Here is a 57,475-nt window from a genome sequence, read left to right as displayed (position 1 = left end):
AGATAAATTGTTCACAGGGAGGGGCCTGGTGGACAAAGTGGCCCGGTGATGCAGCGCCGGATTGCTGTGGAGGAGACAAAGTGGCTGTGAGCAACGACGCAAGCAATTTAAAGGCAGGCGAGTTGAAGGCAGGCTCTGGCGCGCAGGCTACGGCGGGCGCAAGGTTTTCGGCTGTCTTTGCCGGAACCATGGGTCCGCTGATCGGGCTGGCGCTGCTGTGCCTGGCGCTCTCGCTGACCACCGACACCTTCCTGACCATCCGCAACATCCTAAACGTGCTCGACCAGGTCACCGTGCTCGGCATCATGGCGATCGGCATGACGCTGGTCATCCTGATCGGCGGCATCGACCTGTCCGTCGGCTCGGTGCTGGCGCTGGCTTCCATGGTGATGGGCTTCGTCGCCCATCCGGACTATCTCAATCTCGGCCTGCCCGCTGGCATCGCCGCGGCCCTCGTCGTCGCCGGTCTTTGCGGCCTGGTTTCGGGCCTGCTGGTGACGGTCACCAGGCTGCCGCCCTTCATCGCCACGTTGGCGATGATGTCGGTGGCGCGCGGCCTCGCCAACATGATCACCGACGGCTCGCAGATCGTCGGCTTTCCCGACTGGTTCACCAGCCTGTCGATAATCCGCCATTTCGGCTTCCTCTCGGTCACCGTCGGGCTGATGATCGTGCTTGCCGTCATTTTCGCGATCTTCCTGAATTATCGCGCTACCGGCCGTAGCCTGTACGCAATCGGCGGCAGCGCCGAAGTCGCCCGGCTGTCCGGCATACCAGTCAAGTCGCTGACAAACTGGGTCTATGCGATCTGCGCCGTGCTGGCCGGTCTCGCAGGCATCGTGCTTGCCGCCCGGCTCGACTCCGTCCAGCCGAGCTCCGGCCTTGGCTACGAACTCGACACCATCGCGGCGGTGGTGATCGGCGGCGCCAGCCTGTCGGGCGGCGTCGGTTCGATCGGCGGCACAGCCATCGGCGTCCTCATCATCGGCGTGCTGCGCAACGGGCTGAACCTGCTCGGTGTCTCGCCCTTCATCCAGCAAGTGGTTATCGGCGTGGTGATCGCACTGGCGGTGGCCACCGACACGTGGCGGCGCCGAGCACAATGAAGAATGGAGCACAATGAAGAATTGGGCTCAATGAGATTCGCCCCGATATTCGGGCGAAAACGGATCGGTGATCCGAAACTGGGAGTTGTTCGGCCAAGGGGCGCCGCGATGCGCGGGCAGGACAGATTGAACATCAACGGAGGAATAAACATGCTGACCAAACGTTCATTGCTGCTTGCCGCCGCGGCCGTCATCCCGCTGCTTGGCCTGTCCGACATGGCCTCGGCCAAGGAGGCCAAAAAGCTCGGCCTCGCCGTCGCCAATCTGCAGGCCGACTTCTTCAACCAGATCAAGCAGTCCGTCGAAGCCTACGGCAAGGAAAAGGGCATCGAGGTCGTTACCGTCGACGCCAAGGGCGATTCGGCGACCCAGGTCAGCCAGGTGCAGGACCTGATCACGCAGAACATCGATGCGCTGATCTATATTCCAGCCGGCGCCACCGCCGCCACCGTGCCGACCAAGACCGCCAAGGCTGCCGGCATCCCAGTCGTCAATGTCGACCGCAACGCCGACGGCGCGCCCGGCGATACCTTCATCGCAACCAACAGCGTGGCATCGGCCAAGGCGGTTTGCGACTACATCGCCAAGCAGGCCGGCGGCAAGGGCGAGCTGATCATCATCCACGGCCAGAAGGGCACGACGCCCGAAGTCGACCGCTCGAAGGGCTGCGGCGAAGCGCTGAAAGGCTATCCCGACATCAAGGTTGTCGGAGAATTGTGGAGCGAAGGCTGGCACCAGGACGAAGGTTTCAAGCTGACGCAGGATCTGTTGCAGTCGCACCCCGACGTGTCGATCGTCATCGGCCAGGCCGACGCGCTGGCGCTCGGTGCGGCGCAGGCCGTCAAGGTCGCCAATCCCGGCCACAAGGTCTGGGTTGCCGGCTTCGACGGCGACGTGGCGGCGCTCAAGGCACTGAAGGACGGCGTCTTCGACGTGACCGCGACGCAGCAGACCCAGGGCATGGGCCGGCTCGCCGTCGATGCAGCAATCAAGCTGGTGGCCGGCGAGACCATTCCCGCCGAACAGCTGCAGGATGCGACGCTGACCACCAAGGACAATGTCGAGCAGTTCATCGCCAAGCATCCCTGATTGAGACCAGTCCGGCAATCGACGAGCGCAACGATGTCCACCGATCCTCGCCACACGCACAGCCCCCATAACGGGCTCGTCGTCAGCGGCCTCTGCAAAAGCTACGGGCCGGTGCAGGTCCTGGCCGATGCGAGCTTCGAGGTGCAGCCGGGCGAGGTCGTGGCGCTGCTTGGCGAAAACGGCGCCGGCAAGTCGACTGTCTCGAACATCATCGCCGGGTCGACGAAACCCGATGCCGGCACCATCACCTGGCGGGGGAACGCTTATTCCCCCGCCAATCCTGCCGCGGCGATCGACGCCGGCATCGGCATGATCCACCAGGAGCTGAAGCTCTTGCCCGATCTGTCGGTCGCCGAAAACGTCTATGTCGGGCGCCTGCCGATGCGTGGCGGCCGCATCGACCGCGCGGCAATGAATGCACGGGCATCGGCCCAGTTGAAGCGCCTCGGCCTCGATGTCTCGCCGGAGCGCAAGGTGCGCACGCTGCGTATCGCCGCCCAGCAGCAGGTCGAGATCGCCAAGGCGCTGACGCTCAATGCCGAGCTGCTGATCTTCGACGAACCGACGGCAGCCCTTGGCGGCGAGGAAACGGAGCTCCTGTTCCAGCAGATCCGCAAGCTCAAGGCGGAAGGCATGTCCTTCATCTATATCAGCCACCGGCTGGACGAGATCGCCCAGATCGCCGATCGCGTGGTGGTGATGCGCGACGGGCGCATCGTCGCCCGGCACGAGCGCGCCGACATTCCGGTGCGCACTGTCGTCGAGCAAATGGTCGGCCGCAGCGTCGAGCGGATGTTCCCTACGGTATCGGCGCCGGGCAACGACACGCTGCTCGAGGTCGAGAACCTGTCCTCGCCGGAACGCAGCTTTCAAAATGTCAGCTTTTCAGTGCGGGCCGGCGAAATCCTCGGCATTGCCGGGCTGATCGGCGCCGGACGCACGGAGCTGGTGCGGGCGATCGCCGGTGCCGATCCGATCTCATCGGGATCGGTGCGCGTCGCCGGCAAGCCGGTGCATCTCCATGGCCCGGCGGCGGCGATCAAGGCCGGCGTCGTTCTGGTACCGGAAGACCGCAAGGCGCAAGGCGTGGTGCTCGACCAGACGATCGGCGAGAACCTGGCGATCGGCAATTTCGACCATGTCGCGCCGAATGGCTGGGTGTTCCCGAAGGCGGTGCAGAAATTCGCCGAGGCCGGCATTCGCCGGCTCGGCGTCAAGGGCCGGCCGAACCAGGCGGTCAGCAAGCTCTCCGGCGGCAACCAGCAGAAAGTGATCATCGCCAAATGGGTGTCGCGCCCGCCCAAGGTATTCATCCTGGACGAGCCGACGCGCGGCATCGACGTCGGTGCACGCGCCGCGATCTATGATGTCATCGCCGACCTTGCCCGCTCCGGCATGGCGGTGGTGGTGGTGAGCTCCGACCTCGAGGAAGTTCTCGGCCTGTCGCATCGCGTGCTGGTGCTGAGCCGCGGCCGGCAACGCGGCATTCTCGACCGCAGCGAAGCAAGCAATATCGCCGTGATGGAACTAGCCACGAGCTAGGACGCCCATCGAAACAAAGCGCAGCAGGTGGTATCCTCCCGGGCACCAGACCGCGCGGGGCGCCAGCAACAGAGTTGGCGCCCCTTTATTTCCGGAGGACGGCGGTTGGAGCAGAGGGACCGACGATGAAATTATTCGACCTTCATGGTGACGTGGCACTTGTGACAGGCGCCGGCAGCGGCATCGGGCAAGCAATCGCCATTGGGCTGGCCGAAGCCGGCGCCGACATAGCCTGCTTCGGCCACGCCTCGAAAGGCGGGCTGGAGGAGACCGCGCACCGGATCACGGCACTCGGCCGCAAGGCGCTGGTGCTGAACGGCACAGTAACTTCAGAGACCGATCTCGCGGCCGCGATAGAGCGTACGGAGATGGAACTCGGCGCGTTGACCATCGCCGTCAACAATGCCGGCGTCGCCGGAGCTGAGCCGGCAGAGACGCTGTCGCTGGAGGAATGGCAGAAGCTCTATGACGTCAATGTCAGCGGCGTGTTCCTGTCCTGCCAGGCCGAGGCCCGCGCCATGCTGACGCGGCGCAAGGGCTCGATCATCAACATCGCGTCGATGTCGGGCTCGATCGTCAATCGCGGCCTGACCCAGGCGCATTACAATTCGTCGAAGGCCGCGGTGATCCACATGTCGAAGAGCCTCGCCATGGAATGGGCCGATCGCGGCCTGCGCGTCAATGTCGTCAGCCCCGGCTACACGCTGACGCCGATGAACAAGCGGCCGGAGGTCGCCGACCAGGTCAGGATCTTTGAGCGCGACACGCCGATGGGCCGCATGGCGGCGCCGGAAGAGATGGTCGGCCCGACCGTGTTCCTGGCCAGCCGCGCCGCGAGTTTCGTCACCGGCATCGACCTGATCGTCGATGGCGGCTTTGTCTGCTGGTAGGAGAAAACATGCAGAAGCGATTCCTAGGAAAAACGGCGGTCATCACCGGCGCCAGCGGCGGCATTGGTGCGGCAATGGCCAGGCGCTTCGCGGCGGAAGGTGCCGCGGTCGTCGTCAGCGCTATCGACGCGCGCGTCGAAGAGGTCGCCGCCGATCTCAAGGCTATGGGCGCCAGGGTCGCATCGCTGCGCATGGACGTGACGAAGAAGGACGAAGTCATCGCCCTCTATGACCTGGCCGAGCAACAGTTCGGCCGCGTCGACATCTCCGTACAGAATGCCGGTGTCATCACAATCGCCAGGATAGAGGCTATGACCGAGGCCGAATGGGACAAGGTGATGGCGGTCAACACCAAGGGCGTGTTCCTGTGCTGCCAGGAGGCGATCGCGCGCATCCGCAAGCATGGCGATGGCGGCCGGCTGATCAACACCGCATCCGGCCAGGCGCGGCAGGGCTTTATCTACACGCCACATTATGCGGCGTCGAAATTCGGCGTCGTCGGCATCACCCAGAGCCTGGCCAAGGAAGTGGCGAAGGAGAAGATCACCGTCAACGCGATCTGCCCCGGGATCATCGACACCGATATGTGGGCCTATAACGACGCCGCATGGGGAAAGTTGATGGGCGAGTACAAGCCCGGCGAGCTGATGGCCGAATGGGTGAAGAACATCCCGATGGGCCGCGCCGGCAGCGGCGAGGACGTCTCCGGCCTGGTCAGCTTTCTCGCCAGCGACGATGCGGCCTACATCACCGGCCAGACCATCAATGTCGATGGCGGCCTGATCATGTCGTGAGAAACGACGCACGCCAACGCACCATCCGCTGGGATATGAAAGCCCCGTCGCTGCGTTCAGGCTGCTCGGGCGGCCCGAGCCAATCCATGCTCCACGAGCCGGTCGATGATTTCGGAATAGCTGACGCCGCTCGCCGCCATTGCCTTGGAATACATGCTGATATCGGTGAAGCCGGGGATGGTGTTGATTTCATTGACCAGGAATTGCATGTCCGGCGTCAGGAAAAAGTCGACGCGGGCCATCCCGTCACAGCCGACGGCTCTGAAAGCCCTTGCGGCCACGGCCCGCATGGCTGCCTCGACCTCCGGCGGCAGTTCGGCCGGCACTGTTAGCGCCGCGCCGTTCTCGTCGGTGTATTTGGCATCGTAGCTATAGAAATCGTGGCTTTCAGCCGGCACGATCTCGCCCGGCCGCGAGACGAACAGGTCGCCTGCCGGATACTCCAGCACGCTACACTCGATCTCGCGCCCACGAACGAATTCCTCGGCCAACAGCTTGCAATCGTGCCGGAAGGCTTCAGCAAGCGCTCCATCGAATTCCTGGCTGGCATGGACTTTTCCGACGCCGACAGACGATCCCTGACGCGCCGGTTTGATGAAGAACGGCAGGCCGAGCTCGCCTTCCAGTGTGGCGAGGGCGGGCGCCGCACCTTCATGGATCGTCACTGAGCGCGCGATTGGCAGCCCCGCCGCTTCCAGGAGCCGTTTGGCGATGTCCTTGTCCAGCGCGGTTGCCGAACCCAGGATGCCGCAGCCGGCGAGCGGCACCCGAGCCACCTCGGCCACCCCCTGTACCGAGCCGTCTTCGCCATGAGGGCCGTGCAGTACGGGAAACAGGATGTCGATCTTCGGCAGGTCATAGGGCGTGCCGTCGGCCGGGATCGCCATCATCCGTCCGTGCCCGCCCGGAACCAGGCAAACTTCCAAACCGCCCGCAGGCTTTGCGAGCGTACCATCCTGGAAGCTGCTCAGCAGCCACTGTCCTTCGCGCGTGACGAAGATTGGGACGGCATCGTATTTGGCGGGCAGCAGCGCACGCATGACATTGGTTGCTGAAAGCGCCGAAACGTCATGCTCGGCGGAACGTCCGCCAAAGAGCACGGCGATGCGCAGTCTGTTCAAGGAAGAGGTCTGCTGCATTGTATCGGTACCCTATCTTGCGGCTCGCATACGGGATGATCGGCAACCTTGGCTTTTTTCGAACCGATCTGCGGGTCCATGTAAAAAGACGGGCCGTGAAATTGGCACCGGCGTTATTCGTTGCGCGACATGACCGTTGGTATATATAATTTCATCTCATGAAAGTGGCTCTGGGCGAGTTGCGGAGCCAACAGCCGAGATCATGGGACTTTGATGGTTTGCCCCTCAAGACCGGCGATCGATCCGTGGATGACTGCTTTGGCAGCAATCCTTCGGCAGTCATGACGCGGCCGGTCCCGCCACATCTTCACCAATTTGGGCACCACCCCGTTTGCGCCGGCATCCGCTTCGGCAGCATTGTGGCGCCTACGGCCTTGCGCAACGACCAGCTTTTCCAACACAATCAAAAAAAGACGCAAGAAGGGAACTAACGATAATTTCCACCAGAGCTTGACAGGAGAACAAGCATGTCACTTCGGAGCATGATTTCGAATTTCTCAATGGGAGCCTTAACACTTGCCGCAGCCGCACTGACATCTTCGGCCTATGCGGCGGCGCCGGAATCCAACGACCCGATCAAGATCGCGCTGTTCGATTGGACCAGCGTCAATCTGAACGCCAAGATCCTCGGCGGCATCCTCGAAAAGCTCGGCTATACCGTCGAGTATCCGACCGCCGACTATCTCTCCAGCCTGACCACCGGCCTGACCAATGGCGACATCGATGTCGGCCTGGAATTCTGGGACACGACGGCCGGCGAGGCGATGAAGGCCTCGGACGCGACGGGCCAGACCGAACGCCTCGGCAAGCTCGGACCAAAGGCCAAGGAAGAATGGTGGTTTCCCGAATATATGAAAGAGAAATGCCCCGGCCTGCCGAACTGGGAAGCGCTGAAAGACCCGAAATGCGCCGAGGCCTTCTCGACGGCCGAAACCGCGCCGAAGGGGCGTTATCTCGGCGGACCCGTGACATGGGAAGGTTTTGACGACGAACGCGTCGAGGCGCTGAAACTGCCCTTCACCGTCATCCATGCCGGCACCGACGCGGCGATGTTCGCCGAACTGGACTCGGCCTATCAGCGCAAGGCGCCGATCATGCTGTGGATCTATTCGCCGCATTGGGCGCCGGCCAAATACAAGGGCGAATGGGTCGAATTCCCCGACTATACGACCGAGTGCTACACCGACCCGAAATGGGGTGTGAACCCCGACGCGAAATATGACTGCGGCAAGCCGCACGGCGAGATCTGGAAATATTCCTGGGCCGGCATGAAGGACAAATGGCCGGTCGCCTACAAGGTCGCGAAAAACTACACGGTCGATACCGACGAGCTCAACAAGATGAGCGGCGAGATCGATCTCGAAGGCAAGACGCCGGAAGACGTCGCCGCCGCCTGGATCGCCGCCCACGAAGCCGACTGGAAAGCCTGGGCCGAGTGACCGTCTGACTGGAAACGCGACGACCCGGCCAGTCAGGGCCGGGTCTCGATCCCCTATTCCAGAAGGACGATTGCATGAGCGATACGATTGAACAGGCGGTGAAAGCAACGGGCAAGGATGCCCGCCCGATAAAGCTTGGCTGTCGCAATGTCTGGAAGCTGTTCGGGGCGGACGCGGCCAATTTCATCCGCCGGCGCGACGGCAAGGCCAGCCTGGCGGACATCGCCGCGGCCGGACTGGTTGGCGCGGTGCGCGCCGTCGATCTCGAAATCCGCCAGGGCGAGATCTTCATCATCATGGGACTTTCGGGGTCAGGCAAGTCGACGCTGGTGCGCTGCATGTCACGGCTGATCGAGCCGACCCACGGCAAGGTCGAGTTTGAAGGCAAGGACCTGCTCAAGATTTCCGATGCCGCGCTGATCGAGCTGCGACGCCATCGCATGGGCATGGTGTTCCAGAATTTTGCCTTGCTGCCGCATCTCAACGTACTGGAGAACATCGCCTTTCCCTTGGGCATCCAGGGGCAGGACCGGCCGACGCGCGAGAAGCGGGCCCGTGAAGTCATCGAGCTGGTTGGCTTGCGCGGCCGCGAGCATTTCTATCCGCGCGAGCTTTCCGGCGGACAGCAGCAGCGTGTCGGCATCGCCCGCAGCCTCGCCACGAAGCCGGAAATCTGGTTCCTCGACGAGCCGTTCTCGGCTCTCGATCCGCTGATCCGCCGTGAGATGCAGGACGAGCTGATGCGGCTGCAGACCATGCTGCACAAGACCATCGTCTTCATCACCCATGATTTCGACGAGGCCATCCGGCTGGCCGACCGGATCGCCATCATGAAGGACGGCGAGGTCATCCAGATCGGCACGCCGGAAGAGCTGGTGGTCAACCCGGCGACCGACTATGTCGCCGAATTCACCCGCGATGTCGATCGCGCCAAGGTGATCTCGGCGCGCCGCCTGATGCGCGCCTGCGACGGCGCCGAGTACGGCGGCACGGTCGCGCCGGATGCCAAGATATCAAGTTTTTCGGCAGATATCGTCTCTGCCGGCAAGCCCTTCGCGGTGGTCAACGGCACCGGCAAGCCGATCGGCGAAGTCACGCCGCAGGCGGTGATCGATCTTCTCGCCGGCATCGAGCGTCGTGGGGCCGGCGGATGACCGTCACGGCAAGCGCCAGCGCAGCGAGGCCCCGGCCGGTTCAAACCTGGCTGGCGATCTGGGCCTGTGCGCTCGCCGCCGTGCTTATTGTCTTCCTGCTGCAGGAAAGCCTGCCTTGGGCGGTCAATTACCCGGCCGGCGCGATCGTTCCTGTCGCTGACTGGGTCGGTGCGCTGATGAACTGGGTGAAGTCGAACTTCTCCTGGCTGACCCGCTCGATCACCGCGGTGCTTGGCGTGCCGCTCGATTTCGCGCTCGGTCTTCTGGCCAAGAATTTCAAGATCGGCCATGGTGCGGATATGATCGTCTTGCCGCGCCTGTCCTGGGTCGGCGTGTGCGCTGCCGCCTACCTTGCCGGACGCGCCGCCGGCGGCTGGAAGCTGGGTGCGCTGGCCGGCGGCTGTTTTCTCTACATCGCGCTGTTCGGGCAGTGGACCAGCGCCATGCTGACGCTGGGCTTGATCTCGATCGCCGTGCCGTTTTGCATTGTCACCGGGCTGTTCGCCGGCATCTGGGCATGGCGCAAGCCTTGGGCGGAGAGGTTGTTGATCTCCCCTGCCCTCGATCTGATGCAGACGATCCCGACCTTCGCCTATCTGATCCCGATGCTGCTTCTGTTCGGCAACAGCCCGGTCTCGGCAATGATCGCGACGGCAATTTTCGCGACGCCGCCAATGGTGCGGGCGACGATGCTCGGCCTGTCGCGGGTGCCGTCGGAGATCGACGATTTCAGCGAGATGGCCGGCTGCACGGCACGGCAGAAGCTGTGGCGGGTGCTGTTGCCGTCGGCGCGGCCGACATTGATGGTCGGCGTCAACCAGGTCATCATGCTGGCGCTCAATATGGTGATCATCGCCTCGATGATCGGTGCCGGTGGGCTCGGCTATGACGTGCTTTTGGCGTTGCGCGCGCTCAAGGTCGGCGAGGCGATGGAAGCTGGCCTCGCGATCGTCGCACTGGCAATTGCACTCGACCGGCTGAGCCAGGCGATCGCGCACAATCACGCCAAGGGCAATGTCCGCCACCAGGCCAGCACCAGTTTCTGGCGGCGCTATCCCAATCTGACGCTGGCCGTTGCCATCCTCGCCGTCGCCACGCTGCTCGGCCTGTTCGTGCCGGCGTTCGCCACGGTGCCGAAGGCGATCACCTTCACCACCGCGCCTTTGTGGAAGGCGGCGGTGAACTGGATCACCATCAACTTCTTCGACACGATCGAAGCGTTCCGCGTGGCGCTTATCCTCAACGTGCTGAACCCGGTGCGCGCCTTCTGCGAGGGCTTTCCGTGGCTGGGCGCGGTGTGTCTCCTCGGCCTTGCCGGCTACCAGCTCGGCGGCTTGCGCCTCGCCGCCCTGGTCGCGGCTTTGACAGCGTTCTGCGCCGTCACCGGACTTTGGGAAAAGACCATGGCGACGGTCTATTTGTGCGGCATCTCCGCCTTTATCGCCTGCCTGATCGGCATCCCGATCGGGCTGATGGCATCGCGCAGCGACCGCTTCGAAAAGACCGTCACGCCGGTCATCGACACGCTGCAGGTGCTGCCGTCGTTCTGCTTCATCATTCCGGTGGTGATGCTGTTCAGGGTCGGCGACGTCACCGCGATGATCGCCACCGTCGCGTTCGCCGTGGTGCCGGCGATCCGCTACACCAATCACGGGATCCGGCAGGTGCCGCCGGCGCTGATCGAGGCGGCGAAGGTTTCGGGCTGCACCAGGCGCCAGACCTTCTTTCGCGTGCAGCTGCCGCTGGCGTTGCCCGAGATCATGCTCGGCGTCAACCAGACCATCCTGATGGCGCTGGCGATGATCATCATCTGCGCCATGGTCGGCACGCGCGATCTCGGCCAGGAGGTGTTCATCGCCCTGTCCAAGGCCGATTCCGGTCGCGGCATCGTCGCCGGCCTAGCCATCGCCTTCATCGGCATCGTCGCAGACCGGCTGTTCAACGCCTGGACGGCGAAGGCTCGGGCAAGGCTGGGATAGTCCGGAATAGGACGGCCTCAGGAAGCTGCCGCCAAGCGCGCCGTTAACGAGGCACCGATCCCTACGTCTAAAGACATAGCCATTCGGGATTATTGCTCGTTTTTGCCTCACATCGTACGGCTGTTATGGGACGGGCAGGCTCAACAGGAGAGCGGATAATGTCTACACGCGTTCCCTTTACTACCGGTGATCTAGCAGATCATCAGTGGGGTATCGATGACGCCTTCACAGGCGATCCGAATACGAATATCTTGACCGGCGACGCTGGCGGCAGCCTGCTCGATTTCTCAAGAGGCGGCAACGACACTTTTACGGAAACCGCACCGTCGACTTACACCTTCTACGGCGACGCGGCTCGGAGCTTGTTCAATTTTGCTCGGGGCGGTGACGACACCTTCACGGTGTCGAGCTCCTCCACCACCACTGCTTACGGTGACGCGGGCGACGATATGTCGGACCACAGCAAGGGCGGCAACGACACTTTCACGGGCGCCGCGCAAGCCAGCAACATTTTCTTCGGCGACGCCGGCGGCAACATGATCGGCCATGCTCAGGGCGGCGACGACCGTTTCACGGCCTTTCCCAACTCCTTCAACACTTTCTACGGTGACGCCGGCGTCGATATGTCCGACCACAGCAAGGGTGGCAATGACACCTTCGAGGGCACCAGCGTGGCCGTCAACATTTTCTTTGGCGACGCCGGGAACAACATGTCTGGCCATGCTCAAGGTGGCGACGACCGTTTCACGGCCAGGAGCGACTCCAGCAACGCTTTCTACGGGGACACCAGCGGCGATATGTCGGACTACAGCAAGGGCGGCAACGACACTTTCAATGGCGCTAGTGACGCCAACACTATTTTCTACGGTGATGCCGGTCGCAGCATGTCTGGCCATGCTCAGGGTGGCGACGACCATTACACAGACTTTGGTGGCACGATTCAGACCAAAACCTTCTTTGGCGACGCGAGCCTACATATGTCCGACTTTGCTAAGGGCGGCGACGACACCTTCACGAGCGTGGGTGGGTTCGTGATAAGTTTCTATGGTGACGCGGCCGGCATCATGTCCGACTCTGCTAGCGGGGGCGATGACGTGGCCGTGCTGCAAGGCACCCATAATTTCGCCTATGGCGACGCTGGCGCGATGGCCGGCAATGCTGTGGGCGGCAATGATATCCTAACCGGCGGCAATAAGAGCTCTGGTCCTGATGTTCAAAGCGAGTTGTATGGCGACACATTCGCTATGTCCGGGTCCGCCGCGGGCGGCAACGATATTCTTACCGGTGGCCTCAACAGCGGAAGCGGCCAGGTCCGTAATTTCCTGTGCGGCGACGCTCTGCAGATGTCCGGTTCGGCCAGGGGCGGAAACGATACCCTGTACGCCGGGACCGCGGCACCCGGCTGCACCGTCATCAACGACATGTGGGGTGACGGGCAACTGAGCGAACTGGCTCAGGGCGGCAGAGATCAATTCATATTCAAGGACGATGGTTCAATGACGGTCGGAACCCAAAACACCATCTACGATTTCAGCCAGACCCAAGACGACACCATTGTATTTAGTGGCGTGGAGGGCGTGCAATCGTTCGATGATCTCACAATTGCGCAAAGTGGAACCGACATCATCATTACCGCAGGAGTCGATCAAGTTACTCTCGCAAACTTTACAAGCCCGCTGACGACGAGTGACTTTTTGTTTGTCTGAAAGCGAAGCTCTTATCGCATTCGAAGAGGGGGAATGCGTGAGAATTCGTTGAGCATCGTCGCGCGGCCGGTCGCCCCAATAATGCTCGACCGGCCGATCGACAATCCCAGCCGCAGTCATGGATCAGGCGGCCAGGAATCTCTCGGTCAAACGAGCCCAGAGCGCTGCGCCGACGGTCAGATTGCCGTCGTTGAAATCATATTTCGAGCTGTGCAGGATGGCTGAATCCTCGCCGTTTCCGAGGCGCAGAAAGCAACCGGGTTTGTGTTCGAGGAAATAAGAAAAGTCTTCGCTGCCGGGGATCAACGGGCAGACGGACACCTTGTCCTGACCGACGAGTTCGACAGCGATGTCTGTCGCAAAGGACGTCTCGCGCTCGGAATTGACCACCACCGGGTAGCCGCGCTCGTAATCGATCTCGACCGTTGCGCCATGCGCCTGCGCCACAAGTGCTGCGATATTGCGAATACGCTGCTCGAGCGTGTCGCGGATCTCGGCCGAGAAGGAGCGGACGCTCAACGTGATTTCGGCGTGTTCCGGAATGACGTTGGAGGCCGTGCCTCCGTGAATCGTGCCGACGGTGACGACAGCGGTCTCGATCGGGTTGACGTTGCGCGACACAACCGTCTGCAGGGTCATGACGATGTTGGCGGCAGCGACGATCGGGTCGACCGTCAGGTGCGGACGCGAAGCGTGGCCGCCACGCCCGGCGATCCTGATGGTGACGGTATCGCTCGCCGCCATCAGCGGCCCGGCGCGCATCAGGAACGAACCCGTCGGCGCGCCCGGGTGGTTGTGCAGCCCGAATATCGCATCGCAGGGAAAGCGCTCGAACAGGCCGTCGGCGATCATCGCCTGCGCCCCGCTTCCCTTGCCGGCTTCCTCGGCCGGCTGGAAGATGAGGTTCACCGTGCCGTTGAAATGCCGTGTGCGCGCCAGGTATTCGGCGGCGCCGAGCAGCATCGTAGTGTGGCCGTCATGACCGCAGGCGTGCATCTTGCCGCTGGCCTGGCTGGCATAAGGGAGATTGGTAGCTTCGGTGATCGGCAGGGCGTCCATGTCGGCACGGATGGCGATGCTGCGGCCGCTGCCCTGGCGCAGGCGACCGACGACGCCGAGCCCGCCGACATTTCGCGTCACCTCATAGCCCCAGCTTTCGAGCCGTTCGGCAACGTATGCAGCCGTTTCGTGCTCCTGGAATGAAAGCTCGGGATGCGCGTGCAGGTGCTGGCGGGCCGCTGCAAGCTCGGCGGCCTTGTCGGCGAAGTCGGAAATGTCGGCGAACTGGTTGGAGGTCTTTGGCATGGGAGGTCCTTTGCCGGCCGAGCAGGTGCCGCGCCGGCTTTGCTTTTTAGATGAAACGGCTTAAGAAAGCCCGCGTGCGCGGGTGCCTGGGTTTAGCGAGAACCTCGTCCGGAGGCCCGGCCTCGATCACATTACCGTCGTCCATGAACACCACCCGATCCGCCGCTTCGCGGGCGAAGCCGATCTCATGCGTGACCACGATCATGGTCAAGCCCTGCCTGGCGAGATCGCGCATGGTGGCGAGCACCTCGCCGACCAGCTCCGGATCGAGCGCCGAGGTCGGCTCGTCGAAGAGCATCAATTTCGGGCGGATGGCGAGCGCACGGGCGATGGCGACGCGCTGCTGCTGGCCGCCTGAAAGCTGGCGCGGATAGGCGTCGATCTTGTCGGCAAGACCGACACGGGTCAGCAGTTCGCGGGCGTAGCCGATCGCCTCCTTGCGGTTCTCTCGGTGAACGCCGACCGGAGCCTCGATGACGTTCTGCAGGGTCGTCATGTGCGGATAGAGATTGAACTGCTGGAACACCATGCCGATCTTGCGCCGCTGCGCGGCGATCGCGCGGTCGGAAAGTTTGTCGAGGCGGCCGTCGTGCAACCGGTAACCGATCTGCTCGCCGTCCACCTCGATCGACCCCTGGTCGATCGCCTCGAGATGATTGATGCATCGCAGGAAGGTCGACTTTCCGGAGCCGGACGGTCCGAGAATGACCACCACCTCGCCAGGCGCGACGTCCAGATCAATGCCCTTCAGCACCTCGAGCGGGCCGAAGGCCTTGTGAACGTTGCGCGCCCGGACCAGGGGCGTGTCATGCGCGCTCATTGGCGGCCTCCAGGGTGGCGGTCGCCGTCTTCTCGCGCGCACCGCGATCGCCGCGGCTGTAGTGGCGTTCGATCGCGCCTTGCGCGACATTGAGGACCGAGGTGATCAGCAGGTACCACAGCACTGCAACCATCAGCAGCGGAATGATTTCGAAGGTGCGGTTGTAGATCGACTGCACCGAGTAGAGCAGGTCGGCCATGGCGATGACGCTGACAAGCGACGTTGCCTTGATCATGCTGATCAGCTGATTGCCGGTCGGCGGCACGATCGACCGCATCGCCTGCGGGATGATGATGCGCCGCAAGGCCCGCGCGCGGGTCATGCCGAAGGCTTCAGCCGTTTCGGCCTGTCCCTTGTCCACCGACAGCAGCCCGCCACGGATGATCTCGGCCATGTAGGCGGCCTCGTTCAGCGCCAGACCAAGAACGGCGGCGGTCAACGGCGTGATCAGGTCGTTGGTGTTCCAACTGGCGAAGCCGATGGAAATGCGCGGAAACAGCGTCGAAAGGTTGTACCACAGGATCAATTGCACCAGCAGCGGCGTTCCCCGGAAGAACCAGATGAACAGGCCGGAGAGAAGGGATGCCAGCCTGTCGCTCGACATGCGCGCGATGGCGAGCAGCAGGCCGAGCACGATGCCCAGGATCATTGCCACGACCGTCAGGCCGAGCGTCACCGAAAGCCCCTGCATGACCGTCGGATCGAAGAAATACTGGGCGACCACCGGCCAGCCGAAATTCGGGTTGACTGCAACGATATAGGCGAAGCCGGCTGCCACGGCGACGGTGAACGCCCAGAGCGCCAGCCGGGCGAGCGGAAACGGCCGGTGGGCTCGTTTGACGTCGCGCAGCGCGTCGTCGGGACGTCGCGGCAGCCCGGCCGCGTAGGCAGCGGTGGCATCGGTCATGGCAGCCTCTACTGGCCCTGGTTGATGCCTGGCGCATCGATCATGTTCTTCTCGAGGCCCCACTTCTTCATGACCGCGGCGTAGGTGCCGTTCTTCATCAGGATCTTGAACGCGTCGAGCAGCACGCCGCCCAGCGGCGAGCCCTTCTTGACGACGGCGCCTTGATAGATGTCCTTGAAGCCGTTGGCCTGGCCGACCCCGGCGAGTTCCAGCTGGCCCTTCGCCTGCTCGACGAAATAGGTCAGCGGCGCCTGCGAGGAGAAGAATGCGTCGGAGCGTTTCGACCGGACGGCCAGTATCGAGCTCGGCTGGTCGGTGAAGGATTGCACCTCGACGGCCGGCTTGTCGCCCTCGGTGCATTTCTGCGCCTGCTGCTTGATGACCTTCTCGGCCGAGCCACCCGACATGACGGCGATGCGCTTGCCGCACGCGGTGTCGAGCGAGGTGATGCCTTGCGGGTTGCCCTTCTCGACGGCGAAGACGACGTATTCACGCACCCAATCGATGAAGTCGTTGGATTTCTGGCGATCGGGATAGTCGCCGACAGGACCCATCGCGAACTGATAACGGCCGGCATTGATGCCGCTCAGCAAAGCCGGCAGGCCGGCGACCGAGGCATGATCGATCTCGACGCCGAGCAGCTGGCCGATGGCGTCGGAAATGTCCCTGGTCGCCCCCGACAGTTCGGTGCCGGTGACGATCTCATAGGGCGGGAACGAGCCGTTGTTGACGGCTGTGATCTTTCCCGCCGTTCGGATCTCTTCCGGCAGCCGGGCCCGCAAATCCTCGTTCACCGATTGCTTCTGGATATCCTGGGCAAAGCTGGCCTGCGCCAGCATGGTGACGAGCGAGGCGAATATGAAGCTGATTGTCCGCATGGCATTCTCCTTCGTGTTCTTCGTTGTGCGTTGTCAGGCCGCGGTGGCCCGCGATCTGGCCTCGAAAGGAAACAAGGCTTCGGCGGAAATCGGTTCCGCCAGGATGCCCTGGGCATGGAGCTCGGTGACGAAATCCTCGATCATGCGCCGGTTGGCCGGCAGGCCGCTGGCGTTCCAGGAGGCAGGCAGGTCGCGCCCCGCATGAAGCAGCTCCTCGAGGATCCAGGGCGAGGTATCGGCATATTTTCGGCGCTTTGCCGTCCAGACGCGCTGGCTTTCGTTGATCAGCCTGGCGAGTTCCTGCGGCAGCCAGGGGTGCTCCCTGGCCACTGCCGCCTTGACGGCGACCAGATGCATGCCCGGGACATAACCGACGTCGGCGAAATAGGCGCGTTCGGCCGCGCGAAAATCGCGCAGCACTTGCCGGAAGCCGGAAACCGGGCCGAAAAAGCCGTCCGGCATGAAGGGCGTGAAAACGGCGTCGAGCTCGCCTTGCGACAGCAGCTCCATCATCGGGCGCTCGCCTGGTGCTGCTTCGATGCGCCCCGGCCTGCCGAATCCGTCGAGGCGGTCGGCGATCGGGTGCTCCGATGTCAGCCTGCCGGCGAACCAATAGGCATCCTCGACGCCGACGCCTTCCCGGCGAAGCGCCGCGCGCGTCCATGTGTTGCCGGAATCGCGCCAGCCGGTCACGCCGATGCGTTTGCCGGCAAGGTCGGAAAGCCGTTCCAACGGGCTGGCCTCGACCGTTATGATGCAGCGATGGCGAAAGCCGCGCATGATGAAGCACGGTATTCCAACCACCGTATCCCTGCCGGAAGCCATGGCCGACACATAACGGCTGAACGAGACCTCCGCCGCATCGTAGTTCGGATCGGTGCCGAGATCCGGAATGAGCGTGGCGACGCGGTCAACCTTCACCGACAAGCGGCTCGAAGTGACGTCACCCAGCACCAAAGGGGTGAGATAGTCCCAATCGCGGGTGGCTATAGTGATGGAGACGGGCATCGGCATGAACTTCAAAGCTATGTTTGACCGGCGATTGGTAAATGTTTATTTTTGGCCGATCAAATGTTATTATGTTATTGAACATTAGCTTTAATGGTCGCGGGTGCCGATGGATTTCGATGCAGGATGGTTCGCCGATCGCCTTGGCGACCGCACGATGCGCGGCATCGCGCGCGAGACCAGTGCGCTGATCAGAAGCGGCGCGCTGCCTGTCGGCGCAAAGCTTCCGCCGGTGCGCGATCTGGCCTATGTGCTTGGCGTCAGCCCGGCGACGGTCTCGCAGGCGTGGAGCGAGTTGCGGCGCTACAAGATCATCGGCGGCCGCGGACGCAACGGCACCTGGATCATGGGCAACCGCTTTGCCGCCCGGCCCGAGCGCCACATGAGCGGCGGCAATTACGGACAGGATGTTCTGAACCTGGCGATCGCGGAGCCCGATGTGAGGCTCTTGCCGCCGCTCGACATCGCGCTGGCGCATGGTGCGCGCGCCGAAAAGCTCAACAGCTACGAGCGGGTGCGCATCCTGCCCGAGCTGGAGGCGGCAGTGCGCCCGTCATGGCCGTACGATCCCGGCGCGTTCCTGGCCACCAATGGCGGTTACAACGCCATCTACACCTTGCTGCATGCGCTGGTCCCGCCGGGAGCGCCGGTGGCCATCGAGAACCCGACGGCGCTTCGCCTGCTCGACATCCTCGAGGATCTCGATGTGCCGATCATCCCGGTAGACTGCGACAGCGACGGTCCCTTGCCGGATGCACTTGCCAACGCTCTGCGGCAGCGGCCCGTCGCGTTCCTGTTCCAGCCGCGCGTCCATTCGGTGACCGGCGCCTGCATGTCGTCGGCGCGGCTGGAAGTCATCGGCGACCTGCTCGCCGGCACCGACGTGCTGATTGTCGAAGATGACGGCGTCGGCGATATTGCCTCGGCGCCGCGCATTTCGCTTGGCCGGCGTTTTCCCGATCGCGTCGTCCATATCCTGTCCTATTCCAAGACCCACGGCCCGGATTTGCGGCTCGCCGTGCTGTCCGGATCGGCGACGATCGTCGAGCAGATCCAGTCCTACCGCAGCTTCAGCTCGGGATGGACCAGCCGCATCCTGCAGGCGGCCACCGCCTGGCTGCTGCAAGACCCGGCCACGGCCGCCCTGGTGGAGCAGGCGAAGGAGGTATACCGCGGCCGTCGCGAACGGCTCGCCGGCGAACTGGCCAAACGCAATGTCGATATCGACGCCGGACACGGTCTCAGCGTCCTCATTCCGGTTGCTTCGGAACCTTACGCGATGGTCACGCTGGCCGCCCACGGCATCGCGGTCCATGCCGGGGCGAAGTTTTCGACCGGAAAAACGAACGCTGTCCGCGTCGCGACCAGCATTCTGGACGAGGAGCACCTCGAGCACGTCGCAAATTCCCTGGCGCTGGCGGCCGACCCGGCGCGGGAAGTTGTCTGAGGCAAGTCAATCGCCGTTCGGACTGCTACTCCGCCGCCACGCCCTTCATCTCGAGATAGCTTTCCATCGAATCGTCCATCGCCTGCAGCCAGGGCGTATGATGCAGCGGCGCCATCGTGCCGGTCATCAGCGAGCGGTAGGCATGGTCGCGGAAGCCCATAATGTCTTGCGCCTTGTGGTGCTCCCACTCCATGAAGGTCTGATTGACAGCCTCGACATCGAAGCCGGGATAGTCGGTCTGCTCCATCAGCTCCCTGGTGTAGTCGCCCTGGAACCAGATCATCTGCTCGGCGTCTTCAAGCGTTTCCTCGCGTGCCCGCCATTTCCGGCCGTGCTCGGCCATGGCTTCGGCCGAGGGCAGATTGATGCGGCCCATGATGACGTCGCGGGCGAACCAGGCCTGCGCGTCGAACATGTTGAAGGTGTAGAACTGGTCCTGCATGCCGATATAGGACAGCTTCGGGTTTTTCTCCCAGACGACGCCCTCGTAGAGCCCGTCCGGCCACATGCGGTTGGCGGTCTTCAGCTTCAAATCCTCGGTGAGGAACGGGAAGGAATGGAGGTAGCCGGTGCACAGGATGATGGCGTCGACGTCTTTGGTGCTGCCGTCCTTGAAATGCGCCGTCTTGCCGACGACCTTCTGCAGAAGCGGCACTTCCTTCCAGTTCTCCGGCCATTTGAAGCCCATCGGCTTCGAGCGGTAGCTGGAGGTGATCGATCTGGCGCCGTATTTGTAGCATTGCGAGCCGATGTCCTCGGCTGAATAGGAGCGGCCGATTATCAAAATGTCCTTGCCCTTGAATTCCATGGCGTCGCGGAAATCGTGGCTGTGCAGGATACGGCCGTTGAAGGTCGAAAAGCCCTCGAAATAGGGAACGTTGGGCACGGAGAAATGGCCCGAGGCGACGACGACATGGTCGAACTCTTCCGAGTAGGTGACGTCGCTGGTGCGGTCATGCGCGGTGACGGTGAATTTTTTTGTCGTTTCGGAGAAGGTGACCATGCGCACCGGGCTGTTGAAGCGCACCCATTGGCGCACGCCGGATTTTTCGACGCGGCCCTTGATGTAGTCCCACAGCACGGCGCGCGGCGGATAGGAGCCGATCGGCCGGCCGAAATGCTCCTCGAAGGTGTAGTCGGCGAATTCGAGGCATTCCTTCGGGCCGTTCGACCAGAGGTAACGGTACATCGAGCCGTGCACCGGGTCGCCGTGCTCGTCGAGGCCGGTGCGCCAGGTGTAGTTCCACAGGCCGCCCCAGTCGGACTGCTTTTCGAAGCAGACGATCTCGGGAATGTCGGCGCCCTTGTCGGCAGCCGACTTGAAGGCCCTGAGCTGAGCCATGCCGGACGGCCCGGCTCCGATGACGGCAACACGATCTTTCATTGCGGGCCTCCCGATCTCATTTCCCTAACGAAACAAATTTCACTGACAGGACAGTAATTGCCCCTTCGATGCTGTCAACAGGGCTTGTCGCGAAACCGCGTTTCGCCCAGCTGGATTTCCAAGCGACGCAGTAGCTCGGGCGAAATCCAGACATTGCGCAATTCGACACGGGTGGCTTGCCGTGGCAGTTGCGCTTCTGTATCGGCACCGAATATGTTCACCGTGAGTGAAATGAATCGGCAAGGTCCGGGGTGGCAACATGGCGAAAAAAGCATCCAGTCTAAAGCCCGCTGCGGCCGTCGTCGCCGCCAAGGCCAAGCCGTCGGTCGCTGCAGTCGATCCGCGCAAGATACGCGCGCCGCTCACCCAGAACCCGCACGCCATTCGCGACACCCGCGAAAAAGTCCTGGAGGTCGCGATCGGCCGCGAGGTGCGGGCCTTCCGCAAGAAGCTCGGTATCACCGTCGCCGATCTGGCTGCCGCCACCGACATTTCGCTTGGCATGCTGTCGAAGATCGAGAACGGCATCACCTCGCCATCGCTGACCACGTTGCAGGCGCTGTCGCGGGCGCTCGGCGTTCCCGTCACCGCCTTCTTCCGCCGCTTCGAGGAAGAGCGCAGTGCCGTCTTCGTCAAGGCCGGCGAAGGCCTCGACGTCGAACGCCGCGGCACGCGCGCCGGCCACCAGTACAATCTGCTCGGCCATATCGGCTCCAACACCAGCGGCGTCGTCGTCGAACCCTATCTGATCACGCTGACCGAGGATTCCGACGTGTTCCCGACCTTCCAGCATGAAGGCATGGAATTCCTCTATATGCTCGAGGGCGAGGTGGTTTACCGGCACGGCAGCAATCTCTACCCGATGAGGCCTGGCGACAGCCTGTTCTTCGACGCCGATGCGCCGCACGGACCGGAAGTGCTGAGCGTCCTGCCGATGCGGTATTTGTCGATCATCTGTTATCCGCAGAGCAGCGCGGGGTGAGCCGGAGATGAGGGCGCGCAAGCAATCCTGGATCGCTGCACTCCACGGCCACGGTAACGGCATGGATCCTAGGGTCTCTGCTACGTTGAACTGCAGGGCAAGCTCGTCCTCGATTGGTCGCAAGGGGGCTAAAGGCCGGCGCTCTACGGCGCCCCCCTCTGCCCTGCCGGGCATCTCCCCCTCTTGGGGGGAGATTGGCAGCTTGACGGGCAGCGCGAACCTCGCAAACAGAACCTCAATCCGGCCCGAACCCCGGCGATGTCGCACTGCCGTCATCCAGCTTCGACAGCCATTCGACCAGCGTCGCGCGGTAGCGCGTCAGGCCTTTGTAGTTGGCGAGTTCGTCGGGAAGGTCGCGGATGACGCGGTGCAGGCGCCTTGCCCATTTCGGCTGCGTCACCAGCTCGTCCATCTTGATCAGGTAGCAGCGGATCGGGAAGACGATCGCATTCGAGCGCGGCAGCCGCCAGAAGCTCTGCAGCTCGACGCGCAGATGGACCTTGTCGCCGACGTTTTTGGGCGTCACCGTGGTCCGGTCCGGACCCCATTTGTGATAATTTTCCGGGCTGGTATCGAGGCGAGGATTGATTGTCATCGTCCAGTTCAGCCGGCGCGCCGGCTTGCCCTGCTGGATGTTGGTGAGGAATTTTAGCGCCCGGACGAAGATGCCCTTCTCATGCGCCAGCGGCACCGGCGCGTGCCATTCGAAGAAGTTCATGCCGATGTCGAAATCGAGCGACCAGTCGGCCTGGGTGGTGACCATGCCGGCATCCATCCACAGATTGCCGTCGCGCTGGTCGAGAATGCAGAAATCGCCCTGGCTTTGGCGGGTGATGTATTCCATCGGCCCATAGGGCAGCGTCGAGACGTCGCCGAAGGTGAAGCTGTCGTCGATGCCGAGCGGTCGGTTGATCCAGCGCCAGCGGTCGCCATGGCGCGTCAGCGTGAAATGCTCGGGATAGCCCAGCGCCTGCTGCTCCATCAAAAGCTCGAGCAGATCCCAGCCGGCCAGCGTCATGTGCGGCAGCGACTGGCAGCGCAGCGGATCCTCGGCCAGCACCAAAGCGCGGTCCTGCATCTCGGCGACATAGTGCTCGTCGACGTCGATCAAATTCTCCAGCACGCTGCCCTTCGGCCCGGCGACATGCGGCTCGATGTTGACGGCATACATGTAGCTGTCTTCGTGGAACGGGAACGGGAACCGCCTGATGTGCTCGGGGCTGTTCCTGAAGGTGAAGTCGTCGCGGAACGTTTCCTTGCGAAAGGTGATGCCCAAGCTCGCCTCCTATCTTTCCAGCACCAGCGACCGGCCCTCGAAGCGCGAGACGCAGGGCATGATCTTGCAGCCCGAACGGTGGTCTTCCTCGCTCAGCCAGTGGTCGTTGTGGATGAATTTGCCGTCATGCGAAATGACGTTGGTCTCGCACTGGCCGCAGACGCCGCCGCGGCAGAGATAGGGCGGATCGACCCCGGCCGCCTCGATCGCCTCGAGCAGGCTCTGCTGCTCGTCGACACGGATGATCTTGCCGCTGAGCGCCAGCGTCACGTCGAAGGGCGCGCCGGGCTGCGGTGCCGCGAAATGCTCGAAATGCACGGTCTCGGCAGGCCAGCCGAGGGCGGCGGCACGCTCGCGCACCCAGCCGATCATGCCCGACGGGCCGCAGACATAGAGATGCGTGCCGAGCGGCTGCGACGACAACAGCCGGTCGAGATCGACGCGCTCGTCGCGGTCGTCGTGATAGAGCCTGACCCGGCGATCGTAGCGCTCCCTGAGCAGGTCGGCATAGGTGCCGAGCGAGGCGGTGCGGCAGGTGTAATGCAACTCGAAATTGCCGCCTTCCGCCGCCAGCTGCGCGGTCTGCGCCATGAACGGGGTGATGCCGATGCCGCCGGCCAGCATCAGATGCTTCCTGGCGCGCAGATCGAGCGAGAACAGGTTGACGGGATAGCTGACCACCATCTCCGTGCCCGGCCTGACCTGCCTGTGCATGAACAGCGAGCCGCCGCGGCCGACGTCGTCGCGGCGAACCGAGATGGTGTATTCGCGGGTATCGAGCGGCGAGCCCATCAGCGAATAGGGATTGAGCCTGGTGCGTTCGCCATCGCGCATCTCGACGACGACATGGGCGCCGCCGGAAAAGGTCGGCAAGAGCTCGCCGTCGCGCCTGCGGAAGTGAAAGCGCGTCACCAACTCGTTGACCGGAACGACATCGCTGACGATGACGTCGAGCTTGGTGGTGCCGGTGCTCATCGAAAGATCTCCTCCGTCGGAGGAATTTCGCTGCGGTCCTCGGCGTTGATGCAGACGCCCTGGAAGGCGGCGAGGCGTCGTGAATAGTGGTCGCGCACCAGAAGCAAGAGGCCGCAATGCGAACAGGCTGCCGGCTGCGTCGTCACGTTCTCGGTGATGCCCTTGCAATGGACGCATTGCATGCGGCGCGCCAGCGAGCCGCGATGCTCGGTCTGGACCGAGGTGTGGTCGATGCCGGCTTCGAGCGCCGCCTGCATGGCCTGGCCGATCAGCCCCTCGGTGCCGGCAAGGTAGAGCCTGAGGCCCATATGGGCGTTGGCCAGCGTCTGCTTCAGCCGCGGCAGGGCGCTGGCAAAGGAATGGCCGAGGTAGAACTGTGCCGGCTTCAGGGCTTCGAGCGCATCGGCATATTTACCATCGCGTCCGGCAATGAAGATGATGTGGGCGCCACCGAAGAAATCCGCCGGTGCCTTGGCGGCCAGATCGGCAATCGCCAGCGCTCCCTCTGCATCCGCTATGAAAAGATGATGCTTGCCGGGCTGCGGAGACAGGGTCCCATAGACCGGGCGGCTGATGATGCTTTTCGCTGCCATACCCGCAGTATGCCTCAGCCTTTCGCCGTGCGCTTGGTCTTCTTCGGATCATCGAAAGGAAGCGGCTCGGCGGTTGCGCTGATGGTGCCGCTCTTGTTGCGGATCTCGAGCCTGGTGCCCTGCACCGCGCAGTCGACGTCGAGCCGGGCAATGCCCATCGATTTTTTGACCAGCGGCGAATACATGGCGCAGGTCACCACGCCGACCTTTTTGCCGTCGCGATAGACCGGTGCGCCCTCGTCGGCCGGCTCCTTGCCTTCGAGCAGCACGCCGAAGATCTTGAAGCGCTCCTTGCCCTTGAGGCGGTAGTGCTCCTCGGCACCGCGAAAGCCCGTCTTGCCGGGGCTGACGGTGAAGTCGAGACCAAGCTCCCACAGTGTGTCGCCGGGGCCTTCGTTCTCAAACGGGTATTTCTGCGAATTGTCGTAGGGGTAGAACAGCAGGTAGCTCTCGACGCGCAGCATGTCGAGCGTGGTGAAGCGGCACGGGACGATGCCGGCACTCTTGCCCTCGTCGAGGATCCTGTCCCAGATCGTTCCGGCGTCCTGGCCACGGCAGAAGATCTCGTAGCCGCGCTCGCCGGTGTAGCCGGTGCGCGAGATCATCACCGGAAAGCCGAACAACTGGGTCTGCATGTGGTGGAAATAATTGAGGTCGCGAATGCCGGGCACATGCTTTGCCAGATAATCGACGGCGGTCGGGCCTTGCAGCGAAAGATCGTGCAGATTGTCGTCGAAGCGCAGCGACACGTCGCGACCGACGGAAGCGCGCTGCAACTCTTCATGGCCGGTGCCCGAGCCATGCACGACCATCCAGGAATTCGGGCCGGTGCGGTAGAGGATGCAGTCGTCGGTGAACTTGCCGGCCTCGTTGAGCATGCAGGCATAGGCCGACTTGCCGGGATAGATCTTTTCGACGTCGCGCGTCGTCGCCAGATCGATCAGGTGCGAGGCGTGCGGCCCGGTGATGTGGACCTTCTTCAAGCCGGACACGTCCATCAGGCCGGCCTTGGTGCGGATGGCGATATACTCTTCGTCCGCGTCCTTGTCGTAGGTCCAGGCGGTGCCCATGCCGCTCCAGTCCTCGAGCTTCGAGCCGAGCGCGCGATGGCGATCCGCAAGCGTCGAAAATCTCCAGGATGCCGTCATCCGCTGTCCTCCGTTCGAAAGAAACTTTTTTGCTTTCCCCTGCTCCCTGCACACAGGCGGGAGCGTTGGCTTGAATATTGATCGCAAACGCCGGGAGCCTGCAATACCCGTAAGCAAATAATTTCATTGTCAGGCAAATCCGGCGCGCCCAAACAAACGGTTAACGTCGCGTAAAATCGTCTTGACAATTCCAGAATTCGGCCGGATTTTATGAAAAAAATTTCACTCTCTTGAAAGAGGGCAATGACCGGCCAATCCGGACCGGCGTTGAAAAAGGGGAAAGCCGATGTCCGACCTGCAACAGCGCGTGGAAGCGTTGTACCGTTCCGACGTGCGTGGATCCATGCTCCTGATCGTCTGCCTGTGGGCGACGATCCTCTTTGTCCTGTTCATGACATGGCCATACGTCCCCGACGCCGGCATCAAGCTCGTCGTCGCGGTCGCCGCCGCCGCGGTGCTGATCTTCAACACGGCCGCCATTCTGGCGATGGTCAACCACTACAAGGAAGACAAGGACTTCATCTACGGCCTCGACATCAAGAACGCCGACGCCTACCGCAACCGCAAGTCCTGAGGGGGAGACGCATGGCCCGCTATACACCGCCCGAACAGAGCAAGGCCGGACAGGTTTTCGATATCGCCGTCGTTGTGGTCGCGATTTTCGTCGCGCTGTGGCTGCCGCTGAAACTAGGGCTGGCAGGGGCGGCAAAATCCATCGACGCGCTCGACGCCAAGACGTGGGAAGCGCTCGGCCAGAACCCGACCATGGCCTCGATCTGGGAAAAGCTCGGCTACACGCCGGAAACCGCGCACGACATCATCCAGAACCGGTTCCACTACATCATCGACTGGCCGACGCTGATCATTATGGCGGCGGTGCTGATCGGCTATTTCATCTTTCTGTTCCGCGCATCGGACCGCGAATACCGCGACGTCATCGACGAAAAGTTCGGCGACAAATAGATAGGAAGCATCGTCATGTGGGTGGCACTCTCTTACGCATGCTGGGGCATCTCGATCGTGCTCGCGCTGTGGATGCTCTACGACTGGTTCAAGATCGACACGACCTATTCCGAAGAGATGCTGACCTCGTCCAGGGAAGGCGAACTTGAAGCCGTGTCCGAAAAACACCGGATCTGAGTGGGGGATTGAACGATGACGATCACGGCTGAACCAGCGGTGCAAGTGCAGGGCGACAGGGTTTCACTGCTCAGGGTGCTCGGCCCCGCCCATGTCTGGGCGCTCGGTGTCGGCATCGTTCTGGTCGGCGAATTCACCGGCTGGAATTTCGCGGCGGACAAGGGCGGCGCGCTGGCGGCGCTGATCGTCTGCTGGATCGTCGGGCTGCTCTACACCTCGGTCGCGATGATCGATTCCGAAGTGACCTCGACGGTTGCCGCCGCCGGCGGCCAATATGCGCAGGCCAAGCACATTGTCGGGCCGCTGATGGCCTTCAACGTCGCGCTGTTCCTGGTCTTTGCCTACACCATGCTCGAAGTGTCGGACGCGATCCTGCTCGGCGACACCATCGTCGCCAAAGCCGGCGTCGAGGGCCTCACCCACAATTCCTTCATCGCCGCGACAATCGTCGTGCTGGCATGGCTGAACTATCGCGGCGTGCTGATGACGCTTAACGTCAACTTCGTCATCACTGCCATCGCCTATGTCTCGATCGTCATCCTGTTCTTCTCGGTCAGCCCGTGGACGCAAGGCGCCGTGCTCAAGCTCAACGAGTTGGTGACCCCGGGCAACGCCCTGCCCTACGGCTGGATCGGCGTCATCGCCGCCTTCCAGTTCGGCATCTGGTATTATCTCGGCATCGAGGGCACCACGCAGGCCGCCGAGGAAGTGCGCTCGCCGGCGCGCTCGCTGCCCTACGGCACGATGGCCGGCATGATCACGCTTCTGATCGCCGCCGCCATGACCTGGTATGTCTGCGCCTCGATGATGCCCTGGGAATATCTCGGCATCACCTATTATCCGCTGTGGGATGCAGGCAAACTGACCGGCAGTGCGCTGCTGGAGAACCTGTTGTTCATCGCGACGCTGCTTGCCGCGCTCGCCTCCGCCAATGGCTGCATCAACGACGCCGCGCGCGCCTGGTTTTCGCTCGGCCGCGACCGCTATCTGCCGACCTGGTTCTCGGCGGTGCATCCGAAATACCGCACGCCCTATCGCTCGATCCTGTTCCTGCTGCCGATCGCGCTCGCCTTCGCCTTCATCGCCGACCTCAACCAGGCGATCACCTTCTCGATCCTGTCGGGCGTGCTGCAATACACCTTCATGAGCATCAACATCATCATGTTCAGGAAAAAGTGGCCGCTCGGCTCGATCCGCCGCGGCTACACCCATCCGTTCCATCCGCTGCCGGCTATCGTCTTGTTCTGCCTTTGCGTCGTCACCTTCTTTGCGATCTTCCTCGGCTTCGGCTCGCAGCTGATCGCCATGGTCGCCTTCTACTTCCTGATCTCGCTGTGGTTCCACTTCTACCGCTACAAATTCGTGCGCCGTGGTGCCCAGTTCACCATGCCGTGGCCGAAGCCGCAGGGCTACTGACGGCGCGCCCGGTCTGGGCGGGCATTTGCGTGACGAGGTGCGTTAGGTGATCTCAGCATTGCTCGCCGGGGCGGTTGCCCTGGCTCTCGTCCTCCATATAGCCTGGCTTGCGCGGGCCAGCCGCGCCAAGGCTTCGACCGGGCTTGCCGCCGACGAAGCCGGCGTCCGCGCCGTCATCCCCGACGCGGCCAACGTCTCGGACGGCACTGCCGGCGTCGTTACCTTCGCCGGCTCGTGGAACGGCCGGCGGGTGCAGGTGCGGACCATCGTCGACACGCTGGCGATCAGGAAGCTGCCGGCGCGCTGGCTGAGCGTTTCGATCACCGAAAAGGTCGCGATACCAGGCACTTTCGATATGATGATGCGGCCGGGATCGCCGACGACTTTTTCCAATTTCGATCATCTCGTCCATCCGCTGCCGAAGGCGGCGGGGTTTCCGGCCGAGGCGGTGCTGCGGACCGACCGCAAGGGCGTGCGCTTCCCCGAAGCCATCATCGCCGGCCACCTCGATATCTTTGCCGAGGAGCGCGCCAAGGAATTGCTGATCACGCCGAACGGCGTGCGCATCGTCTGGCTTCTGGCCGAGGCCGAGCGGGCGCGCTACGGCGTATTCCGGCAAGCCGAATTCGGTACGGTCAGGCTCGATCCGGTGCTGATTGAGAGGCTGCTGTCGTCGGCTTCGGCGCTGCGCGACGCCATCAATCAAAGCAAACGGCAAGCGGCATGACCAGCCAGATCACCACCTCCCCCGCACCACCGAGCCCCTATCTGGTTCTGGGCGCTGCGATCGTCTTGCCGGCGAGCGGGCATGTCGTGCTCGGCGTGCCGGTGCGCGGCCTGCAATTCCTGTTCTTCATAGTGATCCTTGCCTGGGTCACCGCCAAGATCGCGCCGCCCGACGCCAGCTTCGTCGGACGCCATGCCGGCGGCTTCCTGATCTATGCCCTGTCGATCCTGGATGCCTACAAGGTCGCTCGCATCCGCTATGCCAAATGGGTTCACAATGGCGGCCAGCGCAGCGATAGTGCGGCCGGCGGCGCCTCAGCCGATATATAACGACAGGAAAATTTTTTTCATACCAATTGAATTCCCGGGACTCATTCGATACATCTCGGAGGGAACAAACTCGCGGAGGCTGACATGTGCGGAATCGTCGGACTGTTTTTGAAGGACAAGTCGCTCGAGCCCCAGCTTGGCGCGATGTTGTCGGAGATGCTGATCTCGCTCAGCGATCGCGGTCCCGACAGCGCCGGCATCGCCATCTATGGCGCGTCCTCCAATGAAGCCAAGATCACCATCCAGTCGGCCAAGCCGGAGCGCGATTTCCGCGGCCTCGACGCCGAACTTGCCAAGGCAATCGGCGCGCCGGTGAGCATTGCTGCGAAGTCGACGCATGCCGTGGTCCGGACGATGCCTGCCAAGATCGACGAAGCGCGCGAGGCGATCCAGACGCTGCGCCCCGACATCCGCATCATGGGCGCCGGCGACGTCGTCGAAATCTACAAGGAAGTCGGGCTGCCGGAAGCGGTCGTCGACCGTTTCGGCGTCCGCGAGATGACCGGCACCCACGGCATCGGCCATACCCGCATGGCGACCGAATCGGCGGTGACGACGATGGGCGCGCATCCGTTCTCGACCGGCGCCGACCAGTGCCTGGTGCATAATGGCTCGCTGTCCAACCACAACAATGTCCGCCGCGAGCTGATCCGCGAAGGCATGACATTCGAGACCGAGAACGACACCGAGGTCGCTGCCGCCTATCTCTCCTCGCAGATGGCGCATGGCAAGAACCTCGGCGAGGCGCTGGAAGGCACGCTGAGTGATCTCGACGGGTTTTTCACCTTCGTCGTCGGCACCAAGAACGGCTTCGGCGTGGTGCGCGACCCGATCGCCTGCAAGCCCGCCGTAATGGCCGAAACCGACCAGTATGTCGCCTTCGGCTCGGAATATCGTGCGCTCACCAAACTGCCCGGCATAGACAATGCGAAGGTCTGGGAACCCGAGCCCGCAACCGTCTATTTCTGGGAGCATTGAACCAATGCCGGCAATTAACCTCTCCAAGGCGGCTCGCGAGCCGGGCCATGCATCACGGGTCTTCGATCTGGCCGAAATGTCGCTGCGCGAGCTCAACCAGGCGCTGCACGATCTGGCGCCCGGTTCGAACGAGACCGCCTGCGAGGTGCTCCACCCGCGAGGCAGCCATTCGGTCGCTGCCGGCGTCGACCAGCCGGTCGCCATCGATGTGCGCGGCAGCGTCGGCTATTATTGCGGCGGCATGAACGACGGCGGCACCATCACCGTGCATGGCTCGGCCGGGCCCGGCGTCGGCGAGAACATGATGTCCGGCCAGATCGTCGTCAAAGGCGATGCCAGCCAGTATGCCGGCGCCACCGGCCGGGGCGGGTTGCTCGTCATCGAAGGCAACGCGTCGTCGCGCTGCGGCATCTCGATGAAAGGCATCGACATCGTCGTCCATGGTAATATCGGCCACATGTCGGCCTTCATGGCGCAGTCCGGCAACCTCGTGGTGCTGGGCGACGCCGGCGATGCGCTCGGCGATTCCATCTACGAGGCGCGGCTTTTCGTGCGCGGCAAGGTCGAAAGCCTCGGCGCCGACTGCATCGGCAAGGAGATGCGGCCCGAGCATCTCGAATTGCTGCAAGGCTTGCTCGACCGCGCCGGTGTGACCGGCGTCAAGGCGGCGGAGTTCAAGCGTTATGGCTCGGCTCGTACCCTCTACAATTTCAATATCGACAACGCCGACGCGTATTGAGGCTCAATGACCTATCGCAACCCGCCGACGACGCCGCGCAAATCCGCGACCTTCGACGACTACACGCTTTCCGAGATCCGCCGCGCCGCGGCGACCGGCATCTATGACATCCGCGGCGCCGGCGCTAAGCGCAAGCTGCCGCATTTCGACGACCTTCTGTTCCTCGGTGCCTCGATCTCGCGCTACCCGCTCGAAGGCTATCGCGAGCGCTGCGACACCAGCGTCGTGCTCGGCTCGCGCTATGCGAAAAAACCGATCGAACTGAAAATCCCGATCACTATTGCCGGCATGAGCTTCGGCTCGCTGTCCGGCCCGGCGAAGGAAGCGCTTGGCCGCGGCGCGACGCTGTCCGGCACCTCGACGACGACCGGCGACGGCGGCATGACCGAGGAAGAGCGCGGCCATTCGAAGACGCTGGTCTACCAGTATCTGCCGTCACGCTACGGCATGAACCCGCGCGACCTGCGCCGCGCCGACGCGATCGAAGTGGTCGTCGGCCAGGGCGCCAAGCCAGGCGGCGGCGGCATGCTGCTCGGCCAGAAGATCTCCGACCGCGTCGCCGAAATGCGCACGCTGCCGAAAGGCATCGACCAGCGCTCGGCCTCGCGCCACCCCGACTGGACCGGGCCGGACGACCTCGAGATCAAGATCCTCGAACTGCGCGAGATCACCGACTGGGAAAAGCCGATCTACGTCAAGGTCGGCGGCGCGCGGCCCTATTACGACACCGCGCTTGCGGTGAAATCGGGCGCCGATGTCGTCGTCGTCGACGGCATGCAGGGCGGCACTGCGGCGACCCAGGAAGTGTTCATTGAAAATGTCGGCCAGCCTACGCTTGCCTGCATCAGGCCGGCCGTGCAGGCGCTGCAGGATCTCGGCATGCACCGCAAGGTGCAGCTGATCGTCTCCGGCGGTATCCGCAACGGCGCCGACGTCGCCAAGGCGCTGGCGCTCGGCGTCGATGCGGTGTCGATCGGCACGGCAGCGCTTGTCGCGCTCGGCGACAACGACCCGCGCTGGGAGGCGGAATACAACGAGCTCGGCACCACCGCCGGCGCCTATGACGACTGGCATGAGGGTCGCGACCCGGCCGGCATCACCACGCAGGATCCCGAGCTAATGAAACGGGTCGATCCGATTGCGGCCGGCCGACGGCTGGCGAATTATCTTAAGGTGATGACACTTGAGGCTCAGACAATCGCCCGCGCCTGCGGCAAGAACAGCCTGCACAATCTCGAGCCCGAGGATCTTGTGGCCTTGACGATCGAAGCCGCCGCCATGGCCGGCGTGCCGCTGGCCGGCACCAACTGGATACCGGGCAAGAACGGCTTCTAAGACAAACCAAATGCCAGTAAGCGAGGAACTATAATGGGGAACGATCTCGCCGCCTTCGCCAAGGAAAAGGGCGTCAAATATTTCATGATATCCTACACCGACCTGTTCGGTGGACAACGCGCCAAGCTGGTGCCGGCGCAGGCGATCGCCGACATGCAGCGGGACGGTGCCGGCTTTGCCGGCTTTGCCACCTGGCTCGATCTGACGCCGGCGCATCCCGACATGCTGGCGGTGCCGGATCCGGCCTCGGTGATCCAGTTGCCTTGGAAGCCGGAGGTCGCCTGGGTCGCCGCCAACTGCATCATGGACGACAAATCGGTCGAGCAGGCGCCGCGCAACACGCTGAAGCGGTTGATCGCGGAGGCTGCTGGCGACGGCATGCACATCAAGACCGGCGTCGAGGCCGAATTCTTCCTGATCTCGCCGGATGGCAAGACGATTTCCGACGAATATGACACGGCGTCGAAGCCCTGCTACGACCAGCAGGCGGTGATGCGCCGCTACGACGTGATCGCCGAGATCTGCGACCACATGCTGGCGCTCGGCTGGGGCGCCTACCAGAACGACCACGAGGACGCCAACGGCCAGTTCGAGATGAACTGGGCCTTCGACGATGCGCTGGCGACCGCCGACAAGCATTCCTTCTTCAAATTCATGGTGAAATCGGTCGCCGAAAAGCACGGCCTGCGCGCAACCTTCATGCCTAAACCCTTCCAGGGCCTGACCGGCAATGGCTGCCATGCGCATATCTCGGTGTGGGACAAAGACGGCAAGACCAATGTCTTTGCCGATAATGCGATGGAGCTCGGCCTGTCGGCCAAGGGCAGGAATTTCCTCGGCGGCATCATGAAACATGCGTCCGCGCTTGCCGCCATCACCAACCCGACGGTCAATTCCTACAAGCGCATCAACGCACCGCGCACCATCTCCGGCGCCACCTGGGCGCCGAACACGGTGACCTGGACCGGCAACAACCGCACCCACATGGTGCGCGTGCCCGGCCCCGGCCGCTTCGAGCTGCGCCTGCCGGACGGCGCGGCAAACCCGTATCTGCTGCAGGCCGTCATCATCGCCGCCGGCCTTGACGGCGTCCGCTCGAAGGCCGACCCCGGCAGGCGCTACGATATCGACATGTACCAGTTCGGCCATACGGTCGAGGGCGCGCCGAAGCTGCCGCTCAACCTGCTCGACGCGTTGCGCGAGTTTGACAACGACAAATCGCTCAAGGCGGCGCTGGGTGAGGAATTCTCGTCGGCCTATCTAAAGCTCAAGCAGCAGGAATGGAATTCCTATGCTTCCCACTTCACCCAGTGGGAGCGCGACCACACGCTCGACATCTGATCCGGAATTGTTGCACGCCCGGCGCGAAACAGGTTCATGAAATACTCGATCTTCTCCCTCGCTCGGGCGGCATTTTCCGGCCATAAGAACTGGCAGCGCACCTGGCGCGACGCCAGCCCGAAGAGCCACTACGACGTGGTGATCATCGGCGGCGGCGGCCATGGCCTGGCGACGGCATGGTTCCTCGCCAGCGAATACGGCATCAGGAATGTCGCCGTGCTGGAAAAGGGCTGGATCGGCTCCGGCAATGCCGGCCGCAACACCACCATCATCCGCTCCAATTACGGGCTGCCCGGCAATACCGGTTTTTACGAGCTTTCGATGAAGCTGTGGGAGCGGATGGAGCAGGACCTCAACTACAACACCATGGTCAGCCAGCGCGGCGTCATCAATCTCTACCATTCCGACGCGCAGCGCGACGCCTACGCACGGCGCGGCAACACCATGCGCATCAACGGCATCGATGCCGAACTGCTCGATCTGGCGGCGGTCAGGAAGATGATGCCGTTCCTGAACTTCGACAACGCACGTTTCCCGGTGCAGGGCGGCCTCTTGCAGCGACGCGGCGGCACGGCACGACACGATGCCGTGGTCTGGGGCTACGCGCATGCGGCGAGCGCGCTCGGCGTCGACATCATCCAGAATTGCGAAGTGACCGGCTTTGTCCGCGATGGCAGCGGCAAGGTGACCGGCGTCGAGACGAGCCGCGGCAGGATCGGCGCAGGCAAGGTCGGCATGGCGGTCGCCGGCTCTTCGTCGCGCGTCGCGGCGATGGCCGGCATGCGGCTGCCGATCGAAAGCCATGTGCTGCAGGCCTTCGTCTCGGAGGCGATAAAGCCGCTGATCCCCAATGTCATGACCTTCGGCGCCGGCCACTTCTACGTCAGCCAGTCCGACAAGGGCGGGCTGGTCTTCGGCGGCGACATAGACGGCTACAATTCCTACGCCCAGCGCGGCAATCTGCCTGTCATGGAAGACGTCTGCGAAGGCGGCATGGCGCTGATGCCGATGATCGGCCGGATACGGCTTCTGCGTCAGTGGGGCGGCATCATGGACATGTCGATGGACGGCTCGCCGATCATCGACAAAACACCGGTCGACGGGCTCTATCTCAACGCCGGCTGGTGCTATGGCGGCTTCAAGGCGACGCCCGGCTCCGGCCTGGTCTTTGCCCATCTGCTGGCGCGCGACGAGCCGCACAAGGAGGCTACCCGCTTTCGCCTCGACCGCTTCCGGCGAGGTGCGATGATCGACGAAAAGGGCCAGGGCGCCCAACCGAACCTGCATTGAAGGCTGGCTGAAGAAGCATGCGCATTGTCTGTCCCTTCTGCGGCGAACGCGAACTCGGCGAGTTCACCTATCTGGGCGACGCCAAGCCGACGCGTCCGGCGGCCGGCGCCACCGAAGACGAGGTCTTCGACTACGTCTATCTACGCGACAACATCGCCGGGCCGATGAGCGAATACTGGTACCATGGCGGCGGCTGCCGGGCCTGGCTGAAGGTCGCCCGCAACACGCTGACGCATGAGATTTCGGCGGTCGAACCGGCTGCAGGCGTTGGTGCCGCCGAGGTTGGGGCCTGATGGTTGGCCCCGCGCAAACACACCGGCTGGAGAGCGGCGGTCTCATCGATCGCGCCGCGCCGCTGGCCTTCCACTTCGACGGCAAGAGCTTTGCCGGCTTCCAAGGCGACACGCTGGCCTCGGCGCTGATCGCCAATGGCGTCAAGCTGGTCGGCCGCTCGTTCAAATACCACCGGCCGCGCGGCATCCTGACCGCTGGTTCGGAGGAGCCCAACGCGCTGGTCGAACTGCGCAGCGGAGCGCGGCGCGAGCCGAACACCAAGGCGACCACGGCCGAACTCTATGACGGGCTCGAAGCCGCCAGCCAGAACCGCTGGCCGTCGCTGCGCCACGATCTGATGGCGGTCAACCAGCTGTTCGCGCCGATCTTCGTCGCCGGCTTCTACTACAAGACCTTCATGTGGCCGGCGAAATTCTGGGAAACGATCTACGAGCCAACGATTCGCCGCGCCGCCGGCCTCGGCCGCGCTGCAGGCGTCGCCGATCCCGACCATTACGACAAGGCGTGGGCGCATTGCGACGTGCTGATTGCCGGCTCCGGCCCGGCCGGGCTTGCGGCGGCATTGGCGGCCGGGCGCGGCGGCGCCCGCGTCATCCTGTGCGAGGAAGATTTTGCGCTTGGCGGCCGCCTGCTCGCCGACGGCGGCATGATCGACGGCGCGCCGGCGGCCGAATGGATTACGCGCACGCTGGCCGAACTCGCCACACTGCCCGATGTCCGCATCATGACCCGCACGACATTGTTCGGCGTCTATGATGGCGGCACCTATGGCGCGATCGAGCGGGTCAACGACCACCTGCCGTCGCCGCCCGAGCACCAGGTGCGCCAGCGGCTGTGGCGGATCGTGGCGAAGCGCTGCGTCGTCGCCGCCGGCGCCATCGAGCGGCCGATCGTCTTTGCCGGTAACGACACGCCGGGCGTGATGATGGCTTCGGCGATGCGGACCTATGTCGCGCGCTACGCGGTTACCCCTGCCAGGAGGATCGCGCTGTTCACCAACAATGAGGATGGCTGGCGCACGGTCGAGACCGCGCTTGGCGCCGGTTTGCAGATCGCGGCGGTCGTCGATGCGCGCCCGGACGTCTCCGCCGCGCATCGCGCGCTTGCCGCCAAGGGCGGCTTTGCCGTGCTCAACGGCTCGGTCAGCGGGGTCGAAGGCGGCAAGGACGGGGTCCGGAAAATCGTGGTGGCGCTGACCGGCGGCGCACGGGCGGAAGTCGAAGCCGACGGGCTTGCCGTGTCCGGCGGCTGGAATCCGGCGGTCGGGCTGACCTCCTATCATCGCGGCCGGCCGAAATGGCAGGACGATATCGCAGCCTTCGTGCCGGATGGTGCGCCGCCCGGCATGATGGCCGTCGGCGCCGCCAACGGCGCCTTCGGGCTGGGCGACTGCCTGCGCCAGGGCTTTGCCGCGGGTGCTGCGGCAGCGCAGAGTGCTGGACGCGGCGGCAATGCCGGCACATCGCCGGTCGCCGACAGCGAGGCGTTTTCGCTGACGCCGCTTTGGTATGTGGCCGGCAAAGGGAAAGCCTTCGTCGATTACCAGCATGACGTGACCGCGTCCGACATCGAGCTGGCGCAGCGCGAAGGTTTCGAATCGGTCGAGCATCTCAAGCGCTATACGACGCTCGGCATGGCCACCGACCAGGGCAAGACCTCGAACGTCGCCGGTCTCGCCATCATGGCGGCAATCAGCGGCAAATCGATCCCCGAAACCGGCACGACGATCTACCGCCCGCCCTATGTGCCGGTCGCCATCGGCGCCTTCGCCGGCCATCATCGCGACGAAGACTTCCATGCGACGAGGCTGACGCCGTCGCATCACTGGGCAGCCGAACAGGGCGCGGTGTTCGTCGACACCGGCCTGTGGAAGCGCGCGCAATGGTATCCGCGCGCCGGCGAAAAGGACTGGCTGGAATCGGTCACCCGCGAGGTCAAGGCGGTGCGCTCCGGCGTCGGCTTCTGCGATGTCTCGACGCTCGGCAAGATCGACGTGCACGGCCCGGATGCCGGCGCCTTTCTCGACCGCGTCTACATCAACACCTTCTCCAGTCTCGCCGTCGGCAAAGCCCGCTACGGGCTGATGCTGCGCGAGGACGGCATCGTCTATGACGACGGCACGACGTCGCGGCTGGCCGAGGACCACTATTTCCTGACCACCACCACCGCCAAGGCCGGGCTGGTGATGCAGCATCTCGAATTCTGCCGGCAGGTGCTGTTCCCCGAATTCGACGTGCAGCTGACATCCGTCTCCGATCAATGGGCGCAGTTCTCGATCGCCGGGCCGAAGACCCGGGACCTGCTTCGGGAAATCGTCGATCCGGCGGAGGATTTGTCGAACGAGGGCTTTCCCTTCATGGGGGCGCGGGAAGTCGCGCTTCGCGGTGGCATCAAGGCGCGGCTGTTCCGCATCTCGTTTTCGGGCGAAATGGCGTTCGAAATTTCGGTTCCCGCCCGCTATGGCGAGGCGCTGTTGCGCAATTTGATGCTGGCCGGCAAGCCGTTCGGCGTTACGCCCTACGGTACCGAGGCGCTCGGCGTCATGCGCATCGAAAAGGGCCATGTCGCCGGCCCGGAGTTGAACGGCACGACGACCGCCGCCGACCTCGGCCTCGGCAAGATGATGTCGACCAAAAAAGATTTCATCGGCCGCGTCATGGCCGGGCGCGAGGCGCTGATTGCCCCAGACCGGCAGGTCGTGGTCGGCATCAAGCCGGTCGACAAGACGCGCCGCCTGCGTTCCGGCGCGCATATTATCCCGAAGGGCGAGACGCCCGGTCCCGGCAACGACCAGGGCTATGTCACTTCGGTCTGCTTCTCGCCCATGCTCGACCAGTGGATCGGGCTGGCGCTTGTTGAGCGTGGCCGCGAGCGCATTGGCGAGATCGTCCATGCGCATGACCCGCTCCGCGGCGAAGACTACGACGTCGAGCTGTGCAGCCCGGTCTTCTACGATCCGGATGGAGGGCGCCAGCGTGGCTGAGTTTTCCTGGATTGCCCGCAGTCCGCTGGAGAAAGCGCTTGTTGTCGGCGCGTATGGCGCGCGCGGCACGGCGGCCGGCGTATCGCTCACCGAGATCCGCAATTTTGACCTGATCCAGGTGATGGCGCGGCGCGGCAAAGCGGCAGAACTGGCGAAGGCCGCCGAAACCCGCTTCGGCGTTGCCGCCCCGGAAACGCCCAAGGCGACCCGAACTCCCGACGCTACGCTGATCTGGTCGGGACCGGATCAGTTCCTGGTCCTGTCCAATGGCGGCAAGCACGCAAGCGAACCGCTGAGCCAGGCGTTTGCGCAATCCGCCTCGTTGTCCGACCAGTCGCATGCCCGCGCGCTGATCAGCGTTTCCGGAGAAAAGGCGCGCGCGATGCTGGCCAACCTGTCGTCGCTAGACCTGCACCCCGCGGTGTTCCCGGCCGGCACCGCTGCGGCGACCTCGGTCGATCACACCAGCATCAATCTCTGGCGCGCCAATGACCGGCCGGACGGACAGGCGGTGTTCAATCTTCTGGTGTTCGCCACCTTCGCGGAAAGCCTGTGGCATACGATGCTGGACGCTGCCGCCGAGTATGGCGTCGAGATCGGGCATTCCGAGGAATTGGGGTAGGATTGTGCGCCACCTTCCCTTCTCCCCTTGTGGGAGAAGGTGGCCGAGCGAAGCTCGGTCGGATGAGGGGTGCTCCAGCTTGGTATGACGGCACTCCGTCCAACACCCCTCAACCGTCTCGGCGCTGCGCGCCGATCCACCTTCTCCCACAAGGGGAGAAGGAAGAGGCGCGCGCCTCGCCTTCACTTGCCAACTCCGGCTCTTCTATCCTATTCTTCCCGCTAAAATAATTTCACACACAGGCAAACTTGTTTCTCGAAACCAAGGTTGAGATGAGCCAGTCGCCCTACCCCGCCGTCGTCGCCGGACCGCCCCGGCCGAGCCTGATCCTGCGGCCAGGCCAGATTACGCTGCCGGCCGCGATGGAGCGCTACTCGGTTCAGGGCAATGGCGCGGTGCTGATCGAGGTCGAGGCCGGCGACATTGTCACCGTGCGCGATGTCGAGGGCGGGCAGGCCTGCGAGCTGCTGGCATGGGACAGCAGCGACGCGACCGATCCCGGCATTCTCGGCGAGAAATCGAACAGCAATGCCGCCGGCATCAAGGCGCTGCTGGCCGAAGGCGACGACAGCCTCGCATCCTTGCGCCGGGGGCTCGAGCGGCGCCAGGTGCAGCTCGACCAGGCGAAGGCGGTTCGCGTTTTCGGCGGCGCCACCCCTGCCGGTACCGAACAGGCTTTTACCGTCGCCCGCGATGGGTCGATGCTGATTGCCGCGCCCGGCGGGCCGATGCTGGTCGACGGCCACGATACGGCGACGCCACTTAGCGTCATCGTCCGCCGCGCCACCATCCGCCCGGCAGCGAAATCCAGGCTTGCCGACCCGCTGGCCGATCCCGTGCTCGACCTGCGCGTCCATTCGGCGACGGCGGAGGCCTACTTCGTCAAGGCGGGCGACTATCTGCAGATCATCGATGTCGACGGGCGCCAATGCACCGACTTCCAGTGCTTTTCGGCGCGCAAGCTGGACAAGGGCCGCGATCATCCGCTCGACGTGACGACGACGCGCACGCTGATGGGTTCGAGCTATCCGATGCCCGGTCTGCACTCAAAATACTACGACCAGGACATGGAGCCGCTGGTCGAGGTTGTGCAGGACACTTGCGGCCGCCACGATGCATTCGCGCTCGCCTGCGCGGCCAAATATTACGACGACATCGGTTATCCCGGCCATCCCAACTGCTCGGAGAATTTCAACCGCGCGCTGGCCGACAAGGGTGTCACGCCTCGCGCCGGCTGGATGGCGATCAACTTCTTCTTCAACACGGCCATCGACGCGCATGGCGTCGTGGTATCGGACGAGCCGTGGTCGCGGCCGGGCGACTATGTGCTACTCAAGGCGCTCACGGACATCGTCTGCGTCTCGTCCGCCTGCCCCGACGATACGACGCCGGCCAATGGCTGGAACCTGACCGACATCCATGTGCGAACCTATCCCGGCCAGCACAAATTCTCGCGAGCGATCGCCAGACGCATGACGCCCGATTCGGAACCGAAAATGACCCGCGAGACCGCCTTTCATTCGAGCTTTGCCAAGCACACCCGCAACTTCGTCGAGTACAAGGGCTATTGGCTCGCCAATTCCTTCGCCAGGCAAGGCCCGATCGATGAATACTGGGCCTGCCGGCAGGACGCCGTGATCATGGACCTGTCGCCGCTGCGCAAGTTCGAGGTCACCGGGCCGGACTCCGAGGCGCTGCTGCAATACACGCTGACCCGCGATATCAAGAAGCTCGGCGTCGGCCAGGTCGTCTATTCCGCCATGTGCTACGAGCATGGCGGCATGATCGATGACGGCACGCTGCTCAGGCTCGGCAAGGATAATTTCCGCTGGGTCGGCGGCGACGATCTATCCGGCCAATGGCTGCGGGAAACGGCGCAAAAACTCGGCCTCACCGTGCTGGTGCGCTCCTCGACCGACCAGATGCACAATGTTGCCGTGCAGGGACCGAAAAGCCGCGACGTCCTGCGGCAGATCATCTGGACCTCGCCGCTGCAGCCGTCGATCGACGAACTCGAATGGTTCCGTTTCGCCGTCGCCCGCATCGGCGGCGGCAACGGCATTCCGGTCGTTGTCTCGCGCACCGGTTACACCGGCGAGCTCGGCTACGAGATCTGGTGCCATCCGCGCGACGCCGAAAAGGTGTTCGACGCGATCTGGCAGGCCGGCCAACCGCACGGCCTGAAGCCGATGGGGCTGCAGGCGCTCGATATGGTGCGCATCGAGGCCGGGCTGATCTTTGCTGCTCACGAGTTTTCCGACCAGACGGATCCGTTCGAGGCCGGCATCGGCTTCACCGTACCGCTGAAGACCAAGAGCGACGATTTCATCGGCCGCGAGGCACTGATCCGGCGCAAGGAAAACCCGCAGAAGAAGCTGGTCGGCCTCGACATCGACGCCAATGTCGCCGTCGGCCACGGCGATTGCGTGCATATCGGCCGGGCGCAGATCGGCGTCGTCACCTCCGGCATGCGTTCGCCGGTGCTGAACAAGACCATCGCGTTGGCCAGGCTCGACGTCACGCATTCGGCGATCGGCACCGAGGTCGAGATAGGCAAGCTCGATGGTCACAGCAAGCGGCTGCCGGCGCGCGTCGTCGCCTTCGCCCATTACGACCCGCAAAAGACCAGGCCGCGCTCCTGACCGATGCTTCCTGGTTCTTCCCTTCTCCCACAACAAGGGGAGAAGGAAAGACCGCACCCGTTGGCAGCGCCAGCGAAGCTCGACTGTTTCACAAGCGCAATGTGCACAGCGTCACAAAGCGCTTGACGTGAAAGCGCGTTAGGTCAATCTTCACTGCTAAGAAAAAAATACTACTGAGCGGAAAACGCCTGGGGCCGTTCAACGTGAGCGTCGATGACGCCTCGCGAGATTGCGGCTGTTGCCGATGGGGAACATCAAAAATGGGGAATCCACGTAAATGAGCACGATAGTCACCACCTTGGTGCCGCCTGCCGAAGGGCAGCTGCACCGGAACATCGACTGGCGCGGCGCCTTCTGGGTGGCAAGCGGCGTTCCGGCCCTTGTCCTGTTTTCGATCGGCGGCATCGCCGGCACCACCGGAACACTGGCCTTCCTGATCTGGGCCGTATCCATGGTCATGGGCTTCCTGCAGTCCTTCACCTATGCGGAGATCGCCGGGCTGTTCCCGAACAAATCCGGCGGCGCCTCGGTCTACGGCGCCACCGCGTGGCTGCGCTATTCGAAATTCATCGCGCCGCTTTCGGTGTGGTGCAACTGGTTCGCCTGGTCGCCGGTGCTGTCACTCGGCTGCTCGATCGCCGCCGCCTATATCCTCAACGCACTGGCGCCGGTGCCGCTGTTCACCGACACTTCGCCGGAAGTCGCCGCCTATATTGCGGCCCATGCCGGAACCAGCGCCGCTGACGCCATCACCGCGGTCACCGCGGCGGCGACGCCGGCGATCCGTAACTGGACGCTCTACGGTCACACGCTTGGCCCGGTTTCCTTCACCTTCAACGCCACCTTCTTCATCGGCGCGGTGCTGATGCTGATCATCTTCTCGATCCAGCATCGCGGCATCCTGGGCACGGCCAACGTGCAGAAATATATCGGCCTGCTGGTCATCATCCCGATGCTGATCGTCGGCGTGGTGCCGATCGTCACCGGCCAGATCAACTGGGCAAACTTCTCGCCGCTGGTGCCGCTCGCGGCAGCCTATGCGCCGGAGCCCGGCGCGTGGAACATCGCCGGCTGGACGCTGGTGCTCGGCGGCATGTTCATCGCGGCATGGTCGACCTACGGCTTCGAGACCGCGGTCTGCTACACCTCCGAGTTCAAAAACCCGGGCACCGATACCTTCAAGGCGATCTTCTATTCCGGCCTGCTGTGTATGCTGCTGTTCATCCTGGTGCCGTTCACCTTCCAGGGCGTGCTCGGCTTGAACGGCATGCTGGCGACGCCGATCGTCGACGGCTCCGGCGTTGCCGATGCGCTGGCCGGCATGGTCGGCGGCGGACAACTGATCCACAGCCTGCTGGTGATGCTGATGATCCTGGCGCTGGTGCTCTGCATCATGACGGCGATGGCCGGCTCCTCGCGCACGCTCTATCAAGGTTCGGTCGACGGCTGGCTGCCGCGCTATCTCAGCCATGTCAACGAGCACGGCGCACCGACGCGGGCGATGTGGACCGACCTGATCTTCAACCTGATCGTGCTGGCCATCGCCTCGGCCGACGCAACGAGCTTCTTCTTCATCCTCGCCGTGTCGAATTGCGGCTACATCATCTTCAACTTCCTTAACCTCAATGCCGGCTGGATCCACCGCATCGACAATGGCCACATCGCGCGGCCATGGAAGGCGCCGAGCTGGGTGCTCGGCCTCGGCGCCATCTTTGCCTACGTCAACGCGGTCTTCATGGGCGCCGGCGCCAAGGTGTGGAACCCGATGGCATTGTGGGCCGGGCTGATCACGGCAGCCTTGATCATCCCGGTGTTCTGCTTCCGGCACTACATCCAGGATAAGGGCAAATTCCCCGACCACATGCTGGCCGATCTCGGCATGAGCTCGTCCGACCTTGCGGTGAAAAAGGCGGGGATGCTGCCCTATCTGACGCTGGTCGCCGGCGTCGTGGTGATGCTGCTCGCCAACTGGCTGTTCGTCATCTGACGGCTGCGTTGAGGGATCGGGCGCGCAAGGCGCGCTCGATCCCTGCATTTTGTTCTTGCTTTGTGCCGGCAGCTATGCTAGTAATCTTAGTATGGTGCTGATTCGCCCCGAGACCCGCCGCTGAGGCGGGTTTTTCTTTTTAGGGGCTATTCGGCAGCGGTGCCGGCGCGGGAGCGACCGCCAAGCGCTGCACCGATATCCTCGAGGACCTGTCCGACGCGCGCCAGGATCGTCTCGGACGCAAGCACGCCGTCGATGAAATCCCTGTCCGAAGCGTAGATCGCGGTCGGCAGCGTAAAGGCCTCGAAGAAGCCGAACAGCGGCCTCAGCTGGTGCTCGATGATCAGCGCATGCCGGTCGCCGCCGCCGGTCGCCAGCAGCACCACCGGCTTGCCCCTGAGCGCCGTCGGGTCGACAAGATCGAAGAAGTGTTTGAACAGGCCGGTATAGCTGCCCTTGTAGGTGGGCGAGCCAACGACGAGCACGTCCGCCGTGACGACGCGCTTGAGGATATCGCCCGCTTGCGCATCCAGTTCACGCGCCCATTTGGCGCCACCGAGGCTGGGGCCGAGGTCGACGACGTCATGCGTGCTGGCGGCCAGGCCATATCTGCCGGCTACCTCGTTCACGATACGATCGACGAAGCCGCGCGTCTTGGACGGCCGGGTAAAATTGCCTGAGAAACCGACAACGGCCGGATTGGTCATGATGCAAAGCCCTCGCGATGATTTCGGGCTGCCAGCCCGCTGCTCATGACCCTATGGACATTCGGACCGAACGAAAAGAAACGGATGCTTGCCGCGGTCTAAAATCATTACCGGTTCTAACCAGCTTTGCGGATCGCTGCCGTCTCAGGTTGGAAGAACCGGTTTGGCGGCCGCTTCAGGCCAAGATTTTCGCGCAGGGTCGATCCTTCGTATTCGCTCCTGAAAATGCCGCGCCGCTGCAATTCGGGCACGATTTTCTCGACGAAATCATCCAATCCGGCGGGAAGATAGGGGAACATGACGTTGAACCCGTCCGAGCCTTCGGTGACCAGCCATTCCTCCATCTCGTCGGCGATGGTTTTCGAAGTGCCGACGAAGGCAAGACCGGAATAGCCGCCCAGCCGCTGCGCAAGCTGCCTGACGGTCAGGTTTTCCTTGCGCGCCAGTTCGATGACGCGCTCGCGGCCGCTCTTGCTGGCGTTGCTTTCCGGGATTTCGGGCAAGACTGAATCCGGATCGAACCGCGACGCGTCGTGGCCGAGCGCGATCGACAGCGAGGCGACGCCGCTCTCGTAGTAGACGAGGCTGTCGAGCTTGGCCCGCTTCGTCTGCGCCTCCTCGACGGTCTCGCCGACAATGACGAAGGCGCCGGGCAGGATCTTGATGTCGTCGCGCGACCGGCCAAGTTTTTGCGCACGTTTCTTGACGTCGGCAAAGAAGCGCTGCCCCGAGGCGAGATCGGCATGGGCGGCGAAGATCACCTCGGCCGTTTCCGCCGCGAGCTGCCGTCCGGCCTCCGACGCGCCGGCCTGCACGATGACCGGCCAGCCCTGCACCGGCCGCGCGATATTGAGCGGTCCCCGCACCGAAAGATATTCGCCCTTATGGTCGAGCACATGCAGCTTCGCCGGATCGAAATAGAGCCCGCTTTCGGCGTCGCGGATGAAGGCATCGTCGGCAAAACTGTCCCACAGGCCGGTGACGACATCGTAAAACTCCCGCGCCCGGCGATAGCGCTCGTCGTGCTCGACATGCTCGTCGAGGCCGAAATTCAGCGCGGCGTCGGGATTGGATGTGGTGACGATATTCCAGCCGGCGCGCCCGCCGCTGATATGGTCGAGAGAGGCGAAACGACGGGCGATGTGGTACGGCGCGTCGAACGTCGTCGAGGCGGTTGCGATCAGCCCGATACGATCGGTGACGGCGGCAAGCGCCGACAACAGCGTGAACGGCTCGAAGGACGTGACCGTGTGGCTGCGCCGCAGCGCCTCGATCGGCATGTTGAGCACGGCCAGGTGGTCGGCCATGAAGAAGGCGTCGAACTTTGCCGCTTCCAGCCTTTGCGCGAAGTGCTTGAGATGCGCGAAATTGAAGTTGGCGTCGGGATAGGCGCCCGGGTAGCGCCAGGCGCCGGTATGAAGGCTGACGGGCCGCATGAAAGCGCCAAGCCGCAATTGTCGATTTTCTGCCATGGAAAAACGCACCGATGACGACGAGCGTAACGCTCCAATTGCTCGAGCATGGGATGGCTTTGCGGCCATGGGAAGGAATTCTGTTTTGCAAAACCGGCGTCGGGGAGCATTTTTTTGTGCGGGCGGCGGACCGATCAATCGATCTTGATGAACACGCCCTTGGTGTTAAGATATTCGGCGAGGTGCTCGGCGCCGCCCTCGCGGCCGTAGCCGCTCATCTTGTAGCCGCCGAAGGGCACGGCCGGATCGATGGCGTGATAGGTATTGACCCAGACCGAGCCGGCGCGGATCTTGCGCGACAGCTGGTGGGCGGTGGCGAGATTTTGGGTGAAGACCCCTGCAGCCAGGCCGTAAGGCGTGTTGTTGGCCCGCTCGACTGCCTCGTCCAGCGTATCGAACGGCAAGGCTGAAATCACCGGCCCGAAGATCTCCTCACGGGCGATCTTCATGTCGTCCGAGACGCCGGCAAAGACGGTCGGCGCGACGAAATTGCCGGCGCCAAGCGCGCCTTCCACAAGCCGGGTGCCTCCGGTGACGAGTTTCGCCCCTTCCGCGGTGCCGGCCTCGAGGTAACCGGTGACCCGTTGCAGCTGCTTTTCGGAGACGAGCGGACCGATCTCGGTCGCCGGGTCGATGCCGTCGCCGACCCTGAGACCCTTGGCGTATGCCGCGAGCCGCTCGACGAACTCGTCATGGACGGGCCGTTCGACGAAAAGGCGCGAACCGGCGATGCAGATCTGGCCGGAATTGGCGAACACCGACATCGCCGCCACCGGCACCGCCTTGTCGAGATCGGCATCGGCGCAGACGATGACCGGCGACTTGCCGCCGAGCTCCAGCGAGACGCGCTTGAGATTGCCGGCCGAGGCCCGCACGATCGACTGGCCGGTCGCCGTCGAGCCGGTGAAGACGATCTTGTCGACGCCCATATGCTCGGCGAGTGCGGCACCTGCCTCGGTGCCGGTGCCGGTGACGATGTTGACGACGCCTTCCGGAACGCCGGCCTCGTTCATGATGTCGGCGATCAAAAGCGGCGTCAGCGGCGCCTCTTCCGATGGTTTCAGCACGATGGTGCAGCCGGTCGCCAGCGCCGGGCCGATCTTCCAGATCGACGCCGCCGTTGGCGCGTTCCAGGGAATGATGGCGCCGACGACGCCGACCGGCTCCTTGCGGGTGAAAGAGACGATTTCGCCGGGCAGCGAGTTGTCGATCGTCTCGCCGTGCAGCGCCGTCGCCATGCCGGCATAGTAGCGCAGCATGCCGATGACCCGGTTGCGATTGGCGCGGGTGCGTATGATCGGCATGCCCATGTCGGTGGTGTCGGAGCGGCTGATCTCTTCCCAGTGCTTTTCGAAGAGGTCGGCGATCCTCAGCAGCAGCACCTGGCGCTCATAAGGCTTGAACCGGCTCCACGGGCCCTCGAACGCCTTGCGCGCAGCAGTCACCGCCAAGTCGATGTCCTGGCGGTCGGCGCGCGGCACCGTGGCGATGACCGCGCCGGTGGCGGGATTGCGGCTCTCCGTGGTCCGACCGGAGCGGGCATCGACCCAGCCGCCGCCGATGAACATCCGGCGATGGCGCCCGTCGATCGGCAGCCGCAGCGGTGCCTTTGTCTGAGCTATGGTCATGACTGTCCTCCAACCACGCGCTAGTCTTAATAGCCGTGTCGTCCTGTGTTCGGTAGCGAATTTGTCACCACCCAACGGGCGTCAATGGCATGCCGCTTGTTTATTGACGTTCAGCACTTATGTAGGTATCACCATGATAGATGAAGCACCGGAAGGAATGCCATAGAAGGGGGATTTGTGACGATCACGCAACCTTGGGATGCCGGCCGTGCGACGATTGAAATAAGATCTATCGCGAGAAATCTGAAACTAAACATCTCGTACAAGCTGCATGCGCAGGATCGGCTTTCCGAACGCGGCTTGATCATGTCTGATGTGCTGCATGCGCTCAAGTTTGGAAATGTGTACCAACCACCTGTGCCCGCAACCCGGCCGGGTCATTTCCGTTATCGCGTGGAGTGCAAGACACCGAACAGCGGGAGTCGATCCATCGGGGTCGTTATCATCCCTTCCAAGAACGGATGTCTCGTCAAAGTTATTTCGGTCATGTGGATCGATGAGTTCGAGCGAAAAGCGGGCTCGATAATTGGAGTTGAAGCTGATGAATAACGCACACCACTACACAGAAAGCGGTCTGCTCAACGTTTACATCGAAGGCATCGCCGTTGAGGTGGATGACGATGGCGACGACATCATCACGATTCCTGCTGTGAATGAACTGCATCAAGTAATCGCGCTTGGGATCGTAAGCCATGCCAAGGGCATGAGCGGGGACGAGCTTCGTTTCCTGCGCTCCGAAATGGGTCTGACCCAAGCTGAATTGGCCGCCATGGTCCACCGTGACAAGCAGTCGATTGGCCGATGGGAGCGCAACGAAATCGACATTGACAGCTCGGCTGAGGCCCTGGTGCGTCGTTTGGCAATCGAAAAGCTGGGGCTGCCTGTTGACGCGGGAATCGATGAGTTGTCGCGTCGGAGCGTTCCTACCGCGGACGAGCAACCGATCAAAATACAGAAAATGAATAACGATGCTCGGCCGTACGAACTGATTGCGGCCTGACCCGACCCTGATAACCCCGCCTCGGCGGGGTTATCTATGGAAGACGTTCGCTCGACCGCTATTCGGCCGCCAGGGCCAGTTGCGGCCTTTCGTTCTTTTCTTCCGTCTCGGCCGGCTGCTCCACCACCTTCTTGGGCTCCCTGCCGAAGAACAGCGCATAGGCTGCCGGCAGGACAAGGATGGTCAGCACCGTGGCGACGAGAATGCCGCCCATCATGGCGTAGGCGAGCGGCCCCCAGAAGACGCCACGCGAGATCGGGATCAGCGCCAGCACCGCCGTCAGCGCCGTCAGCACGATCGGCCGGAACCGGCGCACCGCCGAGCCGATGATGGCCTCGGAACGCTCCACGCCGGCGGCGATGTCCTGGTCGATCTGATCGACCAGGATGATCGAGTTGCGCATGATGATGCCGAGCAGGGCGATGACACCGAGGATGGCGACGAAGCCGAACGGCGCGCCGCTGATCAAAAGTGCCGCCGCCGCGCCGATGATGCCGAGCGGACCGGTCGCCAGCACCAGCATGGCCTTGCCGAAATGCTGCAGCTGGATCATCAGCAGCACGACGATGACGGCCAGCATGATCGGCGCTTTCGCCGCAATCGAGGCCTGGCTTTCGGCCGCATCCTCGGCGCCGCCCTGGATCTCGATCTTGTAGCCGGGTGCGAGGCTGGCGCGCAGGCCCTGCATGTCGCTGTACATTTTCATGGCGACATCGTTCGGCTGCACGCCGTCCGGAAGCGTGGCGCGTACGCTGATGGTCGGCAAGCGGTCGCGCCGCCATTCGACGCCTTGCTCCAGCACCGGGACTACCTTGGCGACCTGCGACAGCGGCACGGAGCCGCCGAAATCGGTCGGGATGTAGACGGAGTCGACCGCCGACAGCAGGTGACGGCTTGCCTCCGGCTCACGGGCGACGATCGAAACCGTCTCCTCGCCGTCGCGGAAGTCATCGAGCGGCGCTCCCGACATGGCCGCCTGCAGCGTCTGGCGGATGCGCTGCGAGGTGACGCCGAGCGCACGGGCGCGATCCTGGTCGATCACCAGCTTCATCGTCGGCACCGGCTCCAGCCAGTCGTCGTGGATGGCGCCGAGCAGCGGATTTGCCTGGAACTTCGCCTTCACCTCGTCGGCGATGCGGCGCACCTCCTGGCGATCCGGACCCATGACGCGCATCTGCACCGGCCAGCCGGTCGGCGGACCAAGGAACAGGCGGTCGACCTTGGCGCGGATCGATGGGAAATCATTTGCCAGGATGGTGCGCAGCTTGACAATCAGCCGCTCGCGGGCCGGTTCGTCATTGGCCATCACCAGAAGCTGGGCGAAATTCGGGTTGCGAAGCTGCTGGTCGAGCGGCAGGAAGAAGCGCGGCGCGCCTTCGCCGACATAGGTGGCGATGAAGCGCTTGTCCTTGTCGTCCATCATCCTGGCTTCGAGCGCCTTGGCCTGGGTCTCGACTTCCTTGATGCTGGTGCCTTCCGGCAGCCAGAGGTCGACAAGGATTTCCGGGCGCGACGATTGCGGGAAGAAATTCTGCGGGATGAACTGGAACGCCCACAGGCTGGTGGCAAACGTCATCAGCGTCATCACCAGGACGATGATGCGGTGGCGCACCGCCCATGCAACGGTCGAGCGAAGACGGCGGTAGAAGCGCGTGTCGAAGACATCGTGATGGTTGCCGGCGTGCTTGCGCTGCTTCAGGATCATGTGGCCGAGCCATGGCGTGAAATAGACCGCCGCGAACCAGGACACGACCAGCGCGATGCCGACGACGTAAAACAGGGTGCGCACATATTCGCCGGCGGTCGAGGCCGCGAAACCGACGGGGATGAAACCGGCCGTGGTGATCAGCGTGCCGGTCAGCATCGGGAAGGCGGTCGAGGAATAGGCGAAGCTCGCCGCCTCGACCTTGACCAAGCCTTCCTCGAGCTTTCGCTCCATCATTTCGACGACGATCATCGCGTCGTCGACCAGGAGGCCAAGGGCGATGATCAGCGCGCCGAGCGAAATGCGCTGCAGGTCGATGCCGAGCTCGTACATGATGGCGAACGTGGCGGCCAGGACCAGCGGAATGACGATCGCGATCACCAGGCCCGAGCGCCACCCGATCGACAGGAACGATACGAAAAGCACGATCAGCAGCGCTTCGCCGAGCGCTTCCATGAACTCGCTCACCGCCTCCTTCACGACATGCGGCTGGTCGGAAATCTGATCGACCGAAACGCCATAGGGCAGCGCCTCTTCGAAGCGCTTATAGGTCGCTTCGACGTCCTTGCCGACGTCGGTGACGTTGAAGCCCTTGGCCATGACGACGCCGAGCTGGACGCTGTCGTGACCGTTGAAACGGTATTTGCGCTGGTACGGATCCTCGAGGCCGGAGGTCACGGTGGCGATGTCGCCGAGGCGCGTCACCTGGTTGCCGGCGCGCAGGCGAAGCTCGCGGATGTCGGCCGCCCTGGTGACATCGCCCTCAACCGAAATGCGCACCGAACGCTGGCCGGTGTCGACCGAACCTGCCGGGTCGACATTGTTCTGGCCTTGGATCGCATTCTGCAGGTCGGTCAACGTCAGGCCGCGTTCGGCAAGCACCTTGGATGAAACGTCGATGTAGAGCTTTTCCGGCTGGTCACCGATGATCACGGCCTTCTCGACACCGGGCGTCGTCAGCAGCATGTCACGCGCCTGGATGGCGAATTTCTTCAGCTCGGGATAGCTGTAGCCGTCGCCGCTGATCGAATGCAGGGTGATGAACGTGTCGCCGAATTCGTCATTGAAGTAAGGCCCGAGCAGCCCCTGCGGCAGCTCATTGGCGATATCGCCGACCTTCTTGCGCACCTGATAGAAAGCATCGGCGACCTGCGCCGGATTGGTGTCGCCCTTGACCTGCAAGGTGATGATGGCGCTGCCGGCGCGGGTGTAGGAGCGGACGAAATCGAGGTGCGGCGTTTCCTGCAGCTTGCGCTCGATCTTGTTGACCACCTGGTCCTCCATCTCCTTGATCGAGGAGCCTGGCCAGATCGCCTGGACGACCATGACGCGGAAGGTGAAATCGGGGTCTTCCTTCTGGCCCATGCGCATCAGGCCGAGTGCACCGGCGACGATGATCAGCCCGAACAGGAAGCGGGCAATGCTCGGATGGCCGATTGCCCAGCGCGAAAGATTGAAAGACCGCTTTTCATTGGTGTCGATGGTCATCGGCGTCAGTCCGTTTCAATTTGATCAACAGAGCACGCGCTTTCGCATGCCCAAGGAACTTCCGATGTGGGCTTCCGGGCGGCGTGGCTTTCCGAGTTGAGAGATCTACATCGCGGTGGGACGCGAGGATCGACGTGGGGGTTACATCGACCTGAGATCTCGAAAATCGGGGGCGCCTGCCGCCCGGAAACCGTGAATTGCCTGGCCGTCAGCGCAAGCGCCTTGCAGCGTCATCGGCCGACGCCGACTGTTGCGCTGCATCACCGGTCAGCTTGACTTTCAGATTCTCGGTCATGAACTGCGTGCCGGCGGCGACGACGACGTCGCCCGGCTTCAGCCCATCGGCGACGCTGACGCCGTCGGGGGTGAAGGCGGCGACCTTGACCGGATGCGCATGGACGGTCCCGCCGTTGCGGTCGACTGTCCAGACGATCGATTGGCTGTCCTTCTGCGCCAACGCGGCCAGCGGGATCGACACCAGCTGCTGCCGGTTGTCCACCGCGGCTTCGATGGAGGCGGTCATGCCTAGCAGCACGCGAGGATCGTTGGGCAGGCTGACGCGAACGGCAAAGGTGCGCGACTGCGGATCGGCGCTGCCGGCGACTTCGCGGACCTTGCCGTCGAGCGTCAGCGCCTCATCGGACCAGAAGCCAGCCTTGACGGTCTTGCCCGGCTTGAATTCGGCAATATCGGTTTCCGGAACAGCGATCAGGACTTCCTTCTCGCCGTCGATGGCAACGGTCACCACCGGCGTGCCGGAGCCGACAACCTGGCCGACATCGGCGGCAACTGATGTGACGATGCCGTTCTTGTCCGCCTTGAGATCGGTATAGCGGACCTGGTTCTGTGCCTGGGCAAGCTGCGAGCGGGCGGAGTCTCGCGTGGCGACCGCCTGATTATAGGCGAGCGTCGCCTGCTCGAGCTGCGACTTCGGGGCGAAATTCTTGGCGTAGAGCTGTTCGGCCCGCTTGCGCGTAAGCTCGACTGTCTCGACCTGACGGTCGGCAGCATCGAGGCTGGCCTGAGAGCTTCTCACCGAGAGCTCGTAGTCGGTGGGATCGACGCGGGCGAGAACGTCACCCGGCTTGACGCGGTCACCGATGTCGACAAGGCGCTCGGTGATCTTGCCGTTGATGCGAAAGCCGAGATTCATCTCGGTGCGGGCACGCACCGATCCGGAATAGGAAAGCTGACGGGTATCGCTCGCCTTGGCGATCTCGACCACCTTGACCGGGCGGATGATCTCGGTGACCTCGGCTTTCTCCTGCGAGCAGCCGGCGAGGCCGAGAGCGGCAACGACAATCAGTGCCAGGCCGGCGGCCGGTCGCCTGTAGGTGATGGACTTGGACAAAGACACTTTTCGTACTCCCGAATTGTGGAGATGAATTGCCGACATCACCGCCCGACGGGCGGCAATGGTCATTTCTTCAAGGCTCTGATGGCAAACTCGGTAAGCTCGTCCGGCGTCGCCCGGTTCTTCTTGGCGAGGCACTGGGCCATCATCTGTGGATGAGAGAGGCTGATAATGGCAGCACCGAAACACCGGGAAGCGACTACCGGATCCTGATCGACGAACTCGCCGGTGGCGATGCCCTCGCGGATCACGTCAGCGACCAGGTCGTGGATGCGGTCGATGTGCTTTTCGATGACATGCCAGTCGCGCTCGATGGCGACGATGACCATCTCGTGCACCTTCTCCTGGTCGATCATGGTATCCAGCGTCCACTGATAGTGCGTATGCACGTAGCGGCGGAGCTTTTCGCTGGCGGTGCCGGAACCATGGCAGGCTTCGTAGCTCAACCGGTAGCAGGTCTCGAGCATACGGCCGCAAACCGCCTGATGGATTTCCACCTTGGAGGCGAAGAAGCGGTAGATGTTGGCAGTCGACATGCCGAGTTCGCGCGCAATGTCGGCGACGTTGGTCTTGCCGTAGCCGTAGTGGCGGAACAATCGCTCCGCGCAATCCAGGATGCGCGTGACATTTTCCTGGCGGGCGGAATCGGCGGTGGTGTCCAGGGTTTCAAGCATCTCGTTGGCCAAATTTACGACTGACGAATTTAGAATTTCGTCACTCGTAAATTGAAAACCATCACCTGTCAAGGCACCATTTTGGCTACTAGTGACAGATGGTGACATCCCCGGACGGAGTTGGCCCACGAAACGCATGGGGTTTCCGCCGGGCGCGCCTGCAACGCCGCCCCGTGTTTTTTTGCGAAGGATCTTGAAAAGATGCTTTCCGAAATCGGTTCCGTTTTCGGATCAGGCCCTAAGGCTGCTTTGCCATCTCCCGCAGCCGGAACTTCTGGATCTTGCCCGTCGAAGTCTTCGGGATTTCCGCGAAGATCACCGCTTTCGGCACCTTGAAGCGGGCGAGCAGCGCGCGGCAGTGCTCGATTACCTCCGCCTCGGTCGCCGCCTTGCCCGGCTTCAGCTCGACATAGGCGACCGGCACCTCGCCCCATTTGTCGTCGGATCGGGCGACAACGCCGCAAGAAGCGACGGCGGGATGCTTGTACAGCGCCTCCTCGACCTCGATCGAGGAGATGTTTTCGCCGCCGGAGATGATGATGTCCTTGGAACGGTCCTTGAGCTGGATGTACCCGTCCGGGTGCATGACGCCGAGGTCGCCCGAATGGAACCAGCCGCCGGCAAAGGCCTCGTCGCTCGCCTTGCGGTTCTTGAGATAGCCTTTCATGACGATGTTGCCGCGGAACATCACCTCGCCGATCGTCTCGCCGTTGGCCGGCGTCTCTTGCATCGTCTGCGGGTCCATCACCGTCAGGCCTTCGAGCGCGGCATAGCGTACGCCTTGCCTGGCCTTCTTCGCCGCCCTCGCCCCTTTCTCCAGCAGGTCCCACTCGCCATGCCATTCGTTGACGACGGCCGGGCCATAGGTTTCGGTCAGGCCGTAGAGATGGGTGACGGCAAAGCCCGCATCGGCCATGCCCGACAGCACCGCCTCAGGCGGCGGCGCCGCGGCGGTGTTGAAGGTGACGGTCTGCGGGAATTGCCGCTTGTCCTCGTCCAAGGCGTTGATCAGCACCGACATGACGATGGGTGCACCGCACAGATGGGTGACGCCGTGATCGGCGATGGCGTCGTAGATCGGCTTCGGCCGCACCCAGCGCAGGCAGACATGCGTGCCGGCCTGCACGGCAAGCGTCCAGGGAAAGCACCAGCCGTTGCAGTGGAACATCGGCAGCGTCCACAGATAGACCGGGTGCTTGCCCATCCCGGCATGGATGGTGTTGGCATAGGCCATCAGTGCCGCGCCGCGGTGGTGACAGACGACGCCCTTCGGATTGCCTGTCGTGCCGGAGGTGTAGTTGAGCGAAATGGCATCCCATTCATCGTCCGGCATCGACCAGGCGAAATCCTCGTCGCCGTCGGCGACAAACGCCTCGTAGTCCAGCGTGCCGATCCGCTCGCCCTTGGCATAGGGCGCATCGGCGGCATAGTCGGGATCGTCGTAATCGATCAGCAGCGGCCTGACCTTGGCCAGCGTCAGCGCTTGCCGAACCACGCCGGCGAATTCGCGGTCGACGATCAGCACCTTGCTTTCGGCGTGATCGAGCTGGAAGGCAATGACGGCGGCGTCGAGGCGGGTGTTGAGCGAATGCAGCACCGCCCTGGTCATCGGCACGCCGAAATGCGCTTCCAGCATCGGCGGTGTGTTCGACAGCATGACGGTGACGGTGTCGCCCTTGCCGATACCGCGCTTCGCCAGCGCCGAGGCAAGCCTCAGCGAGCGCTTCCAGAAATCGCGATAGGTCGTGCGTTGGCGGCCATGGATGATGGCGGTCTGGTCGGGAAAGGTTTTTGCCGCCCGCTCAAAATAGGTGAGCGGCGTCAGCGGCTGGTGGTTGGCCGGATTCCTGTCGAGATCCTGTTCGTAGGGATTGCCCATCCCGTCCTCCGCAATGTCTGGTCGAGCCTTCTTACCACCAGATCCTGAGCGCGTACTGGATTCGTGCACCGCCATCAGACACTTCGCCCATTACTTGGGACGCCCCTCCCCGCCCTCACCCTCCGGCCACAAAGCGTCGATGTCCCGATGCCCTTCCACGATATTCGCCACTTCGAAAAAGTCGCCATTATAGCGGAAGAAAATCACGTATCCCCTGAAAGCGAAACTTCGGACGTCCGGCCGGAGTTCGGGACGAGCACGACCAATCGTCGCCGGCAAGCTCGCCAGATCACGGCATTTCTGGCGCAGAGCATCCACAAAACGCCCGCCAATAAACAGGCTGCCGCTTTCACGAGTGAGGTATTCAAGGATATTGACCAAATCTGCTTGTGCCGACGGCAGCATGCGCAGCCGTGGCACTCCTAAAAGCCTTCCCTTGCGAGTTGCTTGGCCTTGGCTTCCAAGGCGGCGTCAATATCCTGCTCGGTGGCTTCGCCGCCTTCAGCAAACGACTTGTCCACCATGGCACGGAGCGCCTTCAGCTTTTCCTCGCGCTCTTCGACAAGGCGCAGGCCCTCGCGCACGACTTCGCTGGCAGAACCGTAGCGGCCGCACTTGACGATGTTGGAAACAAAGGTTTCCCAACGCTCTCCCAATGATACGTTCATTGTCGGACCTCCTGATCGGTTTATTGTACCGAGATAACAATAAATGCGCAATTACTGACATCCGGAATGCCAGGTGTCGGATCAGGTGCGCAGCCTAAGGTTTGACTTTTGTCGAGAGCCGTGAATAATGTCAGCGAGGAGATGGCATGGCGATCCGACCGGCAGAACAGCTTATCCACAAGGCCGCCTGGCTTTACTATGCACACGGCCTGCGCCAGGACCAGGTGGCCAGCCAGCTCAAGATTTCCCGTGCCTCGGTGGCGATGTATCTGCGCAAGGCGCGCGAGACCGGCATCGTCAACATCTCGACCTCGACCCAGCTTTTCACCGACGACGTGCTGGCGCGCAAGCTGGAAGACGCGCTGAAGCTCGACGCGGTCTGGATCGCGCCGGAAAACGGCTATGTCGCCGACCCCTCGACCGACATCGCGGTGCTGGCGGCAAGCGTCTTTCTCGAGCTGGTCAGGAAGGGCGACCGTATCGGCGTCGCCTGGGGGCGGACCATCTACACCATCGCCGACATCATGTCCTATGCCGATCTGCAGGACGTCACCGTGGTGCAGCTCTGCGGCAATCTGGGCGCCCCCTATTCGTACCGGCCGGACCAGTGCACCATGGAAATCGCGCGCCGGCTCAACGCCAAGGGACTGAACTTCTACGCGCCGCTGGTTCTGACGACGGAAGAACTGGCACGCGGCCTGCGCGCCGAGCCGGTGATCCGCGAGCAATTGTCGGGCATCGGTGAGTGCGACCTGGCGCTGTATTCGGTCGGCTCGGTGGACACCGACAGCCATCTGGTCAAATGCGGCGCGCTGACCGAGAGCGAAATGGCTGCATTGCGCAAGGCGGGTGCGGCCGGCGTCATTGCCGGGCAGATCATCGACGCCCGAGGCCAGGCGCTCGACTGCAGCTACAACCGCCGGCTGATTTCGGCAGAGCTGTCATCGCTGCACAGCATCGAAAAGCGCCTTGTGGTGGTGCAGGAGGACAGCAAGTTCGAACCGCTCGTCGCGGCGATCGCCGGCGGGCTCTGCACCCATCTGGTCGTAGGCGCGCGCATGGCGCGACGGCTGCTCGACCATGCCGGAGCAGCAGCAAAAGAGGTCGCCTGATACCTAGAGCCGCCGACGCATTGTCATCAAGGCGTCGCGGTATTCCTGTTCACAACAAAAGAGAAATCGGACGAAGCTGACATGAAGAACCTGTGGAATGACGGCGAGGCGGAGAAGCTGGTCGCCGACTATGCAAAGAAGGGTGTGGCCCGCGACCTGGCGCTGCGCGTCTATACGACCAGGCTGCTGGGCGGCGAGCCGCGGCTCGTCCTCCATGGCGGCGGCAATACATCGTGCAAGACCAAGGCCACCGACCTTGTCGGCGACGAATGGGACGTGCTCTGCGTCAAGGGCAGCGGCTGGGACATGGGCGTCATCGAGCCGCAGGGCCTGCCGGCGGTCAAGCTCGGCGCGCTGTTGAAGGCGCGGTCGCTCAAGAAGCTCTCCGACGAGGACATGGTCGC

Annotated in this window: 51 protein-coding genes (1 of these 51 only partly in view); 31 read left to right on the top strand and 20 right to left on the bottom strand. The window is 63.2% G+C overall.

The annotated features are described in order from the left end of the window. Positions 1-122 precede the first annotated feature (122 nt). The 5 genes from NKH49_RS01450 to NKH49_RS01430 all read left to right on the top strand — a co-directional run bounded on the left by NKH49_RS01450 (position 123) and on the right by NKH49_RS01430 (position 5,421). Positions 123-1,106, top strand: a complete 984-nt coding sequence (locus NKH49_RS01450) for an ABC transporter permease (RefSeq protein WP_502893735.1) — start codon at positions 123-125, stop codon at positions 1,104-1,106. 150 nt (positions 1,107-1,256) lie between these two features. Beyond that, complete coding sequence (locus NKH49_RS01445) at positions 1,257-2,195, top strand: sugar ABC transporter substrate-binding protein (protein WP_023674026.1); 939 nt, start codon at positions 1,257-1,259, stop codon at positions 2,193-2,195. Positions 2,196-2,228: 33 nt separating this feature from the next. Continuing rightward, entirely contained in the window at positions 2,229-3,737 is a 1,509-nt protein-coding gene (locus NKH49_RS01440; RefSeq protein WP_352540145.1) for a sugar ABC transporter ATP-binding protein, read from the top strand. Positions 3,738-3,862: 125 nt separating this feature from the next. Further along, positions 3,863-4,627: an SDR family oxidoreductase gene (locus tag NKH49_RS01435; protein ID WP_352540146.1), complete on the top strand. Its 765-nt coding sequence runs from the start codon at positions 3,863-3,865 to the stop codon at positions 4,625-4,627. 8 nt (positions 4,628-4,635) lie between these two features. Further along, positions 4,636-5,421: an SDR family oxidoreductase gene (locus tag NKH49_RS01430; RefSeq protein ID WP_352473405.1), complete on the top strand. Its 786-nt coding sequence runs from the start codon at positions 4,636-4,638 to the stop codon at positions 5,419-5,421. Between the two features lie 56 nt (positions 5,422-5,477). Here NKH49_RS01430 and NKH49_RS01425 read toward each other — a convergent pair whose 3' ends face one another. Beyond that, entirely contained in the window at positions 5,478-6,560 is a 1,083-nt protein-coding gene (locus NKH49_RS01425) for a D-alanine--D-alanine ligase family protein (RefSeq protein WP_502907835.1), read from the bottom strand. 467 nt (positions 6,561-7,027) lie between these two features. Between NKH49_RS01425 and NKH49_RS01420 the strand changes: the two genes are divergently transcribed. The 4 genes from NKH49_RS01420 to NKH49_RS01405 all read left to right on the top strand — a co-directional run bounded on the left by NKH49_RS01420 (position 7,028) and on the right by NKH49_RS01405 (position 12,838). Next, on the top strand, positions 7,028-7,999 hold the full coding sequence (locus tag NKH49_RS01420) for an ABC transporter substrate-binding protein (RefSeq protein WP_352473408.1): 972 nt from the start codon (positions 7,028-7,030) through the stop codon (positions 7,997-7,999). A 74-nt stretch (positions 8,000-8,073) separates the two neighbouring features. Beyond that, on the top strand, positions 8,074-9,153 hold the full coding sequence (locus NKH49_RS01415; protein WP_352473409.1) for a quaternary amine ABC transporter ATP-binding protein: 1,080 nt from the start codon (positions 8,074-8,076) through the stop codon (positions 9,151-9,153). Then, entirely contained in the window at positions 9,150-11,132 is a 1,983-nt protein-coding gene (locus NKH49_RS01410) for an ABC transporter permease (RefSeq protein ID WP_352612316.1), read from the top strand. The genes NKH49_RS01415 and NKH49_RS01410 overlap by 4 nt, the downstream gene beginning before the upstream one ends. Positions 11,133-11,290: 158 nt before the next feature. Further along, complete coding sequence (locus tag NKH49_RS01405; RefSeq protein WP_352612314.1) at positions 11,291-12,838, top strand: autotransporter outer membrane beta-barrel domain-containing protein; 1,548 nt, start codon at positions 11,291-11,293, stop codon at positions 12,836-12,838. A gap of 123 nt (positions 12,839-12,961) precedes the next feature. Here NKH49_RS01405 and NKH49_RS01400 read toward each other — a convergent pair whose 3' ends face one another. The 5 genes from NKH49_RS01400 to NKH49_RS01380 all read right to left on the bottom strand — a co-directional run bounded on the left by NKH49_RS01400 (position 12,962) and on the right by NKH49_RS01380 (position 17,756). Next, complete coding sequence (locus NKH49_RS01400; RefSeq protein ID WP_352455185.1) at positions 12,962-14,143, bottom strand: M20 aminoacylase family protein; 1,182 nt, start codon at positions 14,141-14,143, stop codon at positions 12,962-12,964. A 46-nt stretch (positions 14,144-14,189) separates the two neighbouring features. Continuing rightward, positions 14,190-14,963, bottom strand: a complete 774-nt coding sequence (locus NKH49_RS01395; protein WP_023674014.1) for an amino acid ABC transporter ATP-binding protein — start codon at positions 14,961-14,963, stop codon at positions 14,190-14,192. Continuing rightward, a complete protein-coding gene (locus NKH49_RS01390) occupies positions 14,950-15,870 on the bottom strand; it encodes an amino acid ABC transporter permease (protein ID WP_352612313.1) in 921 nt (306 codons plus the stop codon). The genes NKH49_RS01395 and NKH49_RS01390 overlap by 14 nt, the downstream gene beginning before the upstream one ends. Positions 15,871-15,878: 8 nt before the next feature. Further along, positions 15,879-16,709, bottom strand: a complete 831-nt coding sequence (locus NKH49_RS01385) for an ABC transporter substrate-binding protein (RefSeq protein ID WP_502898545.1) — start codon at positions 16,707-16,709, stop codon at positions 15,879-15,881. Positions 16,710-16,781: 72 nt separating this feature from the next. Continuing rightward, a complete protein-coding gene (locus tag NKH49_RS01380) occupies positions 16,782-17,756 on the bottom strand; it encodes a substrate-binding domain-containing protein (RefSeq protein ID WP_352612311.1) in 975 nt (324 codons plus the stop codon). A gap of 109 nt (positions 17,757-17,865) precedes the next feature. On the opposite strand from NKH49_RS01380, the gene NKH49_RS01375 reads away from it, so the two are divergent. Then, positions 17,866-19,203, top strand: a complete 1,338-nt coding sequence (locus NKH49_RS01375) for an aminotransferase-like domain-containing protein (protein WP_352612309.1) — start codon at positions 17,866-17,868, stop codon at positions 19,201-19,203. 25 nt (positions 19,204-19,228) lie between these two features. Here the strand turns inward: NKH49_RS01375 and NKH49_RS01370 are convergent, their stop codons facing one another. Then, the gene (locus NKH49_RS01370; protein ID WP_352473418.1) at positions 19,229-20,587 is read right to left on the bottom strand and encodes a trimethylamine monooxygenase; all 1,359 of its coding nucleotides are present in this window, start codon (positions 20,585-20,587) and stop codon (positions 19,229-19,231) included. Between the two features lie 259 nt (positions 20,588-20,846). Between NKH49_RS01370 and NKH49_RS01365 the strand changes: the two genes are divergently transcribed. After that, on the top strand, positions 20,847-21,569 hold the full coding sequence (locus NKH49_RS01365; RefSeq protein ID WP_352502037.1) for a helix-turn-helix domain-containing protein: 723 nt from the start codon (positions 20,847-20,849) through the stop codon (positions 21,567-21,569). Between the two features lie 235 nt (positions 21,570-21,804). Here NKH49_RS01365 and NKH49_RS01360 read toward each other — a convergent pair whose 3' ends face one another. Genes NKH49_RS01360 through NKH49_RS01345 form a run of 4 tightly spaced genes read right to left on the bottom strand, consistent with a single transcriptional unit; the run spans position 21,805 to position 25,561 of the window. Beyond that, complete coding sequence (locus NKH49_RS01360; RefSeq protein ID WP_352472314.1) at positions 21,805-22,845, bottom strand: heme-dependent oxidative N-demethylase family protein; 1,041 nt, start codon at positions 22,843-22,845, stop codon at positions 21,805-21,807. Positions 22,846-22,854: 9 nt separating this feature from the next. Then, positions 22,855-23,820, bottom strand: a complete 966-nt coding sequence (locus NKH49_RS01355; protein WP_352612306.1) for a PDR/VanB family oxidoreductase — start codon at positions 23,818-23,820, stop codon at positions 22,855-22,857. Then, the gene (locus NKH49_RS01350; protein ID WP_352612304.1) at positions 23,817-24,413 is read right to left on the bottom strand and encodes a dimethylamine monooxygenase subunit DmmA family protein; all 597 of its coding nucleotides are present in this window, start codon (positions 24,411-24,413) and stop codon (positions 23,817-23,819) included. Before NKH49_RS01350 ends, NKH49_RS01355 begins: the two co-directional genes overlap by 4 nt. Positions 24,414-24,427: 14 nt before the next feature. After that, positions 24,428-25,561, bottom strand: coding sequence for an aminomethyl transferase family protein (locus NKH49_RS01345; RefSeq protein WP_352612302.1), 1,134 nt, complete (start codon positions 25,559-25,561; stop codon positions 24,428-24,430). Positions 25,562-25,847: 286 nt separating this feature from the next. Here NKH49_RS01345 and NKH49_RS01340 point away from each other — a divergent pair, with 286 nt between their 5' ends. The 16 genes from NKH49_RS01340 to NKH49_RS01265 all read left to right on the top strand — a co-directional run bounded on the left by NKH49_RS01340 (position 25,848) and on the right by NKH49_RS01265 (position 43,384). Beyond that, positions 25,848-26,135 (top strand): hypothetical protein, encoded by a 288-nt coding sequence (locus NKH49_RS01340; RefSeq protein ID WP_023673993.1) that lies wholly within the window; start codon positions 25,848-25,850, stop codon positions 26,133-26,135. Between the two features lie 11 nt (positions 26,136-26,146). After that, positions 26,147-26,524 carry a hypothetical protein gene (locus tag NKH49_RS01335; protein ID WP_023673992.1) on the top strand — a complete coding sequence of 126 codons (378 nt, stop codon included), beginning with the start codon at positions 26,147-26,149 and terminating at the stop codon, positions 26,522-26,524. Positions 26,525-26,539: 15 nt separating this feature from the next. Further along, complete coding sequence (locus tag NKH49_RS01330) at positions 26,540-26,701, top strand: hypothetical protein (RefSeq protein WP_023673991.1); 162 nt, start codon at positions 26,540-26,542, stop codon at positions 26,699-26,701. A gap of 15 nt (positions 26,702-26,716) precedes the next feature. After that, the gene (locus tag NKH49_RS01325; RefSeq protein ID WP_352612301.1) at positions 26,717-28,117 is read left to right on the top strand and encodes an APC family permease; all 1,401 of its coding nucleotides are present in this window, start codon (positions 26,717-26,719) and stop codon (positions 28,115-28,117) included. A gap of 46 nt (positions 28,118-28,163) precedes the next feature. Next, positions 28,164-28,844, top strand: a complete 681-nt coding sequence (locus NKH49_RS01320; RefSeq protein ID WP_352612299.1) for a hypothetical protein — start codon at positions 28,164-28,166, stop codon at positions 28,842-28,844. Further along, complete coding sequence (locus NKH49_RS01315) at positions 28,841-29,173, top strand: hypothetical protein (RefSeq protein ID WP_352612297.1); 333 nt, start codon at positions 28,841-28,843, stop codon at positions 29,171-29,173. The genes NKH49_RS01320 and NKH49_RS01315 overlap by 4 nt, the downstream gene beginning before the upstream one ends. Before the next feature lie 84 nt (positions 29,174-29,257). After that, a complete protein-coding gene (locus NKH49_RS01310) occupies positions 29,258-30,151 on the top strand; it encodes a class II glutamine amidotransferase (protein ID WP_352612295.1) in 894 nt (297 codons plus the stop codon). 4 nt (positions 30,152-30,155) lie between these two features. Beyond that, a complete protein-coding gene (locus NKH49_RS01305) occupies positions 30,156-30,890 on the top strand; it encodes a GltB/FmdC/FwdC-like GXGXG domain-containing protein (RefSeq protein WP_352612293.1) in 735 nt (244 codons plus the stop codon). Between the two features lie 6 nt (positions 30,891-30,896). Next, positions 30,897-32,225, top strand: a complete 1,329-nt coding sequence (locus tag NKH49_RS01300) for an FMN-binding glutamate synthase family protein (RefSeq protein ID WP_023673984.1) — start codon at positions 30,897-30,899, stop codon at positions 32,223-32,225. A gap of 33 nt (positions 32,226-32,258) precedes the next feature. Further along, positions 32,259-33,566, top strand: a complete 1,308-nt coding sequence (glnT, locus tag NKH49_RS01295) for a type III glutamate--ammonia ligase (protein ID WP_023673983.1) — start codon at positions 32,259-32,261, stop codon at positions 33,564-33,566. Positions 33,567-33,602: 36 nt separating this feature from the next. Beyond that, positions 33,603-34,856 carry a sarcosine oxidase subunit beta family protein gene (locus NKH49_RS01290; RefSeq protein WP_352612291.1) on the top strand — a complete coding sequence of 418 codons (1,254 nt, stop codon included), beginning with the start codon at positions 33,603-33,605 and terminating at the stop codon, positions 34,854-34,856. A 17-nt stretch (positions 34,857-34,873) separates the two neighbouring features. Further along, the gene (locus NKH49_RS01285) at positions 34,874-35,149 is read left to right on the top strand and encodes a sarcosine oxidase subunit delta (RefSeq protein WP_352455208.1); all 276 of its coding nucleotides are present in this window, start codon (positions 34,874-34,876) and stop codon (positions 35,147-35,149) included. Next, the gene (locus tag NKH49_RS01280; RefSeq protein WP_352612289.1) at positions 35,149-38,133 is read left to right on the top strand and encodes a sarcosine oxidase subunit alpha; all 2,985 of its coding nucleotides are present in this window, start codon (positions 35,149-35,151) and stop codon (positions 38,131-38,133) included. The genes NKH49_RS01285 and NKH49_RS01280 overlap by 1 nt, the downstream gene beginning before the upstream one ends. Continuing rightward, positions 38,126-38,755, top strand: a complete 630-nt coding sequence (locus NKH49_RS01275) for a sarcosine oxidase subunit gamma (RefSeq protein ID WP_352612287.1) — start codon at positions 38,126-38,128, stop codon at positions 38,753-38,755. Before NKH49_RS01280 ends, NKH49_RS01275 begins: the two co-directional genes overlap by 8 nt. A 272-nt stretch (positions 38,756-39,027) precedes the next feature. Then, on the top strand, positions 39,028-41,397 hold the full coding sequence (locus NKH49_RS01270; protein WP_352612285.1) for a trimethylamine N-oxide demethylase: 2,370 nt from the start codon (positions 39,028-39,030) through the stop codon (positions 41,395-41,397). Positions 41,398-41,674: 277 nt separating this feature from the next. Next, complete coding sequence (locus NKH49_RS01265) at positions 41,675-43,384, top strand: trimethylamine N-oxide permease (RefSeq protein WP_352472299.1); 1,710 nt, start codon at positions 41,675-41,677, stop codon at positions 43,382-43,384. Between the two features lie 146 nt (positions 43,385-43,530). Here the strand turns inward: NKH49_RS01265 and msuE are convergent, their stop codons facing one another. The 3 genes from msuE to NKH49_RS01250 form a co-directional block, all read right to left on the bottom strand. Further along, positions 43,531-44,091, bottom strand: coding sequence for an FMN reductase (gene msuE, locus NKH49_RS01260; RefSeq protein WP_352612283.1), 561 nt, complete (start codon positions 44,089-44,091; stop codon positions 43,531-43,533). 116 nt (positions 44,092-44,207) lie between these two features. After that, positions 44,208-45,563, bottom strand: a complete 1,356-nt coding sequence (locus NKH49_RS01255; protein WP_352455214.1) for an LLM class flavin-dependent oxidoreductase — start codon at positions 45,561-45,563, stop codon at positions 44,208-44,210. Positions 45,564-45,697: 134 nt separating this feature from the next. After that, positions 45,698-47,191 (bottom strand): aldehyde dehydrogenase family protein, encoded by a 1,494-nt coding sequence (locus tag NKH49_RS01250; RefSeq protein WP_352472296.1) that lies wholly within the window; start codon positions 47,189-47,191, stop codon positions 45,698-45,700. A gap of 177 nt (positions 47,192-47,368) precedes the next feature. Here NKH49_RS01250 and NKH49_RS01245 point away from each other — a divergent pair, with 177 nt between their 5' ends. Together NKH49_RS01245 and NKH49_RS01240 are read left to right on the top strand one after the other, a co-directional pair. Beyond that, positions 47,369-47,740 carry a DUF4258 domain-containing protein gene (locus tag NKH49_RS01245; RefSeq protein ID WP_352472295.1) on the top strand — a complete coding sequence of 124 codons (372 nt, stop codon included), beginning with the start codon at positions 47,369-47,371 and terminating at the stop codon, positions 47,738-47,740. After that, entirely contained in the window at positions 47,733-48,191 is a 459-nt protein-coding gene (locus NKH49_RS01240; protein ID WP_352455217.1) for a helix-turn-helix domain-containing protein, read from the top strand. The genes NKH49_RS01245 and NKH49_RS01240 overlap by 8 nt, the downstream gene beginning before the upstream one ends. Before the next feature lie 58 nt (positions 48,192-48,249). Here the strand turns inward: NKH49_RS01240 and NKH49_RS01235 are convergent, their stop codons facing one another. The 6 genes from NKH49_RS01235 to NKH49_RS01210 all read right to left on the bottom strand — a co-directional run bounded on the left by NKH49_RS01235 (position 48,250) and on the right by NKH49_RS01210 (position 55,959). After that, positions 48,250-51,384 carry an efflux RND transporter permease subunit gene (locus NKH49_RS01235; protein WP_352472294.1) on the bottom strand — a complete coding sequence of 1,045 codons (3,135 nt, stop codon included), beginning with the start codon at positions 51,382-51,384 and terminating at the stop codon, positions 48,250-48,252. Between the two features lie 208 nt (positions 51,385-51,592). After that, positions 51,593-52,741 (bottom strand): efflux RND transporter periplasmic adaptor subunit, encoded by a 1,149-nt coding sequence (locus NKH49_RS01230; RefSeq protein ID WP_352542218.1) that lies wholly within the window; start codon positions 52,739-52,741, stop codon positions 51,593-51,595. A gap of 62 nt (positions 52,742-52,803) precedes the next feature. Next, the gene (locus NKH49_RS01225; RefSeq protein ID WP_352612708.1) at positions 52,804-53,412 is read right to left on the bottom strand and encodes a TetR/AcrR family transcriptional regulator; all 609 of its coding nucleotides are present in this window, start codon (positions 53,410-53,412) and stop codon (positions 52,804-52,806) included. 238 nt (positions 53,413-53,650) lie between these two features. Then, the gene (locus NKH49_RS01220; RefSeq protein WP_352612278.1) at positions 53,651-55,291 is read right to left on the bottom strand and encodes an acyl-CoA synthetase; all 1,641 of its coding nucleotides are present in this window, start codon (positions 55,289-55,291) and stop codon (positions 53,651-53,653) included. A gap of 90 nt (positions 55,292-55,381) precedes the next feature. After that, a complete protein-coding gene (locus NKH49_RS01215) occupies positions 55,382-55,696 on the bottom strand; it encodes a type II toxin-antitoxin system RelE/ParE family toxin (protein WP_352472289.1) in 315 nt (104 codons plus the stop codon). 17 nt (positions 55,697-55,713) lie between these two features. Continuing rightward, on the bottom strand, positions 55,714-55,959 hold the full coding sequence (locus NKH49_RS01210; RefSeq protein WP_352612275.1) for a type II toxin-antitoxin system ParD family antitoxin: 246 nt from the start codon (positions 55,957-55,959) through the stop codon (positions 55,714-55,716). A 146-nt stretch (positions 55,960-56,105) separates the two neighbouring features. On the opposite strand from NKH49_RS01210, the gene NKH49_RS01205 reads away from it, so the two are divergent. Together NKH49_RS01205 and NKH49_RS01200 are read left to right on the top strand one after the other, a co-directional pair. Then, positions 56,106-57,071: a sugar-binding transcriptional regulator gene (locus NKH49_RS01205; RefSeq protein ID WP_352612273.1), complete on the top strand. Its 966-nt coding sequence runs from the start codon at positions 56,106-56,108 to the stop codon at positions 57,069-57,071. A gap of 81 nt (positions 57,072-57,152) precedes the next feature. Next, positions 57,153-57,475 carry the 5' end (the start) of a bifunctional aldolase/short-chain dehydrogenase gene (locus NKH49_RS01200; protein ID WP_352612271.1) on the top strand. It continues 1,732 nt past the right edge of the window, so only the first 323 of its 2,055 coding nucleotides appear in the window; the start codon lies at positions 57,153-57,155; the stop codon falls past the right edge of the window.

Origin of the sequence: Mesorhizobium sp. M1088 (assembly GCF_040318575.1) — a bacterium.
Classification (GTDB): Bacteria; Pseudomonadota; Alphaproteobacteria; order Rhizobiales; family Rhizobiaceae; genus Mesorhizobium.
The sequence above is the reverse complement of the archived record's forward strand: the minus strand, read 5'-3'. Positions and strand labels throughout refer to the sequence as shown.

Bases quoted from the DNA above. Each gene is read 5' to 3' on its own strand.
- NKH49_RS01445 (WP_023674026.1), top strand. From the start codon at position 1,257: ATGCTGACCAAACGTTCATTGCTGCTTGCCGCCGCGGCCGTCATCCCG.
- NKH49_RS01440 (WP_352540145.1), top strand. From the start codon at position 2,229: ATGTCCACCGATCCTCGCCACACGCACAGCCCCCATAACGGGCTCGTC.
- NKH49_RS01435 (WP_352540146.1), top strand. From the start codon at position 3,863: ATGAAATTATTCGACCTTCATGGTGACGTGGCACTTGTGACAGGCGCC.
- NKH49_RS01430 (WP_352473405.1), top strand. From the start codon at position 4,636: ATGCAGAAGCGATTCCTAGGAAAAACGGCGGTCATCACCGGCGCCAGC.
- NKH49_RS01425 (WP_502907835.1), bottom strand. From the start codon at position 6,560: ATGCAGCAGACCTCTTCCTTGAACAGACTGCGCATCGCCGTGCTCTTT.
- NKH49_RS01420 (WP_352473408.1), top strand. From the start codon at position 7,028: ATGTCACTTCGGAGCATGATTTCGAATTTCTCAATGGGAGCCTTAACA.
- NKH49_RS01415 (WP_352473409.1), top strand. From the start codon at position 8,074: ATGAGCGATACGATTGAACAGGCGGTGAAAGCAACGGGCAAGGATGCC.
- NKH49_RS01410 (WP_352612316.1), top strand. From the start codon at position 9,150: ATGACCGTCACGGCAAGCGCCAGCGCAGCGAGGCCCCGGCCGGTTCAA.
- NKH49_RS01405 (WP_352612314.1), top strand. From the start codon at position 11,291: ATGTCTACACGCGTTCCCTTTACTACCGGTGATCTAGCAGATCATCAG.
- NKH49_RS01400 (WP_352455185.1), bottom strand. From the start codon at position 14,143: ATGCCAAAGACCTCCAACCAGTTCGCCGACATTTCCGACTTCGCCGAC.
- NKH49_RS01395 (WP_023674014.1), bottom strand. From the start codon at position 14,963: ATGAGCGCGCATGACACGCCCCTGGTCCGGGCGCGCAACGTTCACAAG.
- NKH49_RS01390 (WP_352612313.1), bottom strand. From the start codon at position 15,870: ATGACCGATGCCACCGCTGCCTACGCGGCCGGGCTGCCGCGACGTCCC.
- NKH49_RS01385 (WP_502898545.1), bottom strand. From the start codon at position 16,709: ATGCTGGCGCAGGCCAGCTTTGCCCAGGATATCCAGAAGCAATCGGTG.
- NKH49_RS01380 (WP_352612311.1), bottom strand. From the start codon at position 17,756: ATGCCCGTCTCCATCACTATAGCCACCCGCGATTGGGACTATCTCACC.
- NKH49_RS01375 (WP_352612309.1), top strand. From the start codon at position 17,866: ATGGATTTCGATGCAGGATGGTTCGCCGATCGCCTTGGCGACCGCACG.
- NKH49_RS01370 (WP_352473418.1), bottom strand. From the start codon at position 20,587: ATGAAAGATCGTGTTGCCGTCATCGGAGCCGGGCCGTCCGGCATGGCT.
- NKH49_RS01365 (WP_352502037.1), top strand. From the start codon at position 20,847: ATGGCGAAAAAAGCATCCAGTCTAAAGCCCGCTGCGGCCGTCGTCGCC.
- NKH49_RS01355 (WP_352612306.1), bottom strand. From the start codon at position 23,820: ATGAGCACCGGCACCACCAAGCTCGACGTCATCGTCAGCGATGTCGTT.
- NKH49_RS01350 (WP_352612304.1), bottom strand. From the start codon at position 24,413: ATGGCAGCGAAAAGCATCATCAGCCGCCCGGTCTATGGGACCCTGTCT.
- NKH49_RS01345 (WP_352612302.1), bottom strand. From the start codon at position 25,561: ATGACGGCATCCTGGAGATTTTCGACGCTTGCGGATCGCCATCGCGCG.
- NKH49_RS01340 (WP_023673993.1), top strand. From the start codon at position 25,848: ATGTCCGACCTGCAACAGCGCGTGGAAGCGTTGTACCGTTCCGACGTG.
- NKH49_RS01335 (WP_023673992.1), top strand. From the start codon at position 26,147: ATGGCCCGCTATACACCGCCCGAACAGAGCAAGGCCGGACAGGTTTTC.
- NKH49_RS01330 (WP_023673991.1), top strand. From the start codon at position 26,540: ATGTGGGTGGCACTCTCTTACGCATGCTGGGGCATCTCGATCGTGCTC.
- NKH49_RS01325 (WP_352612301.1), top strand. From the start codon at position 26,717: ATGACGATCACGGCTGAACCAGCGGTGCAAGTGCAGGGCGACAGGGTT.
- NKH49_RS01315 (WP_352612297.1), top strand. From the start codon at position 28,841: ATGACCAGCCAGATCACCACCTCCCCCGCACCACCGAGCCCCTATCTG.
- NKH49_RS01310 (WP_352612295.1), top strand. From the start codon at position 29,258: ATGTGCGGAATCGTCGGACTGTTTTTGAAGGACAAGTCGCTCGAGCCC.
- NKH49_RS01305 (WP_352612293.1), top strand. From the start codon at position 30,156: ATGCCGGCAATTAACCTCTCCAAGGCGGCTCGCGAGCCGGGCCATGCA.
- NKH49_RS01300 (WP_023673984.1), top strand. From the start codon at position 30,897: ATGACCTATCGCAACCCGCCGACGACGCCGCGCAAATCCGCGACCTTC.
- glnT (WP_023673983.1), top strand. From the start codon at position 32,259: ATGGGGAACGATCTCGCCGCCTTCGCCAAGGAAAAGGGCGTCAAATAT.
- NKH49_RS01290 (WP_352612291.1), top strand. From the start codon at position 33,603: ATGAAATACTCGATCTTCTCCCTCGCTCGGGCGGCATTTTCCGGCCAT.
- NKH49_RS01285 (WP_352455208.1), top strand. From the start codon at position 34,874: ATGCGCATTGTCTGTCCCTTCTGCGGCGAACGCGAACTCGGCGAGTTC.
- NKH49_RS01280 (WP_352612289.1), top strand. From the start codon at position 35,149: ATGGTTGGCCCCGCGCAAACACACCGGCTGGAGAGCGGCGGTCTCATC.
- NKH49_RS01270 (WP_352612285.1), top strand. From the start codon at position 39,028: ATGAGCCAGTCGCCCTACCCCGCCGTCGTCGCCGGACCGCCCCGGCCG.
- NKH49_RS01265 (WP_352472299.1), top strand. From the start codon at position 41,675: ATGAGCACGATAGTCACCACCTTGGTGCCGCCTGCCGAAGGGCAGCTG.
- msuE (WP_352612283.1), bottom strand. From the start codon at position 44,091: ATGACCAATCCGGCCGTTGTCGGTTTCTCAGGCAATTTTACCCGGCCG.
- NKH49_RS01255 (WP_352455214.1), bottom strand. From the start codon at position 45,563: ATGGCAGAAAATCGACAATTGCGGCTTGGCGCTTTCATGCGGCCCGTC.
- NKH49_RS01250 (WP_352472296.1), bottom strand. From the start codon at position 47,191: ATGACCATAGCTCAGACAAAGGCACCGCTGCGGCTGCCGATCGACGGG.
- NKH49_RS01240 (WP_352455217.1), top strand. From the start codon at position 47,733: ATGAATAACGCACACCACTACACAGAAAGCGGTCTGCTCAACGTTTAC.
- NKH49_RS01235 (WP_352472294.1), bottom strand. From the start codon at position 51,384: ATGACCATCGACACCAATGAAAAGCGGTCTTTCAATCTTTCGCGCTGG.
- NKH49_RS01225 (WP_352612708.1), bottom strand. From the start codon at position 53,412: ATGCTTGAAACCCTGGACACCACCGCCGATTCCGCCCGCCAGGAAAAT.
- NKH49_RS01220 (WP_352612278.1), bottom strand. From the start codon at position 55,291: ATGGGCAATCCCTACGAACAGGATCTCGACAGGAATCCGGCCAACCAC.
- NKH49_RS01215 (WP_352472289.1), bottom strand. From the start codon at position 55,696: ATGCTGCCGTCGGCACAAGCAGATTTGGTCAATATCCTTGAATACCTC.
- NKH49_RS01210 (WP_352612275.1), bottom strand. From the start codon at position 55,959: ATGAACGTATCATTGGGAGAGCGTTGGGAAACCTTTGTTTCCAACATC.
- NKH49_RS01205 (WP_352612273.1), top strand. From the start codon at position 56,106: ATGGCGATCCGACCGGCAGAACAGCTTATCCACAAGGCCGCCTGGCTT.